The organism is Fervidobacterium sp., assembly GCF_059913585.1.
The window spans coordinates 57,672-115,342 of the sequence record NZ_DBOLZL010000006.1 but is presented as its reverse complement, the minus strand read 5'-3'; the positions used below and the strand labels follow the sequence as shown (position 1 = coordinate 115,342).

The window sequence follows — 57,671 nt, the reverse complement described above, 5'->3', positions numbered from 1 at the left end:
TCGATAAAAGCCATGCCAGTTGAGACACCATTGACAACCCTGTATCCGTGAATGTTCTCGCGTTTGTAGTTTTCAATCAAAATTTTACCATATTGGTCATCACCTACAGCGGTAAGAAAATACACAGGTTCTTCAGATAGGCGAGCAACCGCAACCGCTTGGTTAGCTCCTTTTCCACCAGGAAAATACTCTAGTTTAATTAGTTTTTGAGTTTCTCCAGGATTCGTAAAATGTTCTACTGTGAGCACGATATCCATATTTGAGCTACCGATTACAGCAATCATGTTTTTGGCCTCCTTGTTGATTCTCGTACAACAAGTTCAGGTTCTAAGATAACTCCTTCAGTTGTTGATAGCCGTTCTTTTATCATAAGTAACAGTAGTTCAGCAGCTTTTTGACCCATTTCATACATTGGTTGACGTATAGTTGTTAAAGCGGGTTTATAGTGCTTGCTGAAGGGTATATTATCGAAACCTGTTACACTAATTTGTTCAGGAACATGTATCCCTTTCTCTTCAAGAGCGTCTATGACCCCAAAGGCTATTAAGTCATTACCACACAGAATCGCGTCGAATTCTAGAATATCATTGAATTGCAGGGCAAAGTTATAACCTGCTTCATACGAAAATCCTGTGAAAAAGTGTTCATGTTTATATCTGCCTGATTTCATTCTTTCCATAAACGCTACGTGACGTTGTTTTGCGCTAAAGGTATTCTTATCACCATTGATAAACAAGAAGCTCTTGTGACCATTTTCAATAAGATGGTCAAGCAATAAGTTTATACCCTTTTTGTTGTCAACGATAACGTAAGAGGAGTTTACACCCCGTATAATCCTGTCCAAAAAAACGACCTTGAGCCCCTGCTCAATTTTACGGAGTAACTTCGGATTCGAATCTCCAGAACCTGTAAACAGTAATCCATCTATATGCTTGGAAAGTAGGGCATCGAGTATGTGGTTTTCTTCATTCTTGTCTTGATCGGAGCTTCCAAAAATAAGAGTGTAGCCGTGTCTTCTTAAGTAATCCTCTGCACCACGAACAATGTGTGCAAAGAATGGGTTTGTGATGTCCGGAAGTATGAAACCAACAGTTTTTGTTGCACCATTTCTTAAACTCCGAGCTATGCTGCTGGGAGAGTATCCCAGCTCTTGTACGGCTTTGATAACTTTTTCCCTTAATTCGTCCGAAACAGGTGCAGAGCCTGTTAGAACTCTTGACACTGTTGAGATAGAAACTCCAGAGAGTTTAGCAACATCCTTGATACTTGCTTTTTTCATGCTGTCATGTTGTTCCTCCTTTTGGAATGCCCAGGGGGGAATCCCCCTGGGCGATGGAATGCCGTTCATATTTTACTTCCCTTTTGTCACAAGCTCAAGCTCCACAGGTATAAATACTGTCTTTTGCTTCAAGTATTCGTATGCTTTTTGAACGGCGAGTTGACCCATGAGGTAAGGTTGTTGCGCTACTGTAGCTGCCATTTCTCCTTTTTTCACTGCTTCGAGAGCATCCGGAATCGCATCGAAACCTACCACGATTATCTTTCCAAGTTTCTTGGCTGCTCTGATAGCTTCAATTGCACCAAGTGCCATCTCATCATTCTGAGCAAAAACGGCATCAATATCGGGATACGCTTGAAGGATATTCTCCATGACTCTCATACCTTCTGCTCTGTTAAAATTCGCGACTTGTTCCGCAACAAGTTGTATTCCTGGGTATTTTTTAAGCTCGGTCTTGAATCCAAGTCCGCGGTCACGCGCCGCTGAAGTTCCTGGAATTCCAACGAGCATGACAACTTTTCCTTTGCCTTTGAGTTGCTCTGCTAGGAACCTTGCTGCCATGGCTCCACCTGCTACATTGTCGGAAGCTATGTGAACTACGACTTGTCCACCAGCTGCAGCGCGGTCAACCGTGATAACAGGAATCTTGGCTTTGTTTGCAGCTTCGATAGCCGGCACTATTGCCGCACTGTCTGTTGGGTTAATTATTATTAGGTCGACCTTTTTCTGAATTAAGTCTTCGATGTCGTTGAGTTGTTTTGCCGGCTTGTCTTGTGCGTCAACAACGAGGAGTGTTATTCCAAGTTCTTTTGCCGCGGCAAGAGCTCCATCTCTGAGTGTTACGAAGAACGGGTTGTTAAGTGTTGATAATGACAACCCCACCTTGAAGCTGAAAACTGAAACCACCAAAACCAGTACCACGAGAACTACCACTAACCTTCTCATACCCTTCACCTCCCAAAAGTGTGTTACCCTTCACGTTCGATCAAAACAGCTGTTAAGATCACGATGCCTTTGACCGCATCTTGGTAAAATGGGGAAACGTTTAGTATGTTCATTCCGTTGTTTAGTATACCCATAATAAGAGCTCCGAAAAAGGTGCCCAGCACAGTTCCTTTTCCTCCTGATAGGCTTGCCCCGCCTAGAACAACCGCAGCGATAGCATCAAGCTCGTATCCAACGCCGAAAGTTGGTTGTGCACTGTTCAACCTTGAGGTGAGAATTATCGCACTAACCGCGGTCAGCAGTCCGCTCAAAACGTAAAAACTTATTTTGTAAAGATCCACTTTTACACCGCTTAACCTAGAAGCTAGCTCGTTGCCACCAATTGAGTACGCATAAAGGCCAAATTTTGTGAAGTGAGTTAGGTAGCTCATGAGGAGAAGTAAGGAAAACATTATTATCACTGGAACAGGAATGCCCAAAACGTCACCGGCACCAATATAACGGAAAGCCGATGGAAACCCTGTAATTGGCATTCCTTCCATATATGCAAGAGTCAAACTCCTAGCGATAGCCATAGTGGCGAGTGTTACAATAAAAGGTTGGAGCTTCCCCTTTGCTATGAGCAAGCCGTTGAAAAACCCAAAAGCTGCACCTACCAGAAGAGCAGCCAAAATGCCTAAAAATATCGAGTTACTCTTTGCAATGATTGAAGCCAGAATAGCAGCAGATAGTGCAAAGACGGAGCCGACTGACAGGTCTATTCCACCGGAAATTATCACAACCGTCATGCCAAAAGCGATGATTGCCTGCATAGAGACTTGGCGAAGAACGTTAACGAAATTTGATAATGTAAAAAATCTGTCCGATAGAAGGCTGAAGAATATCACAACACCTATAAGCCCTACTATAGCAGGATACTCTCTAATCTTAGCAAGAAATTTTTTCGAGTTCATCACTCGTCAACCCCCGTCGCAAGTTTTACAACCTTTTCTTCTGACAATTCGTGACGCTCGAGGATACCCATAGAACGACCTCGGTGCATGACAAGAACCCTGTCGCATAAACCGAGTATTTCTGGAAGTTCTGAAGAGATAAATATAACTCCGACACCTTCATTGGCTAGCCTGTTCACGATGTTATAAACCTCAACCTTTGTTGCAACATCAATACCTCTTGTCGGTTCGACTAGCATTACTAACTGAGGAGTTTTTCTGAGAACTTTAGCCAAAACAACCTTTTGTTGATTACCACCTGATAGCGTTTTGACCTTCTGGAATATGCTGCTGACTTTTATAGAGTATTTCCTAACCTCTTCAAGAGCCATAGACTTGGCTTTTTTCCATGAAATATGTTGACCCCTTGAGACTTCATCTGTGTTTTGAAGAACGATGTTTCTAATGACATCCAGTTCCAGCACTAACCCCATCTTTTTCCTGTCTTCCGGGACCAATGCAATTCCGTGCTTAAGCATATTTTTTGACGGTTCTAGCTCAGTATCATTTAATACCATTCTTGACCAGGTGGCTGGTAAGTTTCCGAAAATTCCCAACGCGATTTCAGATTTTCCAGATCCAACAAGCCCTGCTATACCGAATATCTCTCCCTTTCGAACTTCGAAGGTTACGTTCTTTACAAAATCACCCACTGACAGATTTTCCACGAAGAATACAATTTCTTCCTTTGGTTGATTGAACTTAGGATACATTTCTTCGATTTTTCTACCAACCATCATTCTTATAAGTTCTTCTCTATCAACATCGGTTATACGCTTAGTTCCAATAAGTTCGCCGTCTCTAAGGACCGTAACCCTATCTGCTATTTGATAAATCTCTTCCAACCTGTGGGATATGAATATTACCGAAACTCCTTTATCTTTTAGGTTTTTGATGATTTCAAAAAGTCTTTCAGCTTCGTACTCAGTGATTGTTGCTGTTGGCTCATCCATTATTATTATGCGAGCGTTTAAAAACAGAGCTTTTGCAATAGATACCAGCTGTTTTTCAGATGTATTAAGATTCTTGACTTTTTCGTCCGGTCTTATATTGAATTTCAGGCTCTCGAGAAGATTTTTGACAGCATAAAATGCTTTTCTTTTAGAAAATCGAAATCCCTTGACGTTTCCAACGAAAATATTCTCTGCAACGGTCAACTCCTCGAAAAGATTCAGTTCTTGGTGAATCGTAGAGATTCCGTTGACTATAGCTTCTGTCGGGTCTTTGAAGTTAATTTTGTTACCTAGGTAATATATTTCTCCGGTATCCGCCTTGTGAACACCACTTATTATCTTTATAAGCGTGCTTTTTCCAGCACCGTTCTCACCGACAAGTGCAAGAACTTCTTTTTCGTAAAGTTCTAAGCTGACGTTTTTCAGTGCTTGCACCCCAGGAAATGACTTACTGACATTCTTCACTTCAAGTACCTTCTCAGGCATTTAGAAGATCACCCCAGACACAAGTATTGCGTTGGAATATGGCGTTGTATCGCCAGTTCGAATAACCGCCTTACACATTTTTGTCAACTCTTTCAACTGCTCATGCGAGATTTTTTTAAGCTCAACCGATGGCATTCTTTTTTGAATTTCATCAATAAAAATTTCTCTCGCCTCGGTGGCAATAATGCACTGCTCAACTTCTAGTTCCTTAAGAACAACTTCAAGTACATCCAAAAAGGTTGGTTTCCCGAAATCCAAAACTACATCTATCTTCTCGACAGTGTCGGGAATGGGAAATCCCAAATCTACTATTGCTAACATATCTTTATGACCCATCGAGGCAACAACTTTTGCAATCTGCGAGTTGAAAATGCCATATTTTTTCAACTTATTCACCCCCTTTTGATAAGATGAGAAAATTAGTTTACTATACAGATGTCAAAAAACTGCCTATCTGAAAACGTTTTCGAAAACGTTTTCAGAAGAATCATACCACAGACATGGGTTCTTACCAAATGTATAGAAAGCGAGAAAAAACTTCTTTTGGCAAGAAATAGTAAGAATTCCGACTATTAATCTTTTTTGCGGATAAATATAACATTATCTGCAGAAAATTGAGAAGCGTTTTGATTTGGTGGGGTTTGTTGATATAATAATCACAAAGGGGTGTTGAGATTTCGTGCCATTTTACCAGGAAGAACTCTTCGATGGTTCATTATCAACCATAGCCAAAGACCTGATGGAACATCTTGAGAAATGTGACCTTTGCCCTCACCAGTGTGGGGTTAATAGGTTCGAGGGCAAGGTTGGTTTTTGTGGTGCCACAGCAGATGTGGAGATAGCAAGCTATGGGCCGCACTTTGGGGAAGAGTCTGTTTTGGTAGGTTTTGGTGGTTCCGGAACGATATTTTTTACCCACTGCAATATGAGGTGTGTTTTTTGCCAGAATTATCACATCAGTCAACTTGGTGAGGGAAGAAAGGTCAGCATTGAAGAGCTTGCCGGGATTATGCTCACTCTCCAAAAGATGGGCTGCCACAACATCAATTTAGTCACACCTACACATTATATCCCCCAGATTGTCTCTGCGCTTGCGATTGCGGCAAAGAGTGGGTTAAAAATTCCATTAGTCTACAATTGCGGCGGGTATGAACGCAAAGAGATAATAGCTCTACTTGATGGGATTATCGATATATACATGCCCGATTTTAAATACGGAGATGATGAAAAAGCATTGCGATACTCTAATGTTTTGAACTATACAAAATATGCAAAAGAATCCATTGTCGAGATGCAACGCCAAGTTGGGGATTTGGTTGTGGATGAGAATGGGATAGCACTCAGAGGGCTGATAATCAGGCATTTGGTGATGCCGAATAATGTGGCTGATAGTAAAAAGGTGCTTGAATTTATCGCAAAAGAGGTATCTCCAAGGGCATACGTGAATGTAATGGCACAGTACTATCCTACCTTTAAAGCGCATCAATTTCCGGAGATTGCAAGAAGAATAACGATGGAAGAATACAAAGAAGTGCTCGAATTTGCAAGGCAAATCAGCCCAGAATTCAGATTTGCTGAATAAAGGGTGGAATGTGCAAAAATTATTTATTCATTATGTGTCGAGCCTGTCCAACATTTGTCGAGCTTGTCGACAATGTCGAGCGAAAAAATGTTGGCTTGCGTGGTATAATTGGTTTGAAAGGGTTTTCGATGGAGAAGTATGGACAGGGGTGGCATTATGGGTAGCAAGAGTATTTCTGTTCTTATTCCTCTTTTAACGGATAAGCCTTTGAGAGAATCAGATTCAGATTGGTTAGTTAATAGGCAAGAGGAGATAAGTTATCTTAATAATATTACAGCTCACTTGCCTTTTGGCATACTTGGTGTGGCTGGTGAAACTGGTATTGGAAAAACAACGGTTCTCAATTTTGTGAAACCATCGGGCGTGTATGTTCAAACTGTCAATATTTCTCTCCGAGAGACAATGGAAAGTATTCTCTACGATTTGCTTTATTCATTAGCCTCAAAGTTGGAACACGACAATGATATTGGTGAGGTTGCAAGAGAGTGCAAGGACTGGATTACTGAAGAGGTAGCGACTCTTAAGGGATTTTCACTGGGCTTTTCGATGCTTGGCAACACGGAAGCTAAATTTGAAAAGTCCAGAGCCCCGCGATTTAATTTCTTTGCCGCTCGCGAACGGCTCGGGTTGTTAATTGAAAAAACGGTGAATGCAAAGGGAAAATTCTTGCTGATAGTTGACGAACTGGACAAGGAAAAGAAAGAAGATGTGTTGAGAGTTATTGATGCATTGAAAACGCAGTTTCTTATCGAGAACTTAGTTGTTGTGTTCTCATTACCATTTGCTATTTACAGAGAATACGTGTCAGATAGGATGCGTTGGAACGAAGCAGGGAATCTGGAAAATGTGTTTAAAGATATTGTGTTCTTAGAACCTCTGAGGTCTTTGGATATAAAAGAGATGTTGGTTAAAAGGTTAGATAGATACTTGGACTTCGTTGAGCATGATGTACTTGAGGTCGCTGCTGACTTTTCAGATGGAAATCCAAGAGATGCGCTGTGGATATTGTCCAAAAGTGTGTACGACAACGTACATGAGGATAAGCTCAGAAAGGGACATTTGTTAAACACAATCAATAAGGTTGTTAAAGAGTATATCTCAACGGGTGTTAGCTTAACCGAAAATCAGAAGAAGGCAGTTAAATTGTTGAGGGATTATTTTGGTCCAAAGGAAGGAATTTTGGAAATTCTTCAAACGAATGGTTTCAAAAGAACAACAGCATATTCGGTTTTTGAACAGTTAGTTGAAAAAAGATTTTTGATAGTAAGGGATGGTAATTACAAAATCTCTGGAAAGTTTAAATTCGTAGATTTTTAGAACTTGTCGAGCCTGTCCAACATTTGTCGAGCTTGTCGACGGTGTCGAGCGAATAGCTTGTTTTGGGAAGGAGAACGCGTAGATGGAACGAACGTTTCGAATGTTTGTTCTTATCGTCTGGGCACTGGTATATGCTGTGATTTTTGCGAAAGTCTATCAAGTTTACTCAGTTGATGATATCGAGAAGGCTATAGCTACAGATATATTGAATTATGAGCAGACAACGGTGCTTAGAGCGAAAGGGACTAACAATGCTACAATGCTTAAGGTGATAGGTGCGATAATAGAAAGCCTTCCGGAAAAGTTGTTTATTGAGCGTTGGGAGGCGGAATCACTTGAGCGAGGAAGCAATGTTGAAGCAACTATTACGTATGTCTACACAGAAACTGAAGTGGAACGAAGAGTGGTCGATGAATTCATATCTAAAAATCTATCTGTAATCGTTGGTAATGCAAAAAGTGATTTAGAGAAGGTTTTGGCAATTAACGAATGGATAAAGGCATATATCACGTACGATGAGGCCTACTTACACAAAAGTGTTTATGCGACTTTGAAAGATAGAACCGGGGTTTGTCAAGGATATGCACTTTTGTTCTACAAACTTGCGAAAGCAGCAGGGCTCAATGTTTACCTTGTCAGTGGGCAAGCGAAACCTGCGGGAGCATCGGCTAATGAATTACAACCACACGCTTGGAATGTAGTAAAAGTTGAAGATGGTTGGTATTACATAGATACTACATGGAACGATAGCACGGGAATCAATGCGTACTTTCTTTTTGGTAAGAACCAAGCACGCTATTCTCACTATCCTACAACAAAAATCCCGGTTGCTGTTTCAACAAAGAGCTATGCAGAGAAGCTCTATGAAGAGATAGTCTCTGGAAACACCCGGTCGCTCAATTTGTTTAATTCGCTGTATGGAACCTTGATAGAAAAGTACGATGATTTTGTGATATATCTGACGAATGTTTTGAAGAATAGGACCAATATAACTGAAGTGAGGTTTGTGTCATCTGCAAGTTTTGTAACAAAGTATTTGTCGAGGGTTATGCAGGAAGCTATGTTTAAATTGAATCTAACAAGTGTAAGTTACGGGTACTCGTATATATACCTTTTTACTTTTAACGGAAAGGACTTTTTTGTATGGACGCTGAGTTTTAGCCAGAATTGAACGGAATTGACCGTATTGGATTTTCGGGAGGAAAGAAGTTGAAAAAGCAAGATTCTAGGGTCGTGGTTTATACAATCGACGGATTTGAGTTCAAAATCGAAAAAAGCAAGCGGTATTTGAAGAAGGTCTCTTTACGGATTGATAGAGATGGGCGTGCGGTTTTGACATTTCCTTGGAGAGTTAGTGAAAAAGATGCACTCCAGTTTGTGAGAGATAATCTGGGAAAGATTAAATCCTCGTTCAAAAGATTCAGTGAGCAGTTTGTGTCTAATGGCAATGATACTTTACTTTATTTAGGCGTGCCAAGAAAAATCGTGCTTGATAGTTCTGTTCTTGTGCCTTTCAGCTTTGACACGGACCACTTTATTTTGAACCCAAGGTATGCTGATAATGTGAATATACTTGCTCGGCGGTGGTTGATTAAAAGGGCTGAAGAGTACTTACCAAAAAGGCTTATGGAACTTGCACAAAAACTTGGTGTGAGATACAAGAAGGTGCAAGTTAAGGATGTGAAATCACGCTGGGGGAGTTGTTCTTCAAAAGGAACAATTTCGTTCAATTGGAGGTTGATAATGGCACCTCCTGAAGTGATAGATTATGTGTTAATCCATGAACTTGCGCATATTGTCCATCCAAACCACAGCAGGTATTTTTGGGGGTATGTTGCAACGTTTTGCCCAGATTACAAGTTGCACAGAAGCTGGTTGAGGAAAAATGGGCAACACTTATTTAATTGGAGTGTTAAACTTGATGGTGTGAAAGATTCTTGACACGTAAAAAAGTGTATGGTAAAATCATACCGCTGTTTGAGAATAGGTGTGGCGGCGTAGCTCAGTGGCTAGAGCAGATGATTCATAATCATCGTGTCGAGGGTTCGAGTCCCTCCGCCGCCACCAGATTTTTTAATTATCAACGAGCTATGCGAGCCAGCGTAGCTCAACCGGTAGAGCGACGCATTCGTAATGCGCAGGTTGAGGGTTCGAGTCCCTCCGCTGGCTCCAAAAATGAAAAAAGAGAAACTCAAGGGTGGACTCCAATGGGGAGTCCTTATTTTTTTGTATTTTGAGTGTATAATATTCTCGAAGAAGCGAAAAGTTTACTTGAGCAGAAGGAAGAGGTGTTAAAAGTATGGAAAAGGTTGGTTTTGTTGATGTTGTCGATTTTTATGTAAAAGCCGGTAATGGCGGTAATGGTGCTGCTACGTTTAGACGAGAAAAATATGTCCCGTTCGGTGGCCCGGACGGCGGAGATGGTGGAGATGGCGGGTATGTATTCTTGGTTGCAGACCCAACTATCTCCACACTCTATCCGTTAACCGAAAAAAGGAGATACGCTGCAGAAAACGGAGAAAACGGTCGCAGAAAGAAGATGCACGGTAGGAACGGAAAAGATTTAATTTTGAGGGTTCCTGTTGGCACCATCGTGCGTGATTATGACACAGGCGAGATTATCGCAGACCTTGATGAGCCTGGCAAATATTGCTGTGTCGCACGCGGTGGAAAAGGAGGAAGAGGTAATACTCATTTTAAATCCTCTACAAACCAAGCACCAAAGTTTGCTGAAAAAGGCGCACCAGGTGAGGAGAGGCATATATTGTTGGAATTAAAATTACTTGCGGATGCGGGATTAGTTGGGTATCCAAATGTTGGTAAGAGTTCGATAATTTCGCGTATCAGTAACTCCAAACCAAAGATAGCAAATTATCACTTCACAACGCTTGTTCCGAACCTCGGAGTTGTTGCTGTTGAGAAGCCGGAAAATTCGTTTGTGATAGCCGACATTCCCGGGCTGATTAAAGGGGCAAGTCAAGGTAAAGGGCTTGGAAACGTTTTTCTAAGGCATGTGGAAAGGTGTAATTTGATTGTGCATGTTGTGGACATCGCTGGTAGTGAGGGGAGAGACCCTGTCCAAGATTATTACGACATACGCGCAGAACTGGAATTCTTCAGCCCAGAGCTTGCAAGCAAAGAAGAAATTGTTGTCGGGAACAAGGTGGATTTACTTACGCAAGAAGAATTGCAAGCTAACATCGAGAGGTTCAAGAGAGAAACGGGTAAAGATGTCTTGCCCATATCTGCGGTGACGGGTTACAACCTCGATGCATTGAAATACGCTATCTGGGAGCGGATAAAAGAAAGTAGAAAGTTGCTTGCAGAGAAGATTGATATTGACAAAATCGAATTCGTGAAACCAGAGCCTGTGAAGATACTGTTGCCTGAGAAGGTGGATATAACTATAACCAAGAACGATAAAGGTGAATTTGAGGTGCATAGTGAGTACATCTCAACGTATTTGGAGAAATACAAAAAAGAAGCAAAATACATGCTTGAAGATATTCTCGAAATCCTTGAAAAGAACGGCCTTGATGAAAAATTGAGGAAGGCTGGTGCGAAAGATGGAGATACTGTATGGATTGAAGGAGTTGAGTTCACTTACAAAGAATGATACAGCAGTTGTCTTTGGTAGTTCTTTCAATCCACCACACGTTGGGCACATTGTGATTTTCAACTACGCACTGAATTTCTTCGATGCGGATTTTTACATTGTCCCAACAAACCTGCCACCGCACAAAAAACTGGCGGTCCCCTTTGAAAAGCGTTTTGATTGGGCAGTGAAAACGTACAAAGTTTTCTCAAACGTTGAGAAAGGTATATTTATCACAGATATGGAAAGACATATAGAAGGCGTTAACTATGCAATCCACAATGTTGAGTATTTTTTGAAATATTACAAGAAAGTGATTCTTCTTGTTGGTGAAGATGCGCTTGGGAATATTGAAAGATGGTATAAATACGATGAGTTGCTCAGTAAATCAACACTTGCGGTTTATCCAAGAACGCGTGATGGAAGCCTTTACAAAAGGGGACGTGAGGTGCTTGGCAAGTTGTATGATAGGGTCTTGGAGTTGAACTTTCCAATTGTGGAGGTTTCCTCTTCGGAGATTAGAAGGTTTGTCAGGGAAGGAAAGACGATAGCAGGGTTGGTACCAAAAGAGATAGAGGATGAAGTTATGGAAATTTACAAGTATGTCGAAGAAGGAGAACGATGGTAGATGGGTGCTAAAAATAATTTTGTCCCAGGAACCGTTGGGCTGGCCCCTATGGCTGGGGTTACGGATTATCCGTTTAGGAAGATATGTTTTGAACTTGGCGCGAAATTTGCATTTACTGAAATGATAAGTGCAAAGAGTGTGCTTTTGAATATCACAATAAATGAAAAGTATTTTCCGAGGGTAGATGAGAAACATTTAGTTGGTGTACAGCTTTTTGGTTCAGACCCATTCGAACTGGCGCAGGCGGCAGCTTTGGTTGAAGAAAGAGGACTTTGGGTTGATTTAAATGCGGGGTGTCCTGTTGCAAAGGTTGTGAAAAGAGGTGCTGGTAGCGCGTTGCTCAAGGATATCGACTTGTTGAAAAAGATTGTCCGTGAGATGAGAAGAGTTGTCAAAAGGCTCAGTGTAAAAACCAGGATAGGTTGGGAAAAGGATGAGTTTGAAAGAATATACGATGCACTTGTGAGTGAAGGTGTTGATGTTATTTTCGTGCATGGTAGAACGGCAAAGCAGATGTACTCAGGAAAAGCAAAGTGGGATATCTACAATCCGGGGGTTGTTCCGCTTTACATAAGCGGGGATATATATTCGAAAGATGATATGAAACGAGCGATGGAATTGTCGGGTGCGGATGGCGTAATTGTTGCAAGGGGTGCGATTGGCAATCCTTGGATATTTTCGGAAAATGAAGATGGACCATCTTTGGACGACAAGCTCAGAGTTATCTTAAAGCACATAGATTTGCTCACCCAGGAGTACGGTAAGCATGGAGTTGTAGAGTTTAGAAAGTTTGTAGCAGGTCATACCAAAGATATGCCGCATGCAAGGGAGTTTAGAAATAAAGTTATGAAGATTACAGATGTTAATGATTTGAAAGATGCGTTCGTTGAGTATTTTAAAAGCGTATCCCAGCACAAACATGAATCGGTTTAGATTGTTTTTTGAAAGGAGCATGGGACGAAAATGAGTTGTATCTACCTAGTTCGACATGGAAGCACGGAGTGGAATGAGAAACAATTGTGGCAAGGAGTTGTAGATACGGAACTTTCTCAAAAAGGGCGTATGCAAGCAAAAGCAATCGCTCAGTTTTTAAAAGGGAAAGAAATATCAATGATTTTCTCAAGCCCTATGAAGCGCGCGTTTGAGACAGCGAGGATAATAGCGCAGGAAATAGGGTATGAAGGGGATATACTGACGGATTTTAGGTTGCGTGAATGTGAAATCAGGCTCTGGAATGGGAAAAACTTTGAGCAAGTGCTTTCAGACCACCATGAAGCGTTCAACGAATGGAGAACGAATCTGTTTTCAAACGTTGAAGGTGCAGAATCGTTAGGAAGCGTTCAGGAAAGAATGTATGAATTTTTAAAGGAAATAGTTGTTCACTATCCGAACAAAGATGTTATAATTGTTTCGCATGCGATAGCGCTCAGGATGTTGATTGCCAAAGTGTTAGGTTTGATACCTCCGGCACATCTGAATTTCAGTTTAGATAATGCATCTTTGAGCTGTTTGGTTGCTAAGGATGGGAACTTTAGGGTAAAGTTTTTGAATGTCACAAGTGAGGATTTTCCGCTCCTTTCTCAATTTTAAAAAAAGGGGGATAATCAATGAAGCTTGTTTTAATTATCCTTGGGTTTTTATTTCTTGCATACATTGCGGTAAAGGTTTTGCCTTTGAAGTTAAGATACGCAAATATATTCTTTGCTCTCAGTTTGATTTTCCACATATTCGCAGCATTTACATGGTCGTATGGGTTTATCATTTTTTCGTTTGTGATGATAATAGTATTTTTCTTACTACTCCTTTATTTGTTTGGTTTGTAATTAAAAGTCCGGTTATGGGAGTGATGAGAAGTTGCCCGGCAGCAGCGTGAGTATTGTTAATGTGGATAAATACTTTGGCGATTTCCACGTGCTGAAAAATATAAACCTTGAAATCAAAGAGAACGAGTTCTTCTCGCTTCTGGGACCTTCTGGTTGTGGGAAGACCACACTTCTGCGCATCATTGCAGGGCTTGAAGATGTTGATGATGGTGACGTACTTCTTGATGGTAAGAGTATCCTCCACCTTCCTCCCAACAAAAGGCCTGTTAACACGATTTTCCAAAACTACGCGCTTTTTCCTCACTTAAATGTTTACGAAAATATCGCCTTTCCTTTGAGACTCAAGAAGCTTTCTGAAGGTGAAATAAGAGAAAAGGTTCAATGGTTACTTTCACTCACTCGACTTGAAGAACATGCAAAGAAAAAACCTGCGCAATTATCCGGTGGGCAAAAGCAGAGGGTATCACTTGCAAGGGCTCTTGCGAACGAACCGAAGGTGCTTTTGCTTGATGAGCCGGTGAGCGCACTTGATGCAAAGTTAAGGCAAGAGCTGTTGATAGAACTGGATAACTTGCATGACAAAGTGGGTATTACGTTCATATATGTCACGCACGACCAGGCAGAAGCTATAAGTGTTTCGGACCACGTGGCGGTTATGAACAACGGAGAGGTTGTTCAGTATGGCACTCCATACGAAATATACGAAAGTCCAGCTAATACTTTTGTTGCAACGTTTATTGGCGAGAGCAACCTGATGAAGGGAACGGTGAAAAAGCTAATTTCAGAGGCTTATGTACTTGTAGAATTTCCAACGTTGGGTGAAATAGTTTGTTACCGTGACAAGCCCGTTGAAGTCAACGACGATGTTTTGGTGACACTGAGACCAGAGAAGATTAGGATAACACACTCAAAGCCTCAACTGCCTGAGGATTCTTTCACAAATATTTTGCATGGTGTTGTGGATGAAACGATATACATGGGTTATCAGACAAAGTATTTCGTGAGAACGGATGGCGGATACATCCTCAGGGTCTACAAACAACATGCGAGTTACCTGCTAGATGAGAAAATTATCCAATGGAAAGATGAAGTATTCCTCTACTGGAACCCTGATGACAGCTTCATCGTGGAGGTTGACAAAGGGTGAGTAAAAAAGACCATATAAAACCAGTAAGCAAAGGATACGAAAACTACGGGCTTGTTTATTTACTTTGGCTTGTTGTGTTTTTCTTAATCCCAGTGATTGTGATTCTTGCATACAGTTTCTTCGAAAGGGATTACCAAGGTGGGGTGATTTTCAAATTCTCCCTGCAGGGTTACAAAGATATCCTCAACCCGAACTACGTTGTGGTATTTCTTAGGACTATTTTCATTTCTCTTGTTTCTTCTGTTGTTTCAATAATTATCGCCATTCCTGTGGCTTATTACATTGCTTTCAGTAAGTGGAAAAATATTCTTCTGCTTTTGGTAATAGTGCCATTTTGGACGAACTCATTGATAAGGATTTACGCATGGATATTTATCCTTGGAAATAACGGACTTGTTAACCAGTTTTTGATAAAAATGGGGTTCACGAAGTCTTATGTTCAATTCATTTATAACAACTTTGCTGTTGTGCTTGTGCTTGTTTATACGTATCTACCGTTCGCTATCTTGCCACTTTATTCATCGATAGAGAGGCTTGAGAAGAACATCTTTGAAGCGGCGATGGATTTGGGTTGCACAAAAAGGCAGGTATTTTTCAAGGTACTCTTACCGAATATAAGGCAAGGGATAATCTCGGCTTTTGTGTTTGTTTTTATACCTGCAATAGGAACTTACGCGGTGCCGGAATTGGTGGGTGGAAAGAACTCAAGGTTGATAGGTAACGAAATCGCAAGACTTCTAACCACAGCAAGGAACTGGCCCGCTGCAGCTGCGATATCTTCATTGCTTCTTGCGATTACAATAGTTGCGGTTATTATATTTATCTTCGGTGGTGAGAAACGTGAAGCCCGGTAAGTTTGCTTTTATTTTAACTATGGTTGTATTACTCTTTTTCTACATTCCTATATTTGTCGTTGTGTTATTTTCGTTCAATTCTTCAAAATCACCTGAATGGACAGGTTTCAGTTTGAAGTGGTATGAAAAGCTCTTCACATCATCTGGACACATTTGGAGAACGTTTATGAACTCCATTATCGTTGGTATCAGTTCAAGCTTTGTGGGTGTTATCTTAGGAACTTTCGGTGCGGTTGCTATGTATATGGGGGCTAAAAAATTCAAAAAGCTTATGTGGACAACGACGTATATTCCATTTATCATTCCAGACATTATTATCGGTGTATCGTTACTAATCTTTTTCACAACGATACACCTTAGGCTTAGTTTGTTCACGATATTCATAGCACACGTGACGTTCTCTATTCCTTACACGATGATGATTATCCTCACAAGGCTCCAAGACTTTGATAGGTCTATAATTGAAGCGGCATACGACTTGGGTGCTACGAGGTCTATTGCACTCTGGAAAGTGATTATACCAGTAGCGCTTCCTGGGATTGTTGCTGCGTTCTTCATGGCGTTTACGCTTTCAATTGACGATTTTATCATCACATTCTTCGTAGCAGGACCAAGTTCTACAACATTGCCATTGCAAATATTCTCTATGGTGAGATTCGGCATTTCTCCGGTGATTAATGCGATTTCTACGCTCTTGCTTGTTGGAACGATTTTCATAAGTGTTTTGCTTAGAAAGTATGTGCGGTATATAATATAATCGGTTTCGAATGCTATTTTGAGATCTTCAAAACTTCGGTATGTGGAGGTGTACTGGGATGGTAGAAGATATCAAGACATGCGTTGAAAGAGTGAAAAAGGCTGCTGATTTTATCAAATCAAAGATTACAGAAACCCCAGAGGTTTGTATCGTACTCGGTTCTGGATTACATGGCATCGCCGAAATCGTTGAAAATCCAATCAGGATTCCCTACAAAGAAATTCCCGAATTCCCGGTATCAACAGCTCCAGGTCACAAAGGTGAATTGATTTTTGGGAAGATTTCAGGGAAATACGTTGCCCTTATGAATGGAAGGTTCCACTACTACGAAGGTTACCATATGAGGGATGTCACGTTTGGTGTTAGGGTCATGCAAGAATTGGGGATTAAATATCTGTTCTTAACTAACGCTGCTGGCGGATTGAATCCTGACTTCGAAGTTGGAAGACCAATGATTATCAGTGACCACATCAATATGATGGGCAATAACCCACTCATTGGACCGAACGTGGAAGAATGGGGTCCAAGGTTCCCCGACATGTCCAACGCATACGATAAGGAACTCAGGGCAATTGCAAAGAAGGTTGCGGAAGAACTCAACATTCCAGTTTACGAAGGTGTTTACGTCGCTGTTGCAGGTCCAAACTTTGAAACCCCAGCTGAGTTAAGAATGCTCAGATGGATGGGTGCAGATGCAGTTGGTATGTCAACGGTTCCAGAGGTTATCGCAGCTGCTCACAGAGGAACAAAAGTACTCGCTATCTCTGCAATAACTGACAGAGCTGTTCCTGATGATTTAAAACCATTGACAGCGGAAGAAGTTCTCGAAGTCGCACACAGAACTGGACAACTGATTGCAAAGATAATGATAAAAGTATTGGAAAGAATATAACCTTTAAGCTGCAGCGATAAAGCTGGTGAGAAGTATGTCTATTCGAACTAGACTTCTTTTGTTAGCGATATTACTGGTATCGGTTCCACTAATAATCTCTGTTCTCTTCACTGTTATAAATCTAGCAAGGGAAAGTGCGCGAATTGAGAATGAGGTGAAGCAGCAATTAGGTGACCCAAAGGTCATTTTCAAAGATTTCTTCGAGACATTTTCAAAACAGCTTGAAGAACATATCAGCGCGTACAACGAAAAGTTGGTTTCTGCTGTTGAAAAGCAGAAGGAAAGTGTCGAAAAGGCATTCGAGGAAGTATACCTTGGTGCGCTCGAAAAAGAAGCAAACTCTATAAAAAACGTAGTTGAAAACCTCATAAAGGAGAAAGTAAGTACGATAGAAAATCTTTCAAAGGTAGCTGCTGCTTCAAAAGATGTGGTGAATGCAGCAGCCGAAAAGAATTTAGGGTTAGCCGAAAAAAGAAGCCTATTACTCAACTATGTGGAACGTGCGTTGTTTGATTACATTTCGCTCTGGACGATAGAAGCTTCTGAGCCAAGGTTGAAGATAAGGCCATTCGTAAACCTCGGTGAGAAGTTCCTTGTTGAATACGCATATTCACTTGCACCTGGTGTAGAGGTAACGACGTATAAAGAACTTGAATTTGCAAATGAGATTACTAAGCGAACCAGAAAGATTCTTAGCTCTGCTTCGGCTTATTCTGAATCTTTTGCATTTAAAGGTGATAATGGGATATACTTCGTTGCGATTAACCCTGTTATGCATCCACAATTAGGAAACACAATTACAGGTTTTGTTATAGCAGCCGGTAGACTTGCAGAGAACTTTTTGGACGATATCAAAAGGCTTACCAACTCCGAATTGACAATATACATCGACGGTAAAGCTTATGCGACAACAAAAGTGGACGAAACTGGTGAAAGGAGATTGGATGTAACTGAACCTGTGGAAGAGAAGTATATCTTTAAGGTAGGGGACGAAGAATACCTCGCAGTTAAGAGCGATTTGAACGTAGCAGGCGAGTCTCTGGGGAAGCTCGAGGTTGCTATCAAAAAAGAAGCGGTGAACGCACAAATTGAGATACCACAACCGGAAAAGTTCCAGATGCCGGAGATTGAAATGCCTGAAGTGAAGGTCAGTGTTGATTTGAACCTCGCAAGGTTAGTTGTAATTAACCTAGTGGTTGGAATAGTTATTCTTGCAATTGCACTCGTTGTTTCAGTACCTATGATTAACAGCATTTCCAAAGAGATTGTCAGGTCTTCAGAGATTATTGAGCGATTCTCAAACGGTGAGCTTGTATCTTTCGATGTAAATACGTTTGGTGAGTTTGAAAGAGTTATAAACTCATTGAAACGACTTTCGGAAAACCTGCGTGATTACGCTGAGGATATGAAGGAAAGCTCCAAGGAGTTGACAAGTGAAATCGAGCAAGTAACAATGATAAAGGATACTATGCAGAACTCCGTTTCAAGGTTCAGTGAGTTCGTTGATAGGTACATAACTGAGGTTGAGGATGTCAAATCAAAAATCATGATGCTCCAGCAAACGGTCGAAACATCTATGGAAAGCAACGAAAATCTTTCGCAGCAACTTTCAGAGTTGTTAAAAGATATAGAAAGTGCACAGGCAGAGATTTTGAGAAATGTGGCTTTGATAGAAGATATGAACGAGTCGGTCAATGCGAATGTAGAGGTCTTCGAAAGGTTTAGCACAACTGTTAGAAGAACGATAGAAAAGTTTGCTTCTATCAAAGAAGCTATTGCGAAAATCCAGAACGTTGCATCGCAAACAAACTTGCTAGCTTTGAACGCGGCAATTGAAGCGGCAAGGGCAGGAGAAGCAGGCAGAGGATTTGCTGTTGTCGCTGATGAGGTTATGAAACTATCCGTGGAAATCAACAATCTTTCCAAGAACCTTGTTAAAGAAGTTGACACATACACAAATGACCTAAAGGAACTCGACCAACTCTACGAAACTTCCGGCGAGAAGTTCAGAAAGTTACAGCAAGCGAAAGAAGAGTTCTCAACGAATTACTACACGGTTATTGAAAAAGTTCAAAACATTGGTATGCTAAGCGCTCAGGTAGGTATTCAGATACAAGAAAATAACACTACGTTCTCTCAAATAGAATCACTAATGGACGACGTATCAAATTCGGTTATGTCCTCTTCAGAACAACTGCAAAGATTCAATGAGGAGTTCAAGCAAATTACGGCGGTGTTTGAACAATTAAGCGAAAGTACCGAAAAGTTGAAAGAAATAGCAAAGAAGATGGAAAATATCTCACAGTGGTTTAAGTTAAGTTAGTAGAGGTATTTTGGAGAGATAGAAGGTGGCTCGAAAGAGCCACCTTTTTTGTGAATATGTTTCATGGTATAATTGAAAATAGGTTTTTTCTATTGTGCTTTAACGGGAGAGTGTGAAATGGTAGAGATGGAAAGAATAGAAGAGCTCAAGATGATAGAAAATGATGGTGATATTCGTGATACGATTGTTGCAATTGCAACACCACCGGGTGTGGGAGCTATTGGTATTGTGAGGGCTTCTGGACCTGAATCTTGGCGAATTTTGGAAGAATGTGTTCGAAAGGATATTGGGGCTGAAAGGAAAGTTAGATACGGTAATTTCTACGATAGCGATGGAAATATTATAGATGAGGTGCTCTTCGTCGGGTTCAAGGCGCCTAGAAGTTACACAGGGGAAGATATGGTGGAAGTCTACTGCCACGGAGGGATACTTGTAACTCAAAAAATTTTGGAAGAGTTCATGAAAAAAGGGGCAAGGCTTGCTAAAAACGGAGAATTCACAAGGAGAGCGTTTCTGAACGGAAAGATAGACCTAATCAAGGCAGAAGCGATTTTGCAGATAATAGAAGCAAAGAGTGAAGAGAGTTTGAAGTTGGCTATCGATAACCTGAAAGGTAAGTTGTCCGGAGAAGTGACGGCGATAAGGAAGATGTTGATAGATGTGCTTTCGAAGATAGAGGTAACCATAGACTATGGTGATGATATTGAAATCCCCAAAGAAGAGATAGCTCACGATATTGAGAATGCAGTCCGGTTCTTGTCAGAAAAACTAGCGCACGCAGATAAGGGAATTCATATCACCACAGGGGTTACACTTGCTATCGTTGGAAAACCAAACGTTGGTAAGAGCACACTACTCAACAGGTTGCTTGTGGAAGATAGGGCAATTGTTACGGATATACCTGGCACAACAAGAGATGTGATAAAGGGAGAGATTAAGATTCATGGTATACATTTTGTTATATCCGACACAGCAGGGATAAGGGAAACGGAAGATGTGGTTGAAAAGATAGGAATCGAAAGGGCGATACGAGAGGCAAGCCAAGCCGACGTTGTGCTGTTTTTACTTGATGCAACTACAGGATTTACAAAAGAAGACGAGTATATTTTGAATATCATACAGGATAGCAACTTTATAGCAGTTTGGAACAAGACCGATATCGGAGATAAAGTCTCTAAAGTTTCAAAAGATGGGGATGATGTTTATATAAGTGCTTCCACAGGCGAAGGGTTGAGAACGTTGGAAGATAAAATCATCGAACGCGTAAGGCCTTTGATAGAGGATGGTCAATTGTCTCATGTGACCACAAGAAGACAACTTGAGCATTTGAAAATAGTCTATCAGCACTTGAAAAAAGCTTTGAAGTCGCTCAGCGGTGGGTATCCAGTAGATATAGTCTCAATCGATATTCGAAACGCACTTTCTGAGCTTGATAAACTACTTGGAACGAATTTCACAGATGATTTGTTGGATAATATCTTTGCTAACTTCTGTGTTGGAAAATAGAAAGTTAAAAAAAGCGGGCTTTTCTCGCCCGCATAAAGCCGTGGGGGGTGTATCTCAAGGGGGATAGGGGGTTCTCTTGGTAAAGTGTATCATAGGTTGAATTAGTTTGTGTTAAATTATTAGTCACTTTAAGTATAATATTGCCGAACAAACTTGTTACGGTATACTTTCGAAAATCGAATTTCTTTTTCTTCGTTCTCTATAATATTAGACCATTGAAGTCTGGAAATCGTTCAAAAAATTTTTGGAAATTTTTAGAAGATTTAAAATACAGCTTGAATAGATAATTTTTTAAACTTTGACTCAGAAAAGGAACAACCGGAAAGTCTCGATTAGTTGAGGTGATAAGGTGAAAGCAGATGTTGCAGTAGCGTTGTTAATTGTTGCGATGGTGCTTTTGATGATAATACCAATTCCGGATTTTTTGCTGGATTTTTTCCAGTTACTTAATATATCAATATCTTTGGTTATTCTCTTCTCCACAATGTACATCACTCATGCACTTGAGCTTGCTTCTTTCCCAACGTTGCTATTGATTGTGACGATATTCCGATTAGCTTTGAATGTGGCATCGACAAGGGCTATCTTACTTGAAGGACCGAAGTTTGGAGGAAAGGTCATACAAACTTTCGGTAATTTTGTTGTAGGCGGAAACTACGTTGTTGGTATCGTTGTGTTTTTGATACTTGTGATAATTCAGTTTATTGTTATTACACGTGGTTCTGAAAGGATTGCTGAAGTCGCTGCAAGGTTCACACTCGATGCTATGCCGGGAAAACAGATGAGTGTTGATGCTGATTTGAACGCTGGATTGATAACGGAAGAAGAAGCGAGAAGACGCAGAGAAGAAATAAGACGGGAAGCGGATTTCTACGGTGCAATGGACGGTGCCTCGAAATTTGTCCGAGGAGATGCGATAGCGAGTATAATTATAACGTTAGTTAATAGCATTGGTGGTATAATAATAGGTGTGTTGATGCACCGCTTGGGTTTTGCAGATGCAGCCAAGACGTTTTTGCTCTACACAGTTGGAGATGGACTGGTATCGCAGATACCTGCGTTGATGGTATCGACCGCTACCGGTATTATCGTTTCAAGGAGTGCGACAAAAGATAATCTTGGAACAGAGCTGATAAAAGAACTTTCCGGAGAAAAGAAAGTCATCATACTCACAGGTGTTGTGATTATATTTCTTGGATTGTTTACCCCGCTTCCAACGTTCACAAGCTTGCTCATAGGTGGCATGTTTTTGGTCGTTGGAATCATGATAAAAGAAGAAGTACAGCCACAAGTGCAACCGGGTGTGGCGGGTGCTCCCGGCGTAGCAGGTGGACCACCAAGTGGTGTGCCCACAGGTCCTGTACTTTCAACTCCTGAGGAAGTAGCAGAAGTATTGCAGGCGGATACTGTAGAAATAAACATCGGATACGGGCTTTTACCGTTGGCTGATTTGTCCCAAGGTGGAGATATGTTGGAACGTCTGACAATGATACGTAGGCAACTTGCTCAAGAATTAGGTCTTGTTCTTTCACCTATAAGGGTCAGGGACAGTGTCTTACTAAAGCCAAACGAATACGCGGTCTATATACGTGGTGCGGAAGTTACAAGGTATGAGCTCTTTCCAAACAGATTGCTTGCAATCAACCCGGGTTTCATCACTGAACGCATACCGGGTATAGAGGTCAAAGAGCCTGCTTTTGGGTTGCAAGCGTTTTGGATAGATGAGTCTAAGAAAGACGAAGCGATTCAGAAAGGTTACACGGTTGTTGACCCACCAACGGTTTTCGCAACGCACGTAACTGAAATCCTGCGAAGGTATGCACCTGAGTTACTTGGCAATAGAGAGTTCCAGCTCCTCGTCGATGGTCTAAGGAACAAATTTGATAGATTGGTGGATGATGTCTTTAACGTTGTGAAACCCACGGTGGTAAAGAAGGTTTTACAAGAGTTGTTACGTGAAAGTGTGTCGATAAGGAACTTACCATTCATTTTTGAACTCATCCTTGACAACGCTGAAAGGGCTAGGGATGTTGAAAGTTTAGTGGAATACGTAAGAAGGGGACTGAAAAGGCAGATTGCGAGTAAGTTGTTAAGCCAAGACAAGCAAATTCATGCAGTTGCGCTTGATAGTGAATTAGAAAGAATTCTTACCGAATCGATTTCGGAGAGCGATGAAGGTAGATATCTAAGCGTCAACCCACAAATTATGAGGGAGATTATAGAGAAGATTTCCCAGGAATTAGAACAACTCATGAGGAAAGGATATTCACCAATTCTCGTAGTCTCAGGGGCTATCCGTCCTTACCTTGCAAGAATGGTGCTCAGGTTCATACCAGGCATCACAGTTATAGCGTTTGAAGAAGTTCCTGAAGATGTTAACCTTTCAATCGAGGGTGTGGTGAGGATATGATTGTGAAAAAGTATCTGGTGACTGATATCAAAGAGGCTTTTGAAAAAATAAGAGTTGAGCTGGGAAAAGATGCGGTTATATTAAGCACACGAAAGGTAAAAAAAGGCGGGTTCCTTGGGATAGGTGCCAAGACTTATCTTGAAGTAACGGCAGCCGTTGAAGAAAAGAAAGTGCCTCAGACCGAGGAAAAGGGGCAGATTTACAAACTTCAGGAGATACTTTCTAAGACAAAACAACCACCACAGCATTCTTCAGAAGATTTGACAGAGCTTAAGAGAATGATGCTGGAATTAAAATCAATGGTGGCATCACAAAGAGCGAATGAACCGCAGTGGGTGCAGGATTTGAGAAAAGCATTAGAAAAGCAAGATATCGACGAAGAGATTGCAGAAAAGGTTATAGAGTATGCCAGAGTCAAGTATCAAGAACTTGATTTTAGTAACGATAACACAAGGCTGATACTTTCTGAAATGTTCCTGCCCTTTTTAAACACATCTGTGCCTGATATAAAAGGAAAAGTTCTCTTTGTTGGGCCGACAGGTGTTGGCAAGACCACCACTTTGGCAAAATTGGCTGCGAAATTAAAGCTTAGTGACCACAAACGCGTAGGTATTATCACACTTGATACTTACAGGATAGCCGCTGTTGACCAGTTAAAGACGTACGCAATGCTTCTTGATGTGCCTATCAGAGTAGCGTACACGCCAAAGGAGGCAAAGTTAGAGGTCGAGGCACTATCAGATTACGATGTTATCCTCATCGATTCAGCAGGTAGAAGCCAGAAAAACGAACTGCATATGACAGAGATAAAAGCAATGGCTGAGGTTGTTGACCCTGACCTCGTTTTCTTGATAGTAGGTATGCAATACAGGTCGGAAGACGTTAAGGAAATAACTAACAGATTCTCGATAGTTTCCCCTACACATGTCATACTTTCAAAGATGGATGAAACATCTTCTTACGGACATTTTGTAAATGTGCCTACATTTTTAAACGTTCCAATTGCATATATAACAAATGGACAGCGCGTGCCAGATGATATAATGGAAGCGAACAGCAGAGAGTTAGCTGTTCTTCTTGCACGTGAGGTGTTGAAAGATGCAAGATCAAGCAAGTAGTCTTAAAAGAAGTGATATCGTAGCTGTCATAAGTGGAAAAGGTGGCGTTGGAAAGACACTCGTTGCAACGAATTTGGCAGCGGTAGTCGCTGAAAATGGTAAGAAGGTGTTGCTGCTCGACACAGATGTAGGGTTCACTAACGCCGATATATTACTTGGGGTTTATCCAAAACACTCTATAAAAGATTTTGTGAATCACAAGTGCGATGTTCAAGAATTGATAACACCGACAAGTTATGGAGTTGACCTTATCTCATTGGGCGGTGATGTGTCCGACCTACTTGCGATGAATGAGTTTGTTATCAAAGACTTTGCAACAAGTTTTCTGAAGCTTCTTGAAAATTACGATATCGTCTTTATGGATATGCCACCGGGATTTTCAAATTCGTATATGCCGTTTTTAGCTCTGGTTGATAAATTTATTGTTCTTACCACACCAGAACCAACATCCGTTGTTAACACTTATACGATGGTAAAGTTACTTAGCATAAAGGGAATAAAAGGTGAGGATATACACATTGTGGCGAATATGGTTCTAAATATAAAAGAAGCGACAAGTCTTATGGAACGTTTTTCCGAAGTCGTGGAAAAATTCATTGGGAACAAGGTTTCGTCAGTTACTATGATAAAAGAACACCCACTTGTGGTAAAAAGCATCCTTGACCGTCAGTTGTTTGCTTTAAGGTACAGAAGTATACAACCATCGTTTTCAATTATGCGTATAGCTTCGTATTTGTTGAAAGGTGAAGTGAAAAAAGTAGAAGAAGACACGCTAATACAGAAGTTCTTGAGGTTCTTCAGGGGTGATAATAAGTGACGCTGGAAGAATATGTGAATGCTAACTTGGCTGGTGCGGTGCTCAGAGGTTTTTCAAAGGATGGAGAATTGCTCGTAAGATTGAAAGAATTAAAAGGAAAAAGCATAAAGGTCTCTTTTCTTTCCTTCGCATCGGTACCAGAAGTTTTGAGGGTAGATATACCCATAGAAGGTTTCGTACTTTCAGTTATAGGTAAATTGTCAGGTCACGAGGAAGGAATATATGAATATGTGGCTTTAGGAAAGGCAGGGATTTTACAAAGGCGCTCAAAACCACGTTACGCAGCTTTTGAAGCTTGTTCGATATACGGTTTTAATTCTTTGATTATTGATGTTTCCGAAAACGGTTGCCAGGTGATTTCTGAGTTCAAGCCAAGAGTGAGAGAAAATGTCGAACTTAAACTCAAAGGTAACAATGACAAAACTGTTGAAGGAAATGTGATGTGGTCAGTTGAAGAAGAAGAATGTTATAGATACGGTATTTATATTCCAAATCCTGATGCCTTTTGGTTGAAGCTTGTTGAAAAATACAAAAGTATAGGAGAGGTTATCTGATGGCATACGTGGAATTGATCGACGCTGAAAAGGCTTTAAAAATAGGACTACCAGCGTTGGTAAGGATAACAATGGTAAAAGAGCTCGAAGGTGAATACAAGAGCAACGTTGTTGATATAGATTTAGCAAGACGCATCCTTTTTCTTTCGATTCCTTCTTATAAGGGTAGATTTATACCTATACCCAAAGGCGTTCGTATGACGGTCAACTTATTTGACCGGTCTTCGATTTATGAATTCGATACCATTTCTCTTGGGGTTATCAAGCGTGACAATATCTATGTTATACCCGTTCCGTTCCCTGAAACTGTGCGAAAAACGGAAAGGAGAAAGTTCGTTAGGATACCTCTTTACCTGGAAGGGCGGTTCTATCTCTCTGATGAACCAGATGCGGAGTCTTATGCATTTACCACACGCAACATTAGTGCAGGCGGGATGCTGATGGTGACGAAGAAATATTTGAAGATGGGTGATATAATATATGTTGATTTAAAGCTTGACAACGAGCTCGCGTTAAACAAGCAGAAATCGAAGATTGTCAGACAAGACGCGCAAACAGATGAGGGATTTATGTACGGGGTCCAGTTCCTCGATGTACCACCTGCTTTGGAGAAGTCACTTGTGAGGTTTATATTCCAAAAAGAAATTAAGATGAAGGTTGTCAAATAAGAAGTAGTTTCGAAGGGAGGAAAGGTGATGCTGGAAAAACTCAACGAAGCTCAACTGGATGCAATTAAAGAAGTAGGGAATATAGGCACTGGTAACGCAGCTACAGCGCTGTCCATGATGCTTGACAAAAAAGTAGAAATTTCAGTCCCTCAGGTAAAGGTGATACCTATTTCCAAGATACCTTTTCTTTTCGAAAATCCTGAAGAAGTGGTTTGCTCAGTGAAAATGGAACTCAAAGAAGACATGACTGGTGAGATACTTTTGGTCTTTGACCCGAAAACTGTGAAAATGCTGGCAAAAGTTCTAACTGGGATGGAAATAGCTGACATAACGGAGATGGATGAGTTCACATCTTCAATGATGAAAGAGATTGGTAATATTATGTGCGGTTCTTATATAACGGCACTCGCTGGATTTACCAATCTCTTCATAAATCCGGAACCACCTGAATTGATAGTTGACATGATAAGTGCTATAATCTCTGAAATTTCGATACCACTTGCACTGGCAGGTGAGGAAAATATACTTCTTGTTGAAACACTTATAGAGATAGAAGGATTAGAGGAAGCACTCCAAGGTTACTTACTGTTAGTGCCTTCTGTAGATTCTCTTGAGAAACTTCTAAAGGCGTTGGGGATGTGACAATATGAAGAAAAAAGTCATAATCGGAATTGGAGAATGGGCAGTTGAAAAAAATCCTGCAATTTTGGTTACTTTGGGGCTTGGGTCATGTGTAGGAGTTTGCATTCGTGACCCTGTTGCCAAAGTGGGTGGAATGGTCCATGTGATGCTTCCAGACAGTGGAGGTAGACCAACGAATACACCTGGTAAATTTGCTGATACGGGTGTTAGCTTGGTGGTTGAAGAATTAGTAAAAATGGGTGCATCGCGTTCACGGTTGGAAGCAAAAATCGCAGGTGGCGCATCGATGTTCCAATCGGCGATGGATATAGGCGCAAGAAACGTTGAAGCAGTTAAAGGTACTTTGCAAAGGCTTGGAATTAAGTTGTTAGCGGAAGACACCGGAGGGAGCAAAGCAAGGAGTATAGAGTACGATATTGAAACTGGAAAGTTACTTATTCGAAAAGTTAAAACAGGAGATTCTGTGGAGGTTGCTGAGATTTGATTCTCAACAAAGATGCTATTGTTAAGGAATATTTGCCACTTGTCACACGTTTGGCAAGGGATTTGAAGGTGAATTTACCGCACAACGTGGAAATCGACGACCTTATACAAGAAGGGGTTGTGGCCTTGCTACAGGCAGTAGATAAATACGACCCACGTCACGGAGCCACGTTCAAGACATACGTTTACACGCGTATAAAAGGTGCTATGATAGATTATCTAAGAAAATTAGATTATTTGCCCAAAAATGTGAGACAGGATATAAAGAGGCTTGATAATGAAATTGCGGAATTCTATGTTAAGCACCAGAGGTTGCCTACGTATGAGGAACTTGCTGAAATTTTGGGCATGAGTGTTGAAGAAGTGGAACAAACTTACAATGAACTGTTGTTGAAACAGTATGTAAATTTGGATGAATATCTATTTGGTGTAGATGATGAAAGTTCGGACTTATCGAATTACTATGAGGTTCCAAGTAGTGAGGATGTTAAAGAGAAAGCTTGGAAATCTATACTTTATGAACAGCTCGTTGAGTCGATAAATAAATTGGATGAGAAAGAGAAACTTATCCTTTCGTTGAGATTTGAGCACGACTTATCTTTAAAAGAAATTGCTGCTGTGCTTGGTGTGACCGAATCTAGGGTGTCCCAAATCATCGGCGCAATTCTTTCAAAGCTCAGGAAGATGCTCGAGGTAGAAGAAGAGATGGAATCATCAAAGAGTAAGACTGGCAATAAAGATAGCCGAGAATAGAGTTGTATCGATGAGTATTTCGAGGTGAAGACCATGGCTGAACCAATCAGTGGGATTCAAAATCAAACGATTATTTTAAGAGTGAGCCACGATAGTTCCCATATGGTCAGTTTGCAACAATACGCTGCACAAGCAGCTGCGGCACATAGTGCCCAAAGCGTTGAAAGGAAAACACAAGCTCAGCTCCGCAGTACGACTAATGTTCAGGGTGCAGAACAAAAACATGTAAAAACAGCCACTGAGGGTAGAAGCCAGGGTGAATATGTTGGAAGGCAACGTACAGGGGAGAAAAAAGAACAAAAAGATGAAAAAGAGATTATCAAACAGGATGGAGCTCATATGTTGGATGTGAGAGTATGATTGGTTACTTAAGTGTGATGAACATAGATGGTAAGCATCTTGGAGGGGTGCTGGTTATAAACGAGTTAGGTATACCTGTTGAGTTCAAATACTCCGAACCCGTCACGCCCACCAAACTACAAGAAATCATCTACGGAAGTTCCTTGGAATACTACCTGCATACAGAAATAATCGCGAAGGGGTTGGTTCAACGCTTGGAGAACAAGCCCGAGCTAATACTTGTCCAAGACCCTACTCTGTTGTTTGATAAGAACACGGTTATGTTAACATTATTACCACAGCCTGTTTCTGAGAAAAAGGAAGGCAACGAAGCGGTTGTTAATTTCAACAACAAAAGTATAAGGATTACATTCCCAGAAAACGCTAAGGTTGATGATAGTGTTGTTCAGAAAATTTTAGATTACGTCTCCAAGATAGATATCTTGGAACCTTTCGATAGGGTTGAAAAGGCGTTGAAATACGTATGCGAATCGCAAGAGAAATAATTGAAACACTGAAAATGGAACTCGGGTTTTTGAGATACAAAAGCCCTGACATCGTGGTCGAAACAGCATTTCAGAGCATCGAAGTAAATTTTCCGGCAAGGATAGAAGGTTTTAAATTCGACGTTCCAGGTATTCACGATTTACACTCTTCGCTAACTGTTTCATACCAAGGTTATTCTTTCCCCCAAACGAATGAAAATTTCGCTGTTAGAGATATAAAGGATTCCATAGAACAAAATATTGAGGGGTTTTGCTTGAGTGAGCAAAACCTAAAAGTAGGTTCTTTTGATGGTTTTAATTCTTTAAATTCGAACAATTCTACGATTGTTTTCAATGAGCCACAGAATTTGCGTTTTGATATAGATGAACTGAACGTAGAGGATGTTGAGACATTTAGTTCTGATGCACATAGCTCAAAAGTGAAAAATGCAGAGGTTTTAGGAAATAAACTAATGATTAATGAGTTAGAGTTTAAAACCCCAGGGAAGCTATTCAAAATAGAGTTCCGCAAGCCAAAAGAGTTCCCACCTGTTCTATCTTCCATCGATTATGTACCTGCCCAGTATGTTGAGAAATCTGTCATATTAAATGCTGTTCAAGCTATCAGTTCAAAGTATAATATATCTCTTTTGAAGTTCTTTGGTTACTACCGAGGCATCCCGCTTGATGTTGTCACTGGTATGAAGATATTGCCGAACAAAAATTTGAGAGTGTTTTTCGACTATTCAAAAGCAGAAAGGTTGAAACGAAAGCAGTTGCTCCAAAGAGATTTTATCGTTTTTAAATACGAAGATAGATTCGTTTATCATTTGGTCTAAGAAAATTCATACAAATTAGACAAAAATTCTCTTTTAAAAACTTGCAAAAAGGGTATATAATATCATTGGAAAGGGGTTTTGCTTAACCCTCCTTTTTTGTTGTATTTCATACGATAGGTTGCAAATAAACATAAAAAATATGATATTGATTTGTATTTTCTTCACTGGGAGGTGTGGTGAGTGAAGTTGTTGACGTTTAAAGGAGGAGTCCATCCACCTGAGAAGAAGTTAACAGAACACGAAAAGATTCAAGTTGCACCACTGCCAGAAAAAGTTGTTGTGCTCATGGCGCAACATGTAGGTGCACCAGCAAAGGTAGTTGTTGAAGTTGGACAGCAGGTGAAAACAGGGCAAGTCATAGGGGAACCGCAGGGTCCTGTTTCCGCTTATGTACACTCTCCCGTCACAGGGACTGTGACGAACGTAGCAAAAATCAACAGCGCAGTGCATGGTATGGCTGTTGAGGCTGTAACTATCGAAAGAACGGGAGAGGATGAGTGGGAATTACTACCTAAACTGGATTGGACAACAGCATCAAAAGAAGAACTTATCGAGCAGATAAAAAAAGCAGGTGTTGTTGGACTTGGAGGAGCGATGTTCCCAACACATGTGAAACTGAACCCTTCAAAACCCGTTGATACACTCATAATAAACGGGGCGGAATGTGAACCGTATCTTACTATTGACCACAGAGTAATGCTCGAGATGGATGAAGAACTGTTAGAAGGCATTGAGATTACCAAGAAGATTTTAGGTGTCAAAGAAGTTTACATAGGTATTGAGTACAACAAGGAGGATGCTATTGAGCATCTCGAGAAAAAATGGAAAGGAAAGGTAAAGGTTGCCGCATTGAAGACAAAGTATCCTCAGGGCGCTGAAAAACAATTGATAAAAGCAATTACGGGTAGGGAAGTACCAAGTGGCGGTTTACCAATGGATGTTGGTGTAGTTGTTCAAAATGTCAGTACGATGGTTGCAATAAAGCAGGCTGTTGTGGATGGTAGACCTCTGGTTGAACGCGGGATGACACTAACAGGCGAGGGTGTGAACAGGAAAGGTAATTGGTGGGTTAGAATAGGAACCCCGATATCGTGGATTATTGAAAGGCTTGGAGACGGGTTTGCCGAAGGTTACAACGAATTGAAAGTGTTAATGGGCGGACCGATGATGGGTATACCTGTTCCAAATTTGGATACACCTCTTTTGAAAGGAAACAACGGTATTACGGTTATACCGGAACAAAAACGTGAAAGCACGAACTGTATCAGGTGTTCTTACTGTGTCTATGTGTGTCCAATGAATCTACAGCCTTATTTGCTTGATTTGCTTGCAAGAAAGAAAAAATACGATGAGGCAGCAGCTATCGGTTTGCTTGATTGTATTGAATGTGGTTCTTGTACTTACATCTGTCCAGCTAACGTTGAACACGTCAAGTCGATAAAGCTCGCGAAGAAAGTCTACCGAACACTGCGAGGTGGTAAGAAATGAAGAATGTAAAATTACTAACAACATCGGCACCACATGTAAGGACGCAAGATTCAACAAGGAAGATAATGATAGATGTGCTAATTGCTTTGGTGCCCGCTGTAATTGCAGCTACGTTTTTCTTTGGGATGTACGCATTAGTGCTATCTATCATTGGTATGGTTAGTGCTGAATTGATTGAACTTTTTATAATGAGGGTGCTAAGGAAAGATAAGAATTTTGTTCCAAATGGTAGTGCTGCGGTCACAGGGTTGTTGCTTGCTTTGAACGTCAGCGTGGCAACGCCTTGGTGGGTATTACTTATAGGTGTGGTCTTTGCTATTGCTATTGTGAAGCACGCGTTCGGTGGACTTGGTCAGAATATCTTCAACCCAGCACTTGCAGCAAGGGTATTTTTGCTTGTTTCTTTTCCAACCTTCATGACAACATGGTATAAGCCAATAGCATCGTTCGGTGGTTGGTATACAGACGCACAAACAACAGCAACACCACTTGCAATATTGAAATTACAGGGATTCAGCAAGGTTATGGAAAGCACAAATTATCTTGATTTGGCTTTCGGAAACGTTGGTGGATGTATAGGTGAAACGAGTGCTATTCTTCTGTTTATAGGCTTCCTTTATTTGGTTTTCAGAGGGAGAATTAAGGTAGTTATACCCGCTACTTATATTGGTAGTGTCTTACTCATCGCATCGATATTCTATAATATCAATCCAGAAAGGTTTGGTTCACCTATCTTCCACGTGTTATCTGGTGGATTGATGCTTGGTGCACTCTTCATGGCAACGGATATGGTCACCAGCCCGATGACACTTAAGGGACAAGCTATATTCGGTCTTGGTTGTGGTGTTGTAACGATGCTTATCAGGTATTTCGGAGGCTACCCGGAAGGCGTTTCTTTGTCGATACTTCTTATGAACGCCCTTGTACCCATAATCGATAGACACACACAGCCAAGGGTTTTTGGGAGGCGGAAAGCATGAGAGAAAATAGACGTGAAATGCTGAAGATGAGTATCACGTTGATGGTTTACACATTAATTGCGGGAATTGCACTCGGTTTGGTTTACACAATCACGAAAGATAGAATAGCCGAAGCGGAACTTGCGAACGTCATTTCTTCCATGGAGAGTTTGCTAACTGATGAGAACGGGAATGCTATTGTGAGTGCTGATGAGATAAAGAAAATCGTGCTTTCAAAAAGGAATGAAATGGGCAATGTGTTGTTTACTGATGGTGTAGGAACAGTTATAGCTCCTGTGTATGAGTTTGAAACAGATAGTGCGAAGTATTATCTGCTAACCGGTTATGCGGTTGGTTACGGCGGAAACGTCGTGACGATGGCAGCATTCCAGCTTGATAAAACCACAGGTGAATTGTCGTTAAAAGCTATTAAAGTGCTTGATTATTCACAAGAAACCCCGGGACTTGGTGCAAAGATAGCCGACCCCAATGTGCAGAAGAGGTTCTTCCCGATACCGGAGACGGGACTTAGCAACGGCTTAAAGGTTGATAAGGATGCGGGAAAACAAGGAATTGATCCAGAAGAGGCAAAACAAGAAGGGGTTGTGAAGGTATCTGATGTGATGACTGGTGCAACCATCACTCCAAGGGCAGTTGTGAATTCTTTAAATGCGATGTACAAGTTCCTTAAAGAAAAGTATCTCGGGGGTGAAATGTGATGGCCTCTAAGATTTCGGAATTCACTAAGGGGATAATAAAGGAGAACCCAACATACGTTCAAGTTCTTGGAATGTGTCCGACGCTTGCGACAACAACGAGTGCAAAAAATGGTTTGGGAATGGGATTAGCTGCAACAGCGGTTCTTGTTATGTCAAACATAGTCATATCTGCCATTAGAAAGACCGTGCCAGAAAAGATAAGGATTCCAATTTTCATCACGGTAATTGCCACATTCGTTACCATTGTAGATTTGGTAATGCATGCATTTACATACGATTTGTGGAAAACGTTAGGTCTTTTCATTCCTCTTATAGTCGTTAACTGCGTCATTATGGGACGGGCGGAGGCGTACGCTTCAAAACACGGAGTCGTTGATTCGTTGCTCGACGGATTAGGCATGGGTGTTGGCTTCACACTTAGCCTTACCTTGCTTGGAAGTATTAGGGAACTTTTGGGCAACGGGACGATTTTCGATATCGAGACCTGGGGTAAGGCATTCAACATGTTCGTTATGATTCTACCACCAGGTGCTTATTTGACGCTCGGGCTTTTAGCTGCGCTTTTTGCAGCCATTTCGATTAATCGCCAGGAAAAAGCAAAGAGAGTAGCTCAAGCACAACAAGCACAACAAGTTCAACAGGCTCAGCAAAAGGTAGGTGAAGCAAAATGAAATTGTTCTTGATTTTGCTATCCGCAATGCTTGTCAATAATTACGTGTTTGTTAGGTTCTTGGGAATTTGTCCATTCTTAGGTGTTTCGAGAAAGACCTCTACTGCCGTTGGAATGGGGCTTGCAGTTATATTCGTATTGGTTATGTCTTCCGCCATTTCTTGGGGTCTTGATTTGTTGCTCATAAAATTTCAGCTGGAGTTTTTAAGAACCATCGTGTTTATACTCGTTATAGCGACGTTTGTTCAGTTTGTTGAAGCATTTTTAAAAAAGAACAGTCCTGCACTTTACGAGGCGTTGGGAATTTACCTGCCGCTAATAACAACAAACTGTATCATATTGGGTGTGGCGATAGTAAATAGCTTGTCTAAATACACCTTCTTTGAGGCTATTTTTAACGCACTCGGTGCAGGTCTTGGATTTTTGCTGGCGCTCGTTATCTTTTCAGGTATCAGAGAAAGGCTTGAACTTTACGATGTGCCAAGACCCTTTCTTAACCTTCCAATATCTATGATTACGGCTTCTCTACTTTCTCTTACATTCATGGGATTCCAGGGAATGATAAAGTAAAATACTTCAAACTTAACTTAGAACAACAAAGAAAGAAGTTCCGGTTTTCCGGAACTTCTTTCTTTTTGGTTGTATTTAATAATTCAAAAATCATAAAATCTGTGGTAAAATAACTTGATTGAAGAGAAAAATTGAAAACACAAATAGAAAATATCGGAGGTGTGGCTATGTCATTTCGAGAGTGGCGAAAAGTGTTATTTGGAAAAGAGTGGGTGTTTCAAACCGGAAAGGTAGCAAAACAATCGGCAGGTTCAATTTGGGCAAGGTTTGGTGACAGTGTTGTCCTAGCAACTGCAAATGTTTCGGACAACGTAGTTGAAGGCATCGATTTTGTCCCGTTAACGGTAGAGTACCTGGAAAAGTTCTATGCTGCCGGTAAAATTCCTGGTGGTTTTATCAAACGTGAAGGTAAACCTTCAGAAAGCGGGATACTTTCCTCAAGACTTATCGACAGGCCGATAAGACCGCTCTTTCCAAAGACGTTGAGAAACGAGGTTCAAGTTATTGTAACGGTACTTTCCGTAGACCCGGACTGTCCAACGGATGTGCTTGGTATATCTGCTGCGTCGTTGGCTTTGAATATTTCAAAAATACCGTTCGATGGCATTGTTGCAGGTGTCCAGGTTGGTTATGTGGATGGGCAGTTCATTGTCTTCCCAACAGCTGAACAACTTGAAAGGAGTAAAATTGACATAGTTGTTGCGGGTACAAAGGATGCTATTACTATGGTCGAAGGTGAGGCGAAAGAGGTTACCGAAGATGAGTTGTTACAAGCACTCATGGTTGCCCATGAAGCTATAAAAGAAATTGTAGCGTTCCAGGAAGAAATTATCAGGGAATTCAACGTTGAGAAGATGCCTTTACCAGAGCCAAAGTACAATGTGGAACTTGTTGAAAAATTTGCGGAATATGTGGATATGAACGAATTAGAAAAGAGGATTTTTGCACGTGGTAAACAAGAACGTGTGGAGTTGGCTGATGAATACTACGAAAGTATCGTGCAAAAATTCTTCGAGGAGAACAACATAAGCGAAGAAGAACAGGAAGAATATAAATTACCGTTGAAGGAAAAGTATGATGAGCTATCCAAAAAGCTCATGAGAAAGATAATAATCGAGCGTGGTCTTAGGGCTGATGGAAGGGGACCAAAGGATATAAGACCTATCAGCTGTGAAGTTGGGTTACTTCCAAGGACACACGGTTCTGCACTATTTACAAGGGGTGAGACCCAGAGCCTTGGTATTGTGACACTCGGTTCGCCAGCAGAAGAACAAATAATCGATACTCTAATCGAAGAAGGCACAAAGAGATTTATGCTCCACTATAACTTCCCACCGTTCTCCACAGGTGAAGTGAAACCTTTAAGATTAAGCAGAAGAGAAATAGGGCACGGACATCTAGCAGAAAGGGCTGTTAAAGCCGTTATACCTTCGGAAGACGAATTTCCATACGTTATAAGGGTCGTTTCGGAAATTCTTGAATCCAACGGTTCTTCGTCAATGGCAACTGTATGTTCCGCTTCACTTGCCTTGATGGATGCCGGAGTTCCCATCAAAAAGCATGTCGCAGGTGTTGCAATGGGGTTGATTCTTGAAGGAGATAAATCAGTCATATTAACAGATATTATAGGGCTTGAAGACCACTGGGGTGATATGGACTTTAAGGTTGCAGGAACAAGAGATGGGATAACGGCATTCCAAATGGACTGTAAAGTTTCCGGCGTGAGTGAGGAATTACTTAGAGCAGCCCTTTACCAGGCAAAAGAGGCGAGGATGTTCATACTCGATAAACTATACGAGACGATTTCTGAACCACGGAAAGAACTTTCGCCTTATGCACCAAGGATTAAATGGTTCTACATCGACCCAACCAGGAGTGGTGAACTGATAGGTCCTGGTGGAAGGGTAATTAAGTCTATTATAAAAATGTTCGATGTTGAAATTTCTATAGATGACGAGACAGGAAAGGTCACTGTCAGCGGTGTTGATCCAGAAAAGGTGCAGGGAGCAATTGATTATATCCAGAATATGTTCCGTGACATCTCTGTTGGTGATGTTTACGATGGTAAGATAACAAGGGTTGAGAACTACGGTATCTTTGTTGAAATTGCACCTGGTAAGATAGGTTTGGCGCACGCCTCTAAATTAGGAAACGTGAAACCTACATCCTTCAAGGTTGGAGATAGGGTGAAAGTAGAAATTATCAGCATAGACGAAATCGGAAGATTCCAGCTTAGGAGGGTTGAAGAATAAGCGTATGGTCAAACTCGGAGAGAATATCTACTATTACGAAATACCAGGTGTCAGATCAGCAACAATTGCTTTTATCGTTGGAAGTGGTCCGGTCTATGAACCGGACCATTTACTCGGAATTTCCCATTTTATTGAACATACGGTCTTCCGTAAGACAAAGAAACGAACATTGAAAGAAATAAAGTTTCCCATTGAGCAGGTTGGTGGACTGTTAAATGCCTGGACTGACAAAGAGGATACGGTTTATTATGCAAAGGTCCCTTCTTCATTTTTCAAAACGGCGTTTAATATACTGAGAGAAATTGTTTTTGAACCGGAGTTCACAGAGAGAAACGTTGAACTTGAAAGAAAAATAATTCTTCAAGAATACTACTCCGACTTGGAAGTGCCCGAACAAAGGTTGTTTAACAAATTCTTTGAAGAGCTTATCGATGGTCCACATTCGAAATCGATAATTGGAAAGGAAGAAACTATAAAGAATATTAAAAGGGAAGACTTGGAACAGTTCCACGCGGAGATGTATTCACCTTACAATGTGAAACTCGTCATTGCTGGTCACGTTGACGAAAAGGATTTAAAACTTGTTAAAGAGCTGAACTTAGTAGAAGGCTTCAAGACAGCAAAACAGAGTTCCAAGCTCAAAATAGGTATTGTCTGTGACAAGTTCAAAGAAACGCAGCAGGTTCATCTTCTCTTTGCTCACGATGGGATATCGCTAGTCGATGAGGAAAATATCTACGCATCAATGGTTCTTAAGACGTTACTTGGTAGTGGTATGAGTTCCGTTTTGTTTGAACAAATCAGGGAGAGGAAGGCTCTTGTTTACGATATCAGTGTATCGCATTTGCAGAGCAAAGAATGGGGAGTTTTCCTGATATATGCTGCGACTTCTTTTGAGAATGCTCGAAAACTCGTTGATGAACTCTACTCACTCTTTAAGAATTTCAAACTCACAAAAAAGGTCTTTGACTATGGGAAAAAACGTTTACTTGGATATCTTGAACTTCTGACTGAGAGCACGTCATCACTTATCTCTCTTTACACTCAATATTTAGCAAACGACATTCAAGCCAAGAGCGTGGACGAAATCATAGAACGTGTGAGGGCAGTTAGTGAGAAAGATGTGGAGAGAGTTTTCGAAAAGATGATTTCAGGTCAATGGTCACTTGCGTATGTAACCCCCGAAGAGGAATTGCAAGTTGAGTTACAAGACATTCATGTTTAATCACTATCATTGGAGGTGCATTCAATGAGCAACCTTTCAAACCTGTCGAGTTTTGATAATTTAACCCCACGCCAAATTGTTGCAGAACTTGATAAGTACATCATAGGCCAATACGAGGCGAAGAAGGCTGTTGCGATAGCGATAAGAAACAGAATTAGAAGACAAAGGTTACCTGAGGAGTGGAGAAAAGAGGTAATACCAAAAAATATCTTGCTCATTGGACCAACAGGTGTTGGTAAGACAGAAATTGCAAGAAGATTAGCACAACTATCTGGTTCGCCGTTTTTAAAGGTTGAAGCGACAAAATTCACGGAAGTTGGTTACGTAGGTAAGAACGTAGATTCGATGATAAGGGATTTGGTTGAGATAGCTGTTAATATGGTCAAACAGGAAAAGATAAAAGAAGTTGAGCCAAAGGTGAAGGACTTGGTTGAAGAGCGGATACTGGAAGCTTTGGTTCCAAGTAAAAAACAAAATATACCTTTTGCGAATATATTTGGTTTCCAAGCTGCATTCCAAGGTCAGCAAGAGCAAACTGAAGAAGTCGATATTCGCAGAAAGCGAGCAGAATTAAGGGAAAAGCTTAGAAACGGTGAACTGGAAGATATGGAAATAGAAATAGACATCGAAGTTAGTCAACCAGGTGTTGGTTTTATCGGTATGCCAGATATGGAAGACATGGGGATTGATTTTTCCCAGATACTTGGAAATATACTACCGAAACAGAGGAAGAGAAGAAGAATGAAAATTTCAGAAGCAAGGAGAATACTCACTCCTATAGAATCCGAAAAACTCATCGATATGGACGAGGTCATTCAAAAAGCACTCACATTGGCGCAAGAACGAGGAATTATATTCATCGATGAACTTGATAAGATAGCGGCAAGTGGACAAGGGCACGGACCTGATGTATCAAGGCAAGGGGTTCAAAGAGATTTACTGCCAATTGTTGAGGGGACAACTGTTACGACAAGGTATGGACCAGTTAGAACGGATTACATTTTGTTTATAGGTGCTGGCGCGTTCCATATGTCAAAACCTTCAGATTTGATTCCAGAACTCCAGGGTAGGTTCCCAATAAGGGTAGAATTGGAACCTCTCAAAGAAGAAGATTTCGTAAGAATACTCACAGAGCCAGAAAACGCTCTCTTAAAACAATACAAAGCCCTTCTTTACACGGAAGGAGTGGAACTTGATTTCACAGAAGATGCGATAAGGGAAATTGCAAAGATAGCATACAAATTGAACGAAAAGATGGAGAATATAGGAGCAAGAAGGCTTTATACGGTAGTAGAAAAGCTTTTGGAAGACATCATGTTTGAAGCACCTGAAGTAGAAAAGAAGATAGTCATAGACAAAGACTATGTTACCAAGAAACTTGGAAAAATTATTGAAGATGAGAATGCAGCTGCTTATATTCTCTAATAGAGCAATTAAAACATATTTGAGAGGTGGGGCTTGATGGCGCGTATAAAACCAAGTCGTGTTAGAGAGAGTTTGTTGGCGTATCTGTTTTTGCTACCTTCGCTAATCGTGCTAAGCATCTTCACATTTTGGCCCATCGGCTTTTCTTTTGTGCTAAGCTTTTTTAAGTGGGACTTTAGGAACATGAAGAACCCATACTTTTATGGTCTTGGAAACTACAAAGAGATTTTGAAATTCGATTATCCTGTGAAGTTCCCATTTTACAGGGGGTTGATTTACAGTGCGCTTTACATTTTACTATCTGTCCTATTTTTATTGGTAGTATTCGTTGTTGCTGAAATGTTTGGAAAAAAGAAGTTGGACTGGAAAAAAGCAATTTTCGTTGTTGTGTATGTAACATTGCTTGTTGTTTATGGAACTTCGATGGCTCATTTTAATATGGGTAGGTTGTTGATTTTTCTTTTAGTCTCAGCTGGACTTCTTGTTTGGGGTTGGCGTGGTAGGATAGTTAATTCTAAGTTGCTTTCAGACCATGCATGGCTTGGATTTGCCATATGGCTTGTTACTTATGTCCTTTTCGAATTTAGATTCACGGCAGGGTTTAATGGTCAAAGCTATGGAATTGTAGATTTTCTTATAGACGCGTCAGAGAAGAATTTGTTCTTTAAGGCTTTAGTGAATACCACATACTATGTGATTCTCACGGTTCCTATTGGTTTAAGTTTGGCTTTGCTTATCGCTCTTCTTTTGAACAGCATAGAGCGATTCAAAGCCTTCTTCAGAACAGTGTTTTTCATACCATTTGTCACTTCAGTTGTTGCAGTATCGCTTATCTGGAAATGGATTTTTAACGATGACGTGGGTTTGCTTAACTATATACTTGTCTCAATGGGCCTAGAGCCAGTGAAGTGGTTGAAAGATGCAAAATGGACAATACCGACAGTTAGCATAGTCTCCATATGGCGACACGTCGGATACAACGCCATGATTTTCTTAGCTGGTTTGCAGAATATCGACACGTTTTATTATGAGGCTGCAGAAGTCGATGGTGCGAACAGTTTACAAAAGTTTTTGAAAATCACTTGGCCCCTTCTCTCACCAACAACTTTCTTTTTACTGATAGTTTCTGTCATAGGTGCGTTCAAGGTCTTCCAAGAGGTTTTCACCTTGTATGATGGCTTACCGGGACCATACGGAAACAGCGGTATGACGATGGTTTATTACGTTTTTGACTTGTTCTATCGTCAGCAAAGGATGGGTATTGCAAGTGCTGCAGCTTATCTATTGTTCTTAGTAATCCTTGTCTTCACATTCATCCAATACAGAGTCGGCGACAAGGTCGTCGAATACGTTAGCTGATGCGATGAGGGGGAACAGAATATGAGAGAATTAAAAAAGCTCGTAATTTACCTACTTTTAGTAATTGGCTCAGTTGTTATGATTGCCCCTTTTGCATGGATGGTAGTGACTTCGTTCAAGTTACCATCAGAAGTTAATTCGTGGCCCCCGAAGTGGACTACCAGGTCTTTTGCACTGAATAGAGACATAAAGGTTGTCCCTTCAACTGGAACGGTAACGACAGTTAAGGGCTTGAGTTTGAGAGAAGCTCTTTCATTTGTTGCGAAAAAGAGCACAGGGTTGAATTTGAACGTAAACGATGACCCGTTTTACAGAGGAACCCTGACGATACCGTTCAAGGGTGTGAAGTATTCAAAAGGCGTGTCTCAAGAGGAGTTCAGCAAATTCCTTGCGCAAGTGTCTGTTCCGAGTGATTTCAATACTGATATGGGTAACCCAGAGCAGTTTTTCGAAAATGTCTTTTTGTTCTATAAGACTGGTGCCAATCCGTTTTTTAGAAGAGATGTTTTTGTCGAAGGATTGGTGGGGTCACTTGAATCTTTAGCAGATACAATAGACATGATTTCTACTTTTGGGATTGATAGAATTACCGATGAAAAAGAAAAATCAGAATTTGAAAAATTCTTAGAGGATGTTGTTAAAAATATCGAGATGGTTAAGGCTGAGGTTAATAGATACAAGGCAGGAACAGATATAGTTCTGAATGACGAGGAAATTAATGCGATAAGGGATATTTTGAGCAGATACAATTTTGTTTACTTTGGAACTAATGAGGTAAGTGAGAACTACAACAATACTGTTAGAAACACCGTAGGAAAATACTTGGAAAATATAGATTTCTATGTGAACGTTAAGAATTACTTTGCTGAAATCCAAAATGAGCAAGCACAGACCGATATAGTTGCTGTTCCTCTTAGCAAAGAAGAGCGTGTCAATTTATTGATAAACCGCGTTCAGGATTTTAAGGATAGAGATTTACTTGTTGAAATTGTAAAGAACACATCATTAAAAGATGTTGTGGAAGAATTTGCTAAGAGGCTCGATGACGAAGTAATAAAGAAATTCAATATAAATGCCCAGGATTTGGCGTCTCTTAAGACACTTTTAGGAAACTTGATAAATATTGCAGCAGAAAAAGGCTTGGATTCACAAACTCTGCTAAACGATTCTTATGACACTTTTATTGATGCGTTGGAATCAAAAGTAGGATTTAACCTGTCTTATTCAGCGACAAAATCAAAGCTTGATGCGTATGCTGAAGAAATTCCAAATGCTAAGGAAGTTTTCAGAACGATAGCACTGAATTCTCTTGAATTACAATCTTTGAGAGCTATATATGAACAAACAGTTTACGCTTGGCGTGTCGTGTCGGCTCCAAGCTTTGTTAAAGACGTGTTAGTCAAGGAAGGAAAGACTATAGAAATCCTTCTTGAGGATGTGCATCCAGTGTATTTTGTTGACGATGGAATTAGAACTGTTCATGTTAAATTCAGTACCAGCGATGTATTCAAAAACGTATTCCAGAACTACGTTGAAGCTTGGAACGCAGCTCCGTTTGGAAGATACTACTTCAACACCGTTTTTATTGCAACAGCAACGACAATCTTAGAAATCGTAATTTCGTCAATGGCGGCGTATGCGTTTTCCTGGATGAACTTCCCAGGAAAAGGTTTGTTATTTAGTATATTCCTCGCAACAATGATGGTGCCAGGTGAGGTGCTGCTTGTTCCAAACTTCATTACGATAACGAAATTTGGATGGATAGATACATACTATGCACTGATAGTTCCGTGGGTTGTTAGTGTCTTTTCAATATTCTTGATGCGACAACATTTCATGAGTATACCATCGGAACTTTTTGATGCAGCGAAAATCGATGGTTCATCACATTGGAGATTTTTGTGGCAAATAGTAGTTCCTCTCAGTAAACCTGTGATTATCACAAGCGCACTTTTAAAATTTGTTGGTAGTTGGAATGCTTTCTTGTGGGTGTTAATTGTCACTAACAGTCCGAAGTACAGAACACTAACGGTTGGATTGCAGTCATTTAGTTCAGAAGTGGGAACACTTTACAACTTGCTTATGGCTGCAGCAACGTTCAGCATACTTCCAGTTGTGATTATATTCCTCTTTGCACAAAAGTACTTCGTCAGAGGTATTGCGAGAACTGGATTAAAATAATATTTCAGCTAATCAATAGTCGAAAATTCAATAGTAGCAACCACGCCCCAGGTGCAATATCCCTGGGGCATATTTTAAAATGGATAGTTCAAAAAGCGAACAAAACGTGGTAGGATTTTATAAGAAGATGTAGTTATGTGTTTTGAAAAAAGGAGGAGTAATTAGTTACATGTCGACAGGCGATTTGAGTAGCTCAAAGAGGGATTATACAAGAACGATGAGATTATCTGTTATAGAAGGCTCGCTTTACACACTTGCGTTTAATGCAACTCAGGGATTTGTTTACTCCACGCTTGCACTGTACTTCAATTTTGACCCGGTTCTTGTATCTGTCCTTGCTGTTTTACCTGCTTCTTCTCAGTTGGTACAATTCTTCTCTCCGGTAATTTACAAAATTATTCCTTCGAGAAAAAAGGCTATATTTTGGGTCGCGTTTATTGCAAGGGCAAGCTTTGTGATTATTCCACTTTCATTGGTCACGGGTATTAGGAACAAGCTTGTTGCGGCGATACCGTTCATTGTCTTTAGTATTCTGAACAGTTTGGTTGGGAGTCTTTGGACGTCAGCGATGAAAGATATTGTTCCTGAAAATAGAAGAAATAAATATTTCGGAATGAGAAACACGGTAGCTACATTTGCAGGCCTTATTGCTTGGGTTTCTTATTCGATGATTTTGCAATACCTTGAGCGCACAACTGCCCTTTTCCTTATTTACCTTGTCTGTTCTTCGGTATTTATCTATACTGCATATCTACTTTATTTGCACGACATCCCTGAGACAAAAGTTGTCGAATACGGATTAACGATGCCGCTAAGGACTTTAAAGAATAGAAAGTTCAGAAATTTCGTGGTATTTGTCTTTATTTGGAACTTTGCAATACAGTTTGCTGGCCCGTTCTTCAGTTATTTTGAAGTATCACAACTCAAAGTTCCGTATTCATATCTTGGAATATTGAACATTGTAAACTCTCTGCTTGCGATGTTTTTCTACACATTCTATGGAAGGGTTGCCGAGCATGTTGGGGAAAAGAATATGATTAGATATGGGATTACCTTGGCATTAGCTATCCCATTTCTTTATTCGATGATGACACCAAGTAATTACAGATATTTGATTATTATCGACGTAGTTATCGCAGCAATGGCGTGGAGTGCAATAAACCTCGCGTATTTCACTTTGCTTTTGGGGATTGTTGAAGAACCAAGCGAAATATACATCTCCATGCACGCTCTTGTTGCTGGAATTTCCTCACTAATTGCATCCTATTTGGGTGGAATTACTTTAAATGCAATTAAAGACCTGCGGTTCTTTGGACTTACGGGATACAACGTCATGTTCATGATAGCCTTTGCTTTAAGGATAGGTGCATTGATTTCATTTATAAAACTGGATTTTGGTACAGAAAAGCACAAGCCTTTGAAATTTGTGGAGATGAGTCAAATATTCTTGAGAAGGTCAATGGATTAAAAAGCAATTGCAAGAGGTGAATTAATATGAGCTACATAGAAGGTTCAAAAAGTTTCGAACAAGTTGGTGGTTTCTTCATTACGATTGGGGTTTTTGATGGGGTGCATAAAGGTCACACGAAAATTCTTTCAAAACTTTCACAACTTGCTGATGAGAACAACGGTCAGGCAAAAATCTACACGATTTTATATCCCATGGAATATTATTTAGGAGGATTTGAGGGTCTGATTACATCCGTTGAAGATAGGTTGGATTTGCTCTCTGTTTATGGAGATGTAAAGATACTGGAGCTACCACAAATTAAAGACCTAACGGCTGAGGAATTTTTCGAGTGGATTTCTAAGGATGTAAAAGGTATTGTCGTTGGTCACGATTTCAAGTTTGGTAAAGGCGGAGCCGGTGATATTCACTTACTTGAAAAGCTGTGTAAACGAAAGGGTATAAAACTGGAGGTAATTCCGCCCGTTATTGTGGATGGGGTAAGGGTAAGCAGTAGTTGTATCAGAAAGATGATAAAAAAAGGACAAGTGAAGGATGTAAAGAGGTTTTTAGGTAGGAACTATTCTATACACGGTGTAGTTTACAAAGATAAACAGATTGGGAGAAAATTGGGTTTCCCCACTGCCAATGTGAAAAGGCCAGACCTGTACTTGGTCGAACCAGCTACTGGTGTGTATTTTGTTAAGGTTTACACACCGAAACAATACTATGGTTTGATGAATGTGGGATTCCGACCAACGATAGAACATTCAAGGAAGATAAAATACGAAGTTTACATAATTGACTTCTCGGAGGATTTGTATGGCAAAGAGATACGTGTAGAATTCCTTGAGTATCTAAGACCCGAGGTTAAATTCGATACAATAACTCAGTTGATAGATCAAATGAAGAAGGATGAGGAGAATGCAAGGAGGTTAATTGAGGAGTATGAGAAATTCGAACCGAAAGATTTGGAACACATCTAAGATAGATTGTAGCAACATTAATAAGCTTGCCGAAATGATAATAGAAAAATTTCCGCGGGTCCACGAGGAAAAAGACCCTTTCAAAGTACTTATCACCACAATTCTCAGTCAAAGAAGCCGTGATGAGAACACGGAGGTATCTTCAAGGAATCTTTTCAGTGTATATGAAAATGTCGAGCAGTTAGCTCAGGCAAAGCCAGAAGAATTGTACGACCTGATTAAACCATCCGGGCTTTACAGGGAGAAAGCGGAAAGGATAGTTGCTGTATCGAAGATAATATTAGAAAAGTACGGCGGGAAGGTTCCGAATAGCTTGGAAGAACTTGTTTCATTACCTGGTGTGGGTAGAAAGACTGCGAACATCGTTTTGCATGTGAGCTTTGGACAGCACGCACTTGCAGTAGATACACATGTTCACAGGATATCGAATCGATTGGGGTGGGTGAATACGAAAACTCCGGAACAAACGGAAGAAGAATTGAAAAAAATACTGAACCCCAATCTTTGGGGTCCAGTCAATGGTTCTATGGTTGAGTTCGGAAAACAGATTTGCCGTCCAATTTCGCCTAAATGTGAGGAGTGCTTCTTAACAACATGCTGCAAGTATTTTAAAGAGAAGAGATAAACTATTTCCTTTGCACAAACGCTTGAGCCATAAATGCACCTTGGGCTTGTAATTTTGCCAAGGCACTTTCGAGAGCCGAATACTTTGCCCAGAGTTGTTGTTCTTTCTTTTGAATATACTCCATCATCGTTACCATGCGTTTCGAAAGAATACGTTTCTCTCTCTCAAGTCTTCCGTTTACCCCAGCGACTGTGTCGATTTCACCGTTGAACTTTGTTAAGTCCCAGCTATATTCCTTGATTTGAATTGCTAGACCTTTGTAGGATTCTGTGTTTCCAAAGAATTCCCACACACCGTTAGGGCCGTTGTCATCTATGAATTTTCTTAGTCGGTCTTCATCTAACGTAATCTTACCTCTCATCGTGTTTTGGAAGCTCCTACCCGTATCACCAGAAGAAATGCCTAAATCTCTTAGAGTTTTTCCATTCACATTCACCGTTAAGAAGTTTCGGAACTTATCAAAGATACGTCTTAGGAAGGCATCATTTTTCAGTATGCCTTGGAGTTTTTCATCTTCGTTCATCTGGTCTTCTGACTTACCTTTTACTTTATCTTCAGTTATTTTTGTATATAGAAAATCAGTAAGCTCATTCCATTTGTTAACAAAATCTTTTACACGTTCAACAATTTTATCCCTATCGGTTCCAACTGTAACGATAGCACTACCTAAAGCTGAAAGATTTAAAGTCAGACCGTTATAAATAAATGTATTGGATTTTGATGAAAGTTCTTCGGTAACGCCATTGAATGTTACCCTAACTTGAGCCAACTGTCCAAGCACAAAAGTGGAGTTAACATCATCAAGCTTTAACGGAGTCAATGCAATATTATCGCCCTCAACTGATATGATGTTATCTCCCGTCGTTTTGCTTGTAAGCACAATTTGACCAGATTTGTCATCGTACGTAGCGTATACATCACTAACGGTGTTGTTGATTTTTTGAAGCATAGTTTGCAATGTATCAGAGGTTTTAAGCGTGATTTCTTTTCCGTTTATTTTTATCGTTGTATCGGAACTAATTCCAAGACTCGATAGCGTTTTAAATGTTGAGTAAACACCGATATCTCCTGAGCTTTCAAGTGTAAAAGTCGTGCCTGATTGTTTCAAACTCGCATCGTTTAGTCTGAACACAAATGTGAAGTTACCAGAGACATTTGAGATTTGAAATGCTTTGTTCGATTCGATTTTCATTTTACCATCTTGGAAGGATATATTAGCAGTTGCTCCTAAATCTGTAAACGCTTGCTGTAGTTTAGATATGATATCGTTTATTGTGTCACTATGAGATATGGTGATTTGTTGTTCTTGCGAGCCAATCTTAATTTTCACCGTTGAATTATCTACGGGAGTGTAGCGTGTATCTATACTCGCATACGTATCAGTTGCCTGAATTTCTCTTCCGAGTTTGCCACTTTTGAAGATACTGTTCGTTGCAAGGTTCAATACATCAATGTTGTAAGTACCATCCAGTGCTGATGGCGCAGCACTTGCCGTGAGAACGCTCGTAGCTGAAGAGGTTGCCGTCTTTGGGATTAGGGTTGCTTGAAGGGAAAAGTTGGTTATGTAGTCGTAGAAATCTCTTATCTTTTCCGAGACCTTTTTATACGCTTTCTGGAGGTTTGTGTATTGTGTGTACTTATCGTTGAGTCTCTGGAGGGGTAGAGACTCGATTTCCAAAAGTTTTTCTATGATACTCTGTGTATCAAGACCACTTACGGCACCACCAATCTGCATTCTTGAAGATTGTTGGTACCGGTAATTGATGTTGTTAGCTATACTTGAAAGGTCCATAGGCTCACACCCTTTCGTCCATTAATACCCCCAGCAATTCTTGAATTTTCTTGGCAAGTTTAAGGGCTAGTTCTGGAGGTATCTGCCTGATAACCTCCCCTGTTTCCGGGTCCTTAATCTTAATAACAACCATGTTTGTGTCTTTATCAATACGGAACTCTGCCTCTCCTCTGAATATTTTCTTTAGCTTCTCGAAGTTTTCCTTAAATATTTCCAAGTCTTCATCTTTTCGCTTGCTTAAAATATTTTGCAGTTCACCGCTTGTCGGCGAGTGTTCTCTTACAACGTTTTCGACTGAATCATTTTGCTCGTTTGGTGCTACATGACTTTTGTTCAATAAGTCTGGTTCAACGATACCGCTTCTGATTCCAACACCTTTCACTCCGTCCATGGCTACCCCTCCATGAAAAATCGGATTAGACCTTCCCTTATTTATTATCGTCACTTTTTTCTTTTTCTTTAATTGAATCCAATAACTGAGCTATTCTTACGGTGGCTTCTATACCTTTATCTTCCTTGAACCTAAGTTCAGGTGCAACGTACATTCTTATGTTCTTTGCAACGTAAGTTCTAAAATATCCCTTTTTTGATTCCAAATATTCAACAATCTCTCTTCGTTTGTTTTCGTCACCAAGCACGCTAACAAAGATATCGGCATATCTTTTATCCTTTGAAACTTCCACTCTTGAAAATGTGATGAGTGACCTTACCGTATCTATGTAAGGGTCTTTCATCTCCATCAATGCTTCGGCTAAAACTTTTCTTAATTCGGATTCGAGCATCTTAAGTTTGTATTCCTGCTTCATCTTTAACACCTCCATAAATCATATCTTTTGACCTTTCAAATACTCTTTCGAGCTCGTGGAACATTATTTTCAAGTCACTGGGTTTAATCCCAAGAACGTCGAAAACCAGAGGATCCAAATAAGGTGGACCGTAAGACAAGGAATAACCGGGCAAAAAGATGTTTGAAAAAACATTCGCCAAGTGAACAATAGAAATCATCTCTGTATTTGGTGAATCAGGGTTAAGCGAAGGTTTTTCGTGATACAGGGCAACAGAAATGTATTCATCGGGGAATTTCCATAGTTTTAAAAGCTCACCGCCTAATTCCATGTGGTCTTCAACTTGGCATTTGTATTCGATTAAAAACATTGGTGTTTGTTTTTCCTCGCTAAATTTTGCAAGTTCATACATGTACGTTGGGAAAATCAAATCTATTGCTATTTTTCCAACATCGTGCATCATTCCTGCAAGAAAAACTTCTTCTCGGGTCATGAATCCGATATTTTTTGCAATATGTTCTGCGAAAATAGCCGTTGTCATAAAGTGTGACCATAGTTTGTCGTGGTCAATAAATGTATGTTTTGAATGTAATGCAGAATACGTAAAAACGCTGAGTGCAAGATTACGCACAGTTTTGAAACCAACTATAACAATAGCTTCGCTCAGTTTTGTAATTTTTCTTGGCAGACCATAGTATGCTGAATTGACAAGTCGGAGTATCTTCGATGAAAGTCCGACGTCCATTGAAATGACCTTTTCAAGGTCTTTTGCACTCGCATTCGGATTTGATGCGGTTGAAATAATTTCTTGAACTACAATGTCTGGAGTTGGTATTTCAGAAATTGTTCCGAGTAGTTCTTTTATCATTCGCACTCGCTCCATTTAATTATTTTTGAGCAAGTAAATTGTCACTTTTTAGACATTTTTGTTTTTTGGGAGAATGACTTCAAATATGCTTCCTTGACCAACTTCAGATTTGACTTGGATTTCTCCGCCGTGCATTTCCACAATTTCTTTTACTATCGCCAAGCCAAGTCCTGTCCCTGGTATCGAGTAAGTTAGTTCGTTATCTACGCGATAGAATTTGTCAAATATCTTGTCAATTTTATCCCCTGGTATACCTATACCGTTGTCTTCAACGGATATTCTTATTTTCTCTCCTTCGTCATTCACGGAGACTTTGACGTATTTGTTCTCCTTCTGTGGGTCAGAAAATTTTATTGCATTGCTTAAAAGGTTTACAATCACCTGCTCAATTCTTCGATGGTCACATTCAATTGTTACTGGTAAACATTCCTTTTCAATTTTCACTTTCTTTTCTTTGGCAAATGCCTGAACGGCACTTACTGCACGCTCAATAATGTCACAAATATCGGAAGGTTCTAACACTACGCGCATGGTTCCAGATTCCAGCTGAGAGAAATCGAGCAAGTCGTTTAAGAGCTGTTCCAATCTTAAGGATTGTTCGTGAACGATATTGAGAAATTCTTGTATTTCTTCGTAACTCATCGGCATACTCAATATTGTTTCAACGTATGCCTTTATCGCAGCAAGTGGTGTTCTTAATTCGTGAGAGATGTTTGCAATGAAGTTCGTCTTTATTTTATCTACTTCTTTTAACTTCTGAATCTCTTTCTCGGTGGTGATATTTCTAACATTTACAAGTATCCTGTCTTCACCAAAAAGTTTGATGCCTTTGAGCGATACGCTGAAGAAAGAGTTCGCTTCCTCGAACTCAAAAAACTCAGTGCCATTTTCTATACTCTTCAAAATCTCGTCTAACAATCTATGGTGCTCGTTGAGTATTTGCTCTGCTTTTATGTTTTTGAACTCAACATCACGGTCTTTAAAGACGATAATGCCATCGTTTGAAACGTTTATTATGGTTTCATAGTACTGGCGAGAATCGTCAACAATCTTAAATAGCCTCAGGTTTTCAAGCGTGATGCCTGAGAGATAAGCAATCAATTGTAAATAGTCTATGATTTCAGCAGTAGGCTCGTTAGTTGTTAGGATAACTATGAGCGATAATACCTTACTCCCTTTGAAAATAGGGATGAGCCCAACGTAAATATCCTCAAAAGGAAGAAACGTTGGATGAAGCCTTTCTTCTATCCACTGGAGGTAGTCGGCATAGTATTCTTTGGCTATAGTTACGTCCACTGGTTCTGAATATATGAGTTCTTTGTTTTTCAAGACATTTAGAACTTGAAAATCAAGAATACGCTTTAAAATGCCAACTAAAGCGCTGTAAAGTTTGTTCTCATCGTCTACTTTTGATATTTCAAGCATGTATTTTGAAAGGAGTTGTTGAATTTCCATCGATTGTCACCTTCTCAATGGATTTTGGGTTTTTAAGCTTTACATCCTTTTTACATCTTTACATCTTTTCAGGGGCACTCACACCAAGTAATTTCAAACCTTCTGAAATGATAATCTTAACACCAAGAGCAAGATTGAGACGTGCATTTGAAAGTTCTGGGTTTTCTGGGTCTACTATCTTGTAGTCTGCATAGTATTTATGGAACGCTGCAGCAAGATTTTCAAGATAGTCAGTTAGGTAATGTGGAGAGAGCTTGTCCCTAACGCGTTCTAAAACATCGTCAAATGTGGAAATAAGCTTTATGATTCTCAATTCAGCTTCGTTTTCAAGAAGTTCGATATTGTTAAGTAGCTCGAATTTTAATCCTTTTGCCTGTGCGTTCTCAAAAAGGCTTGAAATTCTTGCGTGAGCGTATTGAACGTAATAAACTGGGTTATCGGTTGTTTGGGCTTTAGCTAATTCAAGGTCAAAGTTCAAATGTGTGTTCACATCAACCATTGCAAAGAAATATCTTGTAGCATCCTTTCCGACCTCGTCTATCAGTTCGTCCAATGTAACGAATTCACCGGCACGTGTACTCATCTTCACTATTTCATTTCCGCGTTTGAGTGTTACGAACTGGTGCAAAACGAAGATGAGGAAATCTTCTGGGATGTCGAGTGCCTTTATCGCTGCATACATCCTTGGTAAATGTCCATGATGGTCACTTCCGAAGATGTCGATTGCAATATCATAGCCTCGTTTGAATTTGTTGTAATGGTATGCAATATCTGTCAAATAATATGTGTAACTTCCATCACTTTTGATAAGGACCTTATCGTTATCATTTTCAAATTGAGATACTTTAAACCAAATAGCGCCCTCGCTTTCGTATACCAAGTCTTTGCTTTTCAGTATATCAAGCACTTTCTGAACGGTTCCATCATCTATCAAGCTCTTTTCACTTACGATGCTGTCGAACTTTGCATCGAGCTTTTTCAAAGTTGCTTCAAACATCTTAGTTATTTCCCGGAGTGCATAATCTTTAAAAACCTCTTCTACTTCGTTGTTCCAAATGCGGAAGAACTTGTCATCGTGGTCTTTTAATACGAGTTTCGCGATATCTATTACGTATTCTCCACGGTATCCATCTTCGGGTATGGGTTCCTCGTAGCCAAGAAGTTGGTTGTACCTTGCCCAGACAGATTTCGCAAGTAGTTTTATTTGTCTGCCGGCATCGTTTAAATACATTTCCTTGGTTACATCGTAGCCAATGTATTTCAGAACGTTACCAAGCACATCTCCAATAACGACCTGACGACCGTGTCCAACCGTTAACGGACCTGTTGGGTTTGCACTACCGTATTCAAGAAGGATTTTACCTTTGTTTTTGAACTTCCATATGCCTGAAGGGTTTCTAAGGAAATTTTCGAGGAAATTTCTGTAAAAAGTCTTAGAAACCTTGAAGTTGATGAACCCAGGTCCTGCTATCGTTATCTCTTCAAACATGGGATGCCCAGAGAGCTTTTCTACAAAATATTTTGCCACCTCTCTTGGTGGCTTTTTGAAGTGTTTTGCTCCGACCAACGCGATATTCGTGGAAAAATCTCCGAAGTGTTCTTCTGGTACCTCGACAACGAAATCGTATTCATAGCCACTTTCCATCAAAAAGCTTCTCAATAAGCTTTCTATTTCTTTCCGAATCATCTACGCTATGACCTCCTGGTTTCACAGTTTTTTGCATTTTATTCTTTCGATAACTCTTCAATTATAACATTCCATATCTTATCCAGACCTTCCTTTTTGACAGAGGAACATGGAATGATTTGCCGGATTTTGTAACTTGATAACACCTGTTCAAAATACTTAAGTTGTTTGCTTAATTCTGAAGAGCTTAGCTTGTCAATCTTGGTCAACACAACAGCAGGTGAAATTCCCAGCACTTCCAACCACTCGAGTAACTGAGCGTCAGAGTCCATGAGTTCGTGTCTGGAATCTATCAGTGCAAAGAGCGCTTTCATATTCCAAGAACGTTCAGAAAAATACCTTTCGATGACTTTTCGCCACTCTTCCCTGTCTTTTTTGGAAGCGCGTGCGTATCCATAACCCGGAAGGTCGACGAGGTAAAACTTGCTATTTATCAGATAGTAGTTAATCGTTCTTGTTTTTCCAGGGTTCTTACTGACGAATGCAACCCTTTTCCCGATAAGTGCGTTCAAAAGACTGGACTTCCCAACATTTGAACGCCCTACAAATGCGAATTCCCCACGGAGAGGTTCCGGGAATTTGTCATTTGGTTTCGCTATTACTTTTGCGAGTTCTACGCTTTTTACTTCTATTGGTTTCACTGGTTTGCTTACTTGCGTTTGTTTCACACAAAGCCACCTCCAGCACTTCGTCGATTGTTTCAACGAGGATGAAGTTCATGTTTTTCTTAGCTTCCTCAGGTATCTTTTCCAGGTCTACTTCGTTTTTCTTAGGTAATATGACTGTTTTAATACCTTTTCTGTAAGCAGCTAAAACTTTCTCCTTTATACCTCCAACAGGTAGCACTCGTCCTCTTAGCGTAATCTCACCCGTCATTGCTACGTCGTTTCTAACAGGGATGTCCTTTACCACTGAAACTAAAGCCGTTGTAATAGTGACACCTGCGCTTGGTCCATCTTTTGGAACAGCACCTTCGGGCACGTGGATATGTATATCGTATTTTGTGAACTTTTCTGAGTAATCTTCTCCACACAGTTTTCTTGCCAAACTTAGAGCGATTCGAACGGATTCTTTCATGACATCACCGAGCTGACCAGTGATTATCAGTTGCCCATTTCCAGGTATCAGCGCACTTTCTATGTAAAGTGTTGTTCCTCCGTTTGGAGTCCAAGCAAGTCCTGTCGCGATGCCAACGAGTGGTTTTTCTAAAGAATCTTCCTCTCTTATCTTCTCTGGTCCCAAGTATTCAACTACTTTTTCAGGAGTTATTACAACGGTCTTGTTAGTCTTTGTGAATTCCAGTGTTGCCTTTCTCACAACGCTTCTCAGTTGTCTTTCCAGTTCGCGGACACCCGGTTCCAAGGTGTATTCATGGATTATCTTTTTTATCGCCGAGTCTTTGAAGACGAAAATCTTTGCCTTCTTCTCTGTAAATTCTTCGTATATCTTTGGTATTATGTAGTTCTTGGCTATATAGAACTTTTCAACATCCGTGTAACTTGAAATCTCAATCACTTCCATACGGTCTCTTAGTGCAGGTGGTATTGTGTATAGTACGTTTGCCGTTGTAATAAAAAGCACCTCAGATAGGTCGAATGGTAACTCTATGTAGTGGTCTACGAAATCTTTGTTTTGCTCGGGGTCAAGAACTTCGAGCAACGCGGAAGCTGGGTCTCCCTGGAAACTTATTCCCATTTTATCTATCTCATCGAGTAGTATCACAGGGTTTTTAACCCCCAATTTCCTTATGAGTTGTATGATTCTGCCGGGCATCGCACCTACGTATGTTCTTCTGTGACCACGGATTTCAGCCTCATCCCTTAGACCACCAAGTGACATGCGACCGAATTTTCTGTTCATCGCACGTGCTATAGACTTTGCAAGAGATGTTTTACCAACCCCCGGAGGACCGACAAAACAGATTATAGGTGCCTTGGTCTTGTCGGAAAGTTTTCTTGTCGCAAGGTATTCCAATATTCTCTTCTTTGGTTCTTCCAAACCGTAGTGGTCTTCATTTAAGACTTTCTCTGCATACTCTATATCAACCGTGTCTTCTGTCTTTTCGTACCAAGGTAAATTGAGTATCCAATCAAGGTAAGTCCTTATCACACTCGCCTCAGGTGCGTATGGAGACATCTTTTCTAATCTTTGCAGTTCCGCCTGTACCTTTTCTTTAACGTGTTCTGGATAATTTCCCTTCTCTATCTTTTCTCTTATTTCTTTTATCTCAACATCTTCTTCTCCGCCGAGTTCGTCGCGAATAACACGCAACTTCTCCCTCAGGTAGTACTCCCTCTGGCTTTTTTCAATTCTTTCCTTGACCTTTTGGTCCAGTTGCTGTTCTATCTCCAGTAACTCCGTTTCCCGAGCTAATATGTCTAAGATTTTTTCAAGACGATTGGCAGGATGAATTATTTCGAGTAGTTCTTGCTTTTCTTCGATACTTCCCGGACACAAAGATGCCGCTATGTCCGCGAAGACATCGGCGTTATCAACATCTTCTAACAGCATTAACGTCTCAGGTGGTATTTTCCTTGAATACTGGACATATTTATGGAGTTCTTCTTTGACCATTCGCATTAAAGCAATTAAGCGTTTTGATTTGCCATAGCGTGCCCTGAGTATTTCAAGTTCGAACTCAAAGAACTTCTCACCGACGTTCTTTATCCATTTAGCCCTTGCAATTCCCTCAACAAGGACTTTAAAAGTGTTATCAGGTAATTTACCAACTTGAATAATTCGAACTATTGTGCCAACTTTGTAAAGGTCGCTTTCTTTTGGGTCTTCAATCGCCGGGTCTTTTTGGTTCACTACGAAGACCAAGTTGTTTGTGTGTTCCATCGCGTGTTCGAGAGCCATAAGGGATTTTTCCCTGCCTACATAGAACGGAACAACAGTATTGGGGAAAATCACCATGTTGCTACGCATCGCTATTGCAGGCAGTATATTTGGAATAGATATTCTTTCTTCCCTACTCTTTCTTGCTTCTTTTTCTAGCTTTGCGAATCTTTTTTGATTGTTTTGGTTGTTCTTTTTTTCGGTCTTATCCAATGTTCATGCACCTCCTTATTAGTTCGAGTCTTCCACTGTCTGCTGTGATACTTACTTTTCTGTGACCTTCGTCAATATGTTCGAAGATAATAGTTATGAAATCTTCCAAGAAAAATTCCTTTACCAACTCGCCCCATTCGATTACAAATATTCCATCCTTCTCTTCTATTTCCCCTTCAAGAACGTAAAATATCTCTTCCAAGTTGTTAAGACGGTAAGCATCTATATGGTAGACTGTTTTTAGACAAGAGTAGACATTCATTAATGTGAACGTTGGACTTGTGACGATGTGTTCGCTACAACCAAGTCCAGTGACCAAACCACGAACAAATGTGGTCTTTCCACTTCCAATTTCGCCAGACAGAATCAGTATATCGCCGTCTGAAAGACAATTTGCAAACCTCTTTGCCACACTTTTCAGTTCCTTTTCATTTAAGATTCCCAGTTCAATGCGCGGTTGACTGCTTGTTTCCACTTGTTAAATTCCTCCTCACGAGATTGTTTTGGAGTAAATATCCTATCTATCTTCCTAATTTCCTGAAGCCTTTCTTTTGTGACCAAGCCTAAAGCGATAGCAGCCAAACTTGCTGCACCTAGGGCTGTTGTTTCTCTGTTAACCGGTCTTTCAACCACCGTATTTACCACATCGGCAAGGACTTGCATGATAAGGTTATTTTTTGATACTCCACCATCTACCTTTAGGGTGTTAATCTTTATATTACTCTCTTTTTCCATCAACATGACTAATTGCCCAACGGAAAATGCGATACCTTCGAATGCGGCGTATATAATGTGTCTTTTGTCCGTTCCGGGAGTGAGTCCGATTATCAATCCTCTTGCGTATGGGTCCCAATACGGGGCGCCAAGTCCTGTGAGTGCTGGGACAAAGTAGATTCCTCCGTTATTACCCACCTGGAGTGCGAGCTCTGTTAATTCAGAGCTATCTTTTCCGAAACCAAGGTTTTTAATGAGGTAATTCACCAACGTTCCCGTTATGAACACGCTACCTTCAAGCGCGTAGACAAGCTCATCTTTAATCTTCCATCCAACAGTGCTTAATAAGTTATGTTCAGAATAAATCTTTTCGCTCCCTGTGTTCATTAAAATAAAGCTACCAGTCCCGAGCGTGCACTTCACATCTCCTTTTTGGAATGCCGTTTGACCAAAGAGTGCTGCCTGTTGGTCACCAACTAAAGACGCCACGGGAATACCATCGTCTGTGTAACCTATAAGCTGTGCTGTATCAACAACTTCCGGAAGGAATTCCCTCCTGATGTCGAAGAGTTCCAAAAGTTCATCGTCCCAATCAAGTGTGTTTATATTAAATATCATCGTTCTTGATGCATTCGAATAATCTGTTACGTGCCTGCCTGTCAATTTCCAAGCAAGGAAGCTATCTATTGTTCCGAACCTCAATGTTCCTTTATTATAAGCTTTTTGAACTTCTGGCACATTTTGAATAAGCCATTCCATTTTAGTTGCTGAAAAGTACGGGTCTACAACTAAGCCTGTTTTCTCTTTTATCGCCCGTCCGTACTCTTTTCTCAGATAGCTCGACCTTTCCGCCGTTCTACGGCACTGCCAAACAATGGCGTTGTGTAGCACTTCTTTTGTTTCAGCATCCCAAGCAACAACTGTTTCTCTTTGGTTCGTTATACCGATAACATCTATCTTCTTTCCTCTTGAAGATGCAACTCGTTTGCATTCTTCAAGAACTTCGACAACAGTTTGCCAAATGTCTTCAGGGTTGTGTTCAACCCATCCTTCTTTCGGGTATATCTGACGGAATTCTCTGCGCGCCTCGTGCACAACTGAAAAATCATCATCAAATAAAATTGCCCTTGTGCTTGTCGTTCCTTGGTCCAAACCAACGAACATACTTTTCTCCCTCCCTATCCCCTGACTTCTTTGGGTCTTGTCGTCATTTGAAGAACCTGCCT

Annotated in this window: 56 protein-coding genes and 2 tRNA genes (2 of these 58 cut by a window edge); 41 read left to right on the top strand and 17 right to left on the bottom strand. The window is 40.5% G+C overall.

The window, feature by feature from the left end:
• From rbsK to rbsD, 6 genes are all read right to left on the bottom strand, one after another.
• Positions 1–284, bottom strand: partial view of a ribokinase gene (gene rbsK, locus AC3M61_RS01175; RefSeq protein ID WP_500779106.1) — the 5' portion only. Its footprint begins 634 nt before the window's first position; only the first 284 of its 918 coding nucleotides appear in the window; the start codon lies at positions 282–284; its stop codon lies beyond the left edge, outside the window.
• Positions 281–1,279 carry a LacI family DNA-binding transcriptional regulator gene (locus AC3M61_RS01170; protein ID WP_500779105.1) on the bottom strand — a complete coding sequence of 333 codons (999 nt, stop codon included), beginning with the start codon at positions 1,277–1,279 and terminating at the stop codon, positions 281–283. The genes rbsK and AC3M61_RS01170 overlap by 4 nt, the downstream gene beginning before the upstream one ends.
• A gap of 72 nt (positions 1,280–1,351) precedes the next feature.
• Positions 1,352–2,224 (bottom strand): D-ribose ABC transporter substrate-binding protein, encoded by an 873-nt coding sequence (locus tag AC3M61_RS01165; protein WP_500779104.1) that lies wholly within the window; start codon positions 2,222–2,224, stop codon positions 1,352–1,354.
• A 23-nt stretch (positions 2,225–2,247) separates the two neighbouring features.
• Positions 2,248–3,177 (bottom strand): ABC transporter permease, encoded by a 930-nt coding sequence (locus AC3M61_RS01160; RefSeq protein WP_500779103.1) that lies wholly within the window; start codon positions 3,175–3,177, stop codon positions 2,248–2,250.
• Positions 3,177–4,655 carry a sugar ABC transporter ATP-binding protein gene (locus AC3M61_RS01155; protein WP_500779102.1) on the bottom strand — a complete coding sequence of 493 codons (1,479 nt, stop codon included), beginning with the start codon at positions 4,653–4,655 and terminating at the stop codon, positions 3,177–3,179. The genes AC3M61_RS01160 and AC3M61_RS01155 overlap by 1 nt, the downstream gene beginning before the upstream one ends.
• Positions 4,656–5,042 carry a D-ribose pyranase gene (gene rbsD, locus AC3M61_RS01150; RefSeq protein ID WP_500779101.1) on the bottom strand — a complete coding sequence of 129 codons (387 nt, stop codon included), beginning with the start codon at positions 5,040–5,042 and terminating at the stop codon, positions 4,656–4,658. It abuts the gene before it with no gap.
• A 292-nt stretch (positions 5,043–5,334) separates the two neighbouring features.
• Between rbsD and AC3M61_RS01145 the strand changes: the two genes are divergently transcribed.
• From AC3M61_RS01145 to nth, 41 genes are all read left to right on the top strand, one after another.
• A complete protein-coding gene (locus AC3M61_RS01145) occupies positions 5,335–6,237 on the top strand; it encodes a radical SAM protein (RefSeq protein ID WP_500779100.1) in 903 nt (300 codons plus the stop codon).
• A gap of 156 nt (positions 6,238–6,393) precedes the next feature.
• Entirely contained in the window at positions 6,394–7,554 is a 1,161-nt protein-coding gene (locus AC3M61_RS01140; RefSeq protein WP_500779099.1) for a P-loop NTPase fold protein, read from the top strand.
• An 82-nt stretch (positions 7,555–7,636) separates the two neighbouring features.
• Complete coding sequence (locus AC3M61_RS01135) at positions 7,637–8,725, top strand: transglutaminase domain-containing protein (protein WP_500779098.1); 1,089 nt, start codon at positions 7,637–7,639, stop codon at positions 8,723–8,725.
• Between the two features lie 38 nt (positions 8,726–8,763).
• Positions 8,764–9,495: a M48 family metallopeptidase gene (locus AC3M61_RS01130; protein ID WP_500779097.1), complete on the top strand. Its 732-nt coding sequence runs from the start codon at positions 8,764–8,766 to the stop codon at positions 9,493–9,495.
• 50 nt (positions 9,496–9,545) lie between these two features.
• A tRNA-Met gene (locus AC3M61_RS01125) sits at positions 9,546–9,621 on the top strand.
• 29 nt (positions 9,622–9,650) lie between these two features.
• A tRNA-Thr gene (locus AC3M61_RS01120) sits at positions 9,651–9,726 on the top strand.
• A gap of 127 nt (positions 9,727–9,853) precedes the next feature.
• Positions 9,854–11,170: a GTPase ObgE gene (gene obgE / locus AC3M61_RS01115; RefSeq protein WP_500779096.1), complete on the top strand. Its 1,317-nt coding sequence runs from the start codon at positions 9,854–9,856 to the stop codon at positions 11,168–11,170.
• Entirely contained in the window at positions 11,121–11,777 is a 657-nt protein-coding gene (gene nadD / locus AC3M61_RS01110; RefSeq protein WP_500779154.1) for a nicotinate (nicotinamide) nucleotide adenylyltransferase, read from the top strand. Before obgE ends, nadD begins: the two co-directional genes overlap by 50 nt.
• Entirely contained in the window at positions 11,778–12,710 is a 933-nt protein-coding gene (locus tag AC3M61_RS01105; protein WP_500779095.1) for a tRNA dihydrouridine synthase, read from the top strand. It begins immediately after the preceding gene.
• A gap of 30 nt (positions 12,711–12,740) precedes the next feature.
• Complete coding sequence (locus AC3M61_RS01100; protein ID WP_500779094.1) at positions 12,741–13,367, top strand: histidine phosphatase family protein; 627 nt, start codon at positions 12,741–12,743, stop codon at positions 13,365–13,367.
• A 17-nt stretch (positions 13,368–13,384) separates the two neighbouring features.
• The gene (locus AC3M61_RS01095) at positions 13,385–13,600 is read left to right on the top strand and encodes a hypothetical protein (protein WP_500779093.1); all 216 of its coding nucleotides are present in this window, start codon (positions 13,385–13,387) and stop codon (positions 13,598–13,600) included.
• Positions 13,601–13,631: 31 nt separating this feature from the next.
• Positions 13,632–14,747, top strand: coding sequence for an ABC transporter ATP-binding protein (locus AC3M61_RS01090; protein ID WP_500779092.1), 1,116 nt, complete (start codon positions 13,632–13,634; stop codon positions 14,745–14,747).
• Positions 14,744–15,601, top strand: a complete 858-nt coding sequence (locus AC3M61_RS01085) for an ABC transporter permease (protein ID WP_500779091.1) — start codon at positions 14,744–14,746, stop codon at positions 15,599–15,601. Before AC3M61_RS01090 ends, AC3M61_RS01085 begins: the two co-directional genes overlap by 4 nt.
• Positions 15,588–16,358, top strand: a complete 771-nt coding sequence (locus tag AC3M61_RS01080) for an ABC transporter permease (protein WP_500779090.1) — start codon at positions 15,588–15,590, stop codon at positions 16,356–16,358. Before AC3M61_RS01085 ends, AC3M61_RS01080 begins: the two co-directional genes overlap by 14 nt.
• A 58-nt stretch (positions 16,359–16,416) precedes the next feature.
• Complete coding sequence (locus AC3M61_RS01075; protein WP_500779089.1) at positions 16,417–17,250, top strand: purine-nucleoside phosphorylase; 834 nt, start codon at positions 16,417–16,419, stop codon at positions 17,248–17,250.
• A 34-nt stretch (positions 17,251–17,284) separates the two neighbouring features.
• Positions 17,285–19,573: a methyl-accepting chemotaxis protein gene (locus AC3M61_RS01070; protein WP_500779088.1), complete on the top strand. Its 2,289-nt coding sequence runs from the start codon at positions 17,285–17,287 to the stop codon at positions 19,571–19,573.
• A 126-nt stretch (positions 19,574–19,699) separates the two neighbouring features.
• On the top strand, positions 19,700–21,079 hold the full coding sequence (gene mnmE, locus AC3M61_RS01065; protein WP_500779153.1) for a tRNA uridine-5-carboxymethylaminomethyl(34) synthesis GTPase MnmE: 1,380 nt from the start codon (positions 19,700–19,702) through the stop codon (positions 21,077–21,079).
• Between the two features lie 349 nt (positions 21,080–21,428).
• Positions 21,429–23,489: a flagellar biosynthesis protein FlhA gene (gene flhA / locus AC3M61_RS01060; protein WP_500779087.1), complete on the top strand. Its 2,061-nt coding sequence runs from the start codon at positions 21,429–21,431 to the stop codon at positions 23,487–23,489.
• On the top strand, positions 23,486–24,607 hold the full coding sequence (gene flhF / locus AC3M61_RS01055) for a flagellar biosynthesis GTPase FlhF (RefSeq protein WP_500779086.1): 1,122 nt from the start codon (positions 23,486–23,488) through the stop codon (positions 24,605–24,607). Before flhA ends, flhF begins: the two co-directional genes overlap by 4 nt.
• A complete protein-coding gene (locus tag AC3M61_RS01050; RefSeq protein ID WP_500779085.1) occupies positions 24,588–25,424 on the top strand; it encodes a P-loop NTPase in 837 nt (278 codons plus the stop codon). The genes flhF and AC3M61_RS01050 overlap by 20 nt, the downstream gene beginning before the upstream one ends.
• On the top strand, positions 25,421–25,978 hold the full coding sequence (locus tag AC3M61_RS01045; protein ID WP_500779084.1) for a PilZ domain-containing protein: 558 nt from the start codon (positions 25,421–25,423) through the stop codon (positions 25,976–25,978). The genes AC3M61_RS01050 and AC3M61_RS01045 overlap by 4 nt, the downstream gene beginning before the upstream one ends.
• Entirely contained in the window at positions 25,978–26,646 is a 669-nt protein-coding gene (locus AC3M61_RS01040) for a flagellar brake protein (RefSeq protein WP_500779083.1), read from the top strand. Before AC3M61_RS01045 ends, AC3M61_RS01040 begins: the two co-directional genes overlap by 1 nt.
• A 27-nt stretch (positions 26,647–26,673) precedes the next feature.
• Positions 26,674–27,288: a CheY-P phosphatase CheC gene (gene cheC, locus AC3M61_RS01035; RefSeq protein WP_500779082.1), complete on the top strand. Its 615-nt coding sequence runs from the start codon at positions 26,674–26,676 to the stop codon at positions 27,286–27,288.
• A 4-nt stretch (positions 27,289–27,292) separates the two neighbouring features.
• The gene (gene cheD / locus AC3M61_RS01030) at positions 27,293–27,772 is read left to right on the top strand and encodes a chemoreceptor glutamine deamidase/glutamate methylesterase CheD (protein WP_500779081.1); all 480 of its coding nucleotides are present in this window, start codon (positions 27,293–27,295) and stop codon (positions 27,770–27,772) included.
• Positions 27,769–28,524: a FliA/WhiG family RNA polymerase sigma factor gene (locus AC3M61_RS01025; protein ID WP_500779080.1), complete on the top strand. Its 756-nt coding sequence runs from the start codon at positions 27,769–27,771 to the stop codon at positions 28,522–28,524. Before cheD ends, AC3M61_RS01025 begins: the two co-directional genes overlap by 4 nt.
• Positions 28,525–28,557: 33 nt before the next feature.
• Positions 28,558–28,884 carry a hypothetical protein gene (locus AC3M61_RS01020; RefSeq protein WP_500779079.1) on the top strand — a complete coding sequence of 109 codons (327 nt, stop codon included), beginning with the start codon at positions 28,558–28,560 and terminating at the stop codon, positions 28,882–28,884.
• A complete protein-coding gene (locus AC3M61_RS01015; RefSeq protein ID WP_500779078.1) occupies positions 28,881–29,369 on the top strand; it encodes a hypothetical protein in 489 nt (162 codons plus the stop codon). Before AC3M61_RS01020 ends, AC3M61_RS01015 begins: the two co-directional genes overlap by 4 nt.
• On the top strand, positions 29,348–30,187 hold the full coding sequence (locus tag AC3M61_RS01010) for a hypothetical protein (protein WP_500779077.1): 840 nt from the start codon (positions 29,348–29,350) through the stop codon (positions 30,185–30,187). The genes AC3M61_RS01015 and AC3M61_RS01010 overlap by 22 nt, the downstream gene beginning before the upstream one ends.
• A gap of 180 nt (positions 30,188–30,367) precedes the next feature.
• Positions 30,368–31,675, top strand: a complete 1,308-nt coding sequence (gene rsxC, locus AC3M61_RS01005) for an electron transport complex subunit RsxC (protein ID WP_500779076.1) — start codon at positions 30,368–30,370, stop codon at positions 31,673–31,675.
• Positions 31,672–32,655: an RnfABCDGE type electron transport complex subunit D gene (locus AC3M61_RS01000; protein WP_500779075.1), complete on the top strand. Its 984-nt coding sequence runs from the start codon at positions 31,672–31,674 to the stop codon at positions 32,653–32,655. Before rsxC ends, AC3M61_RS01000 begins: the two co-directional genes overlap by 4 nt.
• A complete protein-coding gene (locus tag AC3M61_RS00995; RefSeq protein ID WP_500779074.1) occupies positions 32,652–33,353 on the top strand; it encodes an RnfABCDGE type electron transport complex subunit G in 702 nt (233 codons plus the stop codon). Before AC3M61_RS01000 ends, AC3M61_RS00995 begins: the two co-directional genes overlap by 4 nt.
• The gene (rsxE, locus tag AC3M61_RS00990) at positions 33,353–34,024 is read left to right on the top strand and encodes an electron transport complex subunit RsxE (RefSeq protein ID WP_500779073.1); all 672 of its coding nucleotides are present in this window, start codon (positions 33,353–33,355) and stop codon (positions 34,022–34,024) included. The genes AC3M61_RS00995 and rsxE overlap by 1 nt, the downstream gene beginning before the upstream one ends.
• On the top strand, positions 34,021–34,593 hold the full coding sequence (locus AC3M61_RS00985) for an electron transport complex protein RnfA (RefSeq protein ID WP_500779072.1): 573 nt from the start codon (positions 34,021–34,023) through the stop codon (positions 34,591–34,593). The genes rsxE and AC3M61_RS00985 overlap by 4 nt, the downstream gene beginning before the upstream one ends.
• Before the next feature lie 167 nt (positions 34,594–34,760).
• Positions 34,761–36,845 (top strand): polyribonucleotide nucleotidyltransferase, encoded by a 2,085-nt coding sequence (locus AC3M61_RS00980; protein WP_500779071.1) that lies wholly within the window; start codon positions 34,761–34,763, stop codon positions 36,843–36,845.
• On the top strand, positions 36,835–38,070 hold the full coding sequence (locus tag AC3M61_RS00975) for a M16 family metallopeptidase (RefSeq protein WP_500779070.1): 1,236 nt from the start codon (positions 36,835–36,837) through the stop codon (positions 38,068–38,070). Before AC3M61_RS00980 ends, AC3M61_RS00975 begins: the two co-directional genes overlap by 11 nt.
• A gap of 42 nt (positions 38,071–38,112) precedes the next feature.
• Entirely contained in the window at positions 38,113–39,495 is a 1,383-nt protein-coding gene (hslU, locus tag AC3M61_RS00970) for an ATP-dependent protease ATPase subunit HslU (protein WP_500779152.1), read from the top strand.
• Positions 39,496–39,540: 45 nt separating this feature from the next.
• Positions 39,541–40,854, top strand: a complete 1,314-nt coding sequence (locus AC3M61_RS00965) for a carbohydrate ABC transporter permease (RefSeq protein ID WP_500779151.1) — start codon at positions 39,541–39,543, stop codon at positions 40,852–40,854.
• Between the two features lie 21 nt (positions 40,855–40,875).
• Positions 40,876–43,035, top strand: a complete 2,160-nt coding sequence (locus AC3M61_RS00960) for a carbohydrate ABC transporter permease (protein ID WP_500779069.1) — start codon at positions 40,876–40,878, stop codon at positions 43,033–43,035.
• A 142-nt stretch (positions 43,036–43,177) separates the two neighbouring features.
• Positions 43,178–44,503 (top strand): MFS transporter, encoded by a 1,326-nt coding sequence (locus tag AC3M61_RS00955; RefSeq protein ID WP_500779068.1) that lies wholly within the window; start codon positions 43,178–43,180, stop codon positions 44,501–44,503.
• Positions 44,504–44,529: 26 nt separating this feature from the next.
• Positions 44,530–45,468, top strand: a complete 939-nt coding sequence (ribF, locus tag AC3M61_RS00950) for a riboflavin biosynthesis protein RibF (protein WP_500779067.1) — start codon at positions 44,530–44,532, stop codon at positions 45,466–45,468.
• On the top strand, positions 45,431–46,093 hold the full coding sequence (gene nth / locus AC3M61_RS00945; RefSeq protein WP_500779066.1) for an endonuclease III: 663 nt from the start codon (positions 45,431–45,433) through the stop codon (positions 46,091–46,093). The genes ribF and nth overlap by 38 nt, the downstream gene beginning before the upstream one ends.
• A gap of 1 nt (position 46,094) precedes the next feature.
• Here nth and fliD read toward each other — a convergent pair whose 3' ends face one another.
• The 11 genes in view from fliD to AC3M61_RS00890 are tightly spaced (at most 58 nt apart) and all read right to left on the bottom strand, a layout consistent with a single transcriptional unit that may run on beyond the window.
• A complete protein-coding gene (gene fliD / locus AC3M61_RS00940) occupies positions 46,095–47,885 on the bottom strand; it encodes a flagellar filament capping protein FliD (protein WP_029683995.1) in 1,791 nt (596 codons plus the stop codon).
• A gap of 4 nt (positions 47,886–47,889) precedes the next feature.
• On the bottom strand, positions 47,890–48,276 hold the full coding sequence (locus tag AC3M61_RS00935) for a flagellar protein FlaG (protein WP_500779065.1): 387 nt from the start codon (positions 48,274–48,276) through the stop codon (positions 47,890–47,892).
• Between the two features lie 37 nt (positions 48,277–48,313).
• Positions 48,314–48,691, bottom strand: coding sequence for a 30S ribosome-binding factor RbfA (gene rbfA, locus AC3M61_RS00930; RefSeq protein ID WP_029683993.1), 378 nt, complete (start codon positions 48,689–48,691; stop codon positions 48,314–48,316).
• Positions 48,669–49,538 (bottom strand): HDOD domain-containing protein, encoded by an 870-nt coding sequence (locus AC3M61_RS00925; protein ID WP_500779064.1) that lies wholly within the window; start codon positions 49,536–49,538, stop codon positions 48,669–48,671. Before AC3M61_RS00925 ends, rbfA begins: the two co-directional genes overlap by 23 nt.
• Before the next feature lie 48 nt (positions 49,539–49,586).
• Positions 49,587–50,993, bottom strand: coding sequence for an ATP-binding protein (locus AC3M61_RS00920; RefSeq protein WP_029683991.1), 1,407 nt, complete (start codon positions 50,991–50,993; stop codon positions 49,587–49,589).
• A 58-nt stretch (positions 50,994–51,051) separates the two neighbouring features.
• Entirely contained in the window at positions 51,052–52,680 is a 1,629-nt protein-coding gene (argS, locus tag AC3M61_RS00915; RefSeq protein ID WP_029683990.1) for an arginine--tRNA ligase, read from the bottom strand.
• Between the two features lie 38 nt (positions 52,681–52,718).
• Entirely contained in the window at positions 52,719–53,312 is a 594-nt protein-coding gene (yihA, locus tag AC3M61_RS00910; protein ID WP_500779150.1) for a ribosome biogenesis GTP-binding protein YihA/YsxC, read from the bottom strand.
• Positions 53,263–55,731: an endopeptidase La gene (gene lon, locus AC3M61_RS00905; RefSeq protein WP_500779063.1), complete on the bottom strand. Its 2,469-nt coding sequence runs from the start codon at positions 55,729–55,731 to the stop codon at positions 53,263–53,265. Before lon ends, yihA begins: the two co-directional genes overlap by 50 nt.
• Positions 55,724–56,206 carry a tRNA (adenosine(37)-N6)-threonylcarbamoyltransferase complex ATPase subunit type 1 TsaE gene (tsaE, locus tag AC3M61_RS00900; protein ID WP_500779062.1) on the bottom strand — a complete coding sequence of 161 codons (483 nt, stop codon included), beginning with the start codon at positions 56,204–56,206 and terminating at the stop codon, positions 55,724–55,726. The genes lon and tsaE overlap by 8 nt, the downstream gene beginning before the upstream one ends.
• Entirely contained in the window at positions 56,164–57,609 is a 1,446-nt protein-coding gene (gene glpK / locus AC3M61_RS00895; protein ID WP_500779061.1) for a glycerol kinase GlpK, read from the bottom strand. The genes tsaE and glpK overlap by 43 nt, the downstream gene beginning before the upstream one ends.
• Before the next feature lie 43 nt (positions 57,610–57,652).
• Positions 57,653–57,671, bottom strand: the end of a protein-coding gene (locus AC3M61_RS00890) for a DUF2905 domain-containing protein (protein WP_500779060.1). 140 nt of this gene lie beyond the right edge of the window; 19 of the gene's 159 nt are visible here — the last part of the coding sequence; the start codon falls outside the window, past its right edge; its stop codon occupies positions 57,653–57,655.

Coding starts and splice junctions, on each gene's coding strand:
- AC3M61_RS01105 (WP_500779095.1), top strand. CDS start 11,778: ATGGGTGCTAAAAATAATTTTGTCCCAGGAACCGTTGGGCTGGCCCCT.
- AC3M61_RS01100 (WP_500779094.1), top strand. CDS start 12,741: ATGAGTTGTATCTACCTAGTTCGACATGGAAGCACGGAGTGGAATGAG.
- AC3M61_RS01160 (WP_500779103.1), bottom strand. CDS start 3,177: ATGAACTCGAAAAAATTTCTTGCTAAGATTAGAGAGTATCCTGCTATA.
- AC3M61_RS01070 (WP_500779088.1), top strand. CDS start 17,285: ATGTCTATTCGAACTAGACTTCTTTTGTTAGCGATATTACTGGTATCG.
- mnmE (WP_500779153.1), top strand. CDS start 19,700: ATGGAAAGAATAGAAGAGCTCAAGATGATAGAAAATGATGGTGATATT.
- cheD (WP_500779081.1), top strand. CDS start 27,293: ATGAAGAAAAAAGTCATAATCGGAATTGGAGAATGGGCAGTTGAAAAA.
- AC3M61_RS01050 (WP_500779085.1), top strand. CDS start 24,588: ATGCAAGATCAAGCAAGTAGTCTTAAAAGAAGTGATATCGTAGCTGTC.
- AC3M61_RS01040 (WP_500779083.1), top strand. CDS start 25,978: ATGGCATACGTGGAATTGATCGACGCTGAAAAGGCTTTAAAAATAGGA.
- AC3M61_RS00980 (WP_500779071.1), top strand. CDS start 34,761: ATGTCATTTCGAGAGTGGCGAAAAGTGTTATTTGGAAAAGAGTGGGTG.
- fliD (WP_029683995.1), bottom strand. CDS start 47,885: ATGGACCTTTCAAGTATAGCTAACAACATCAATTACCGGTACCAACAA.
- obgE (WP_500779096.1), top strand. CDS start 9,854: ATGGAAAAGGTTGGTTTTGTTGATGTTGTCGATTTTTATGTAAAAGCC.
- argS (WP_029683990.1), bottom strand. CDS start 52,680: ATGATTCGGAAAGAAATAGAAAGCTTATTGAGAAGCTTTTTGATGGAA.
- AC3M61_RS00935 (WP_500779065.1), bottom strand. CDS start 48,276: ATGGACGGAGTGAAAGGTGTTGGAATCAGAAGCGGTATCGTTGAACCA.
- glpK (WP_500779061.1), bottom strand. CDS start 57,609: ATGTTCGTTGGTTTGGACCAAGGAACGACAAGCACAAGGGCAATTTTA.
- AC3M61_RS01170 (WP_500779105.1), bottom strand. CDS start 1,279: ATGAAAAAAGCAAGTATCAAGGATGTTGCTAAACTCTCTGGAGTTTCT.
- AC3M61_RS01165 (WP_500779104.1), bottom strand. CDS start 2,224: ATGAGAAGGTTAGTGGTAGTTCTCGTGGTACTGGTTTTGGTGGTTTCA.
- AC3M61_RS01135 (WP_500779098.1), top strand. CDS start 7,637: ATGGAACGAACGTTTCGAATGTTTGTTCTTATCGTCTGGGCACTGGTA.
- AC3M61_RS01075 (WP_500779089.1), top strand. CDS start 16,417: ATGGTAGAAGATATCAAGACATGCGTTGAAAGAGTGAAAAAGGCTGCT.
- AC3M61_RS01140 (WP_500779099.1), top strand. CDS start 6,394: ATGGGTAGCAAGAGTATTTCTGTTCTTATTCCTCTTTTAACGGATAAG.
- rsxE (WP_500779073.1), top strand. CDS start 33,353: ATGGCCTCTAAGATTTCGGAATTCACTAAGGGGATAATAAAGGAGAAC.
- AC3M61_RS01010 (WP_500779077.1), top strand. CDS start 29,348: ATGCGAATCGCAAGAGAAATAATTGAAACACTGAAAATGGAACTCGGG.
- AC3M61_RS00920 (WP_029683991.1), bottom strand. CDS start 50,993: ATGGAAATTCAACAACTCCTTTCAAAATACATGCTTGAAATATCAAAA.
- AC3M61_RS01155 (WP_500779102.1), bottom strand. CDS start 4,655: ATGCCTGAGAAGGTACTTGAAGTGAAGAATGTCAGTAAGTCATTTCCT.
- AC3M61_RS00925 (WP_500779064.1), bottom strand. CDS start 49,538: ATGATAAAAGAACTACTCGGAACAATTTCTGAAATACCAACTCCAGAC.
- AC3M61_RS00985 (WP_500779072.1), top strand. CDS start 34,021: ATGAAATTGTTCTTGATTTTGCTATCCGCAATGCTTGTCAATAATTAC.
- AC3M61_RS01015 (WP_500779078.1), top strand. CDS start 28,881: ATGATTGGTTACTTAAGTGTGATGAACATAGATGGTAAGCATCTTGGA.
- ribF (WP_500779067.1), top strand. CDS start 44,530: ATGAGCTACATAGAAGGTTCAAAAAGTTTCGAACAAGTTGGTGGTTTC.
- rbfA (WP_029683993.1), bottom strand. CDS start 48,691: ATGAAGCAGGAATACAAACTTAAGATGCTCGAATCCGAATTAAGAAAA.
- AC3M61_RS00995 (WP_500779074.1), top strand. CDS start 32,652: ATGAGAGAAAATAGACGTGAAATGCTGAAGATGAGTATCACGTTGATG.
- cheC (WP_500779082.1), top strand. CDS start 26,674: ATGCTGGAAAAACTCAACGAAGCTCAACTGGATGCAATTAAAGAAGTA.
- AC3M61_RS01000 (WP_500779075.1), top strand. CDS start 31,672: ATGAAGAATGTAAAATTACTAACAACATCGGCACCACATGTAAGGACG.
- nth (WP_500779066.1), top strand. CDS start 45,431: ATGAGAAATTCGAACCGAAAGATTTGGAACACATCTAAGATAGATTGT.
- AC3M61_RS01020 (WP_500779079.1), top strand. CDS start 28,558: ATGGCTGAACCAATCAGTGGGATTCAAAATCAAACGATTATTTTAAGA.
- nadD (WP_500779154.1), top strand. CDS start 11,121: ATGGAGATACTGTATGGATTGAAGGAGTTGAGTTCACTTACAAAGAAT.
- AC3M61_RS00960 (WP_500779069.1), top strand. CDS start 40,876: ATGAGAGAATTAAAAAAGCTCGTAATTTACCTACTTTTAGTAATTGGC.
- AC3M61_RS01095 (WP_500779093.1), top strand. CDS start 13,385: ATGAAGCTTGTTTTAATTATCCTTGGGTTTTTATTTCTTGCATACATT.
- flhF (WP_500779086.1), top strand. CDS start 23,486: ATGATTGTGAAAAAGTATCTGGTGACTGATATCAAAGAGGCTTTTGAA.